Raw genomic sequence first — 56512 nt, 5'->3', positions numbered from 1 at the left:
CCGCCTGCTCAGTGACGCCGGTGAGCCCGTCTCCTCCACCATTTACACCTTTAACTGGCTCTCCAGCCCGGGCACGCTGCTGCTGATCACGGGGCTTATTGTGTGTGCGGTCTACGCAAAGTACGACGACGGCGGCCGCTACTCCATGACCGTGGGCAACGGCGTGACCGAGATCTTCCGGACCATCTGGAACATGCGCTGGGCCGGCCTGACCATCCTCTCCGTACTCTCCCTGGCCTACGTCATGAACTTCTCCGGACAGACCGTGTCCATCGGCACCTGGCTCGCCGGAACCGGGGCATTCTTTGCCTTCCTCTCCCCCGTGCTGGGGTGGATCGGCACTGCCGTCACCGGCTCGGACACCTCGGCCAACGCCCTGTTTGCCCGGCTGCAGCAGACCGCCGGGCTTGAGGCCGGCATCGATCCGAACCTCCTCGTGGCGGCCAACACCACCGGCGGCGTGGTGGGCAAGCTGATCAGCCCGCAGAACCTCGCCATTGCGGTCACCGCCGTGAAACTGGACGGTCAGGAATCGGTGCTGCTGCGCAAGGTGGTGGGCTGGAGCGTTGGCCTGCTGCTGGTGCTGTGCACCCTGGTCTACCTGCAGTCCACGCCGATCCTGGGGTGGATGCTGCCGTAGCCGGACTTCCTGTTTCGGGAAGCAGCTGCAGCAGGCTGCGGATGCAGCACAAGTGCGGGGCCGGAGCTTCTCCGGCCCCGCACTTTGCTGTCCGGCTACCGGAAGTCATGAGGGTCGTTTTCCGGTTCCGGCACATGGCAGGATGGAGCGGTGACAGATCAACCGCGGCGCAGTTATGACCTGCTGCTGGAAAACATTGAAGCCGACCTCCGGTCCGGCGCCATCTCCCTCGGTGACCAGCTGCCCGGCGAACGGACACTTGCCGAGACGTACGGCATCTCCCGGGCCTCCGTGCGGGAGGGCATCCGCATCCTGGATGCCATGGGTGTGCTGCGTTCCTCCTCGGGCTCAGGACCCAAATCCGGAGCGATCATCATCTCCGAGCCGTCGGCCGGACTTTCCTCCGCACTGCGCCTGCACATGGCAAGCAGCAGGCTTCCGGTAGCCGATATTGTCCAGACCCGGATTCTGCTTGAAACCTGGGCTGCAGCAGCGGGCGCCGCCCAACCGCCGTCGGACGCTGCGGACACCGCCCTGGCGAGCGCCGCCGCACTCCTGGAAGCCATGGACGCACCGGGCATTGAGCGCGAGGCCTACCACCTGCTGGACGCACAGTTCCATGTGGTGCTCAGCTCCCTGGCCGGCAACGCGGTCATTGAAACCATGATGGCCTCCCTCAGCGGCGCGATCAGCGGATATGTGCAGAAAGCCGTGGACAGCATGGATGACTGGCCCGCCGTCATGACACAGCTCCAGCACCACCACCACGGAATCTATGACGCCGTGGCCGCCCGGCGCGGAGACGACGCCGCCAAACTTCTGCGCGAGCACATCCAGTGGTTCTATCTGCAGATTCCGCGGGAAGAGAAGGACGGCTCCTCGTAACATCCGGCCCTGCCCTGCCCCGGCGGCTACTCGAGTATCCCTGCCGACTGCCGAGGACGGACCGCGGCTGTGGCCTGACCAACTTTCCTCCGGACGTGTTCCCGCCTACATTTGAAGGCGGGAGCACCGTCGTTCCCTCTGGATGGTTGGATCAGGATTAGATGAGCGTTCAAACAGCAGTTCCGACAGCGGCGTCCTTTCTGGCGCTTGGCACACAGGACATCAGCACCCGGGACATCGACCGCCGCAAAATGGCCCACGATGCCTCGCACTACCTGCTGATTCCGGAAGCGGTGGCCACGCCCCGCACGGCAGACGACGTCGGCTCCCTCCTGCGCCGCAGCCGTGAACTAGGGATTCCGGCCACCTTCCGCTCCGGCGGCACCTCCCTGTCCGGCCAAAGCCAGAGCGACAGCCTGCTGATTAACACCCGCCAGCATTTCCGCGGCATCGAGGTGCTCGACGGCGGTGCCCGGGTCCGGGTGCAGCCGGGCGCCACGGTGCGGGCGGTCAACTCCCGGCTGGCAGCCCACGGGCGCAAACTTGGCCCCGACCCGGCATCGGAAATCGCCTGCACCATTGGCGGCGTCGTCGCCAACAATTCCTCGGGCATGGCGTGCGGCACGGAATTCAACACCTACCAGACCATCGAGTCCATGGTGATGGTGCTGCCCTCGGGCACCGTGATCGACACTGCCGCCCCCGACGCCGAGACCAAGCTGCGGACCCTGGAACCGGAACTTTTCGAAGGTTTGCTGCGGCTGCGCGGACGCATTGTGGCCAACCCGCACTCCGTGGCCACCATCGAGCGGCTGTTCTCCATGAAGAACACCATGGGCTACGGCCTGAACGCGTTCCTGGACTACGAAAGTCCGGTGGACATCCTGACCCACCTCATGGTCGGCAGCGAGGGAACCCTCGGCTTCGTGGCCGAAGCAACCTTCCGCACCATTCCGGCGCTGCCCAAGGTGGCCACCGGGCTGATGTTCTTCGACTCGCTGGACCGTGCCGCCACCGCCCTTCCCGAGCTGGTGGCCTCCGGACTGGCCACTATTGAACTGATGGACTCGACGTCGCTGCGCGTGGCCGCGGCAGATCCCGCCGCTCCGCCGGAACTGCGGAATCTGGACATCGTCTCCCACGCCGCTCTGCTGGTGGAGCACCAGGGACGCACCGCGGAAGAGCTGGCCGATAAGCGCGAAGCCTCGCGGGGCCTTTTTGAATCGCTGGCGCTGGCGGCTCCGTTTGCCATGACGGACAACGCCAAGGACCGCGCTGCCATGTGGCACCTGCGCAAGGGCCTTTACACCACTGTGGCCGGCGCCCGTCCTTCGGGCACCAACGCCCTGCTGGAGGACATTGTGGTTCCGGTGCCGTCACTGGCTTCCACCTGCAAGGAACTGTCACGGCTCTTCGCCGAGCACCGCTACCAGGACTCGGTCATCTTCGGCCACGCCAAGGACGGCAACATCCACTTCATGCTCAACGAGCGCTTCGATGATCCGGTGGAACTGGCCCGCTACCAGGCGTTTACCGAGGAGATGGTGGACCTGGTGCTGGACAACGGCGGCTCGCTGAAGGCCGAGCACGGCACCGGCCGGATCATGGCCCCCTTTGTCCGCCGGCAGTACGGCGACGAGCTGTATGAGGTCATGTGCGAGCTGAAGGCCCTGGTTGATGCACCGAACCTGCTCAACCCCGGCGTCATCATCAACGATGACCCGGCGTCCTACATCGCGGACCTCAAGGTGGCCCCCACGGTTGAAGCCGAGGTGGACCGCTGCGTGGAGTGCGGCTACTGCGAGCCGGTCTGCCCCAGCAAGGACCTCACCACCACGCCGCGCCAGCGCATTGTGCTGCGCCGGGAAATCGCTGCCGCCGAAGCCCGCGGGGACGCTGTCCTGGCCAAGGAACTGCGCAAGGACTATGAGTACGACGGCGTCCAGACGTGCGCTGCGGACGGCATGTGCGTCACGGCGTGCCCGGTGCTGATTAATACCGGCGACCTGGTGCGCCGGCTGCGCAGGGAAAACGCCAATGCAGTTGCCGATGCCGGATGGAAGACCGCCGCGGAGCACTGGTCCACTGTCACGGTGGCCGGCGGCAAGGCGCTGAGCCTGGCCAACGCCATGCCGGCGCTGCTGCCCAAGGCTGCCACCGCCGTCGCCCGAGCCGTGGCCGGCACCGAAAACGTTCCCGCCTATGAAACCGTGCTGCCCGCCGGCGGCACCAAACGCACACCGCGGGAGGACCCGGCCGCCGTGGCCGTCTACTTCCCGGCCTGCATCGGCACCATGTTCGGTCCGGCCGGCAAAGGGGAGGGCGTCTCCGCGGCCTTCCTGGAGCTGTGCGGGCGCGCGGACATCGGGGTGCGGATTCCGGCGGGCATCGAAGACCTGTGCTGCGGCACGCCCTGGAAGTCCAAGGGCTACGGCAAGGGCTATGCGGTCATGACCGAACGCGTGCTCGCGAACCTGTGGGAAGCCACCGGCGGCGGCGCGCTGCCTGTGGTCTGCGACGCGGCGTCCTGCACCGAGGGCCTGGACACCATGAAACGGCTGGCCGGGGAAAGCCCGGACTATCCCGGGCTGCAGTTCATCGATTCGGTGGACTTCGTCCGGGACACCGTCCTGCCGCAGCTGGCCGTGACCCGGAAGCTGCCCTCAATGGCCCTGCACCCCACGTGTTCCTCCACCCAGCTCGGGGCCAACGATGCCCTGCAGGCGATTGCCCAGGCTGCGGCGGAGGAAGTGTTTGTGCCGCCAAGCTGGGGCTGCTGCGCCTTTGCGGGTGACCGCGGGCTGCTGCATCCGGAGCTGACGGCTTCAGCCACAGACAAGCAGGCGGCGGAAATCAACGAACGCGAGTTCGCTGCCTATGCCTCCGTGAACCGGACCTGTGAAATCGGCATGTCCAAGGCCACCGGCCACACCTACCGGCATGTGCTGGAGTACCTGGCCGAAGCCACGCGGTAGGTCGCGCATTCGTTGTCGCTCAGGGATGCTGGGACTCCGACGGCAGCGTGGGCGGAATCTCGGGGAGCTCCTGCAGCGACCACTGGTTGCCGTCCGGATCGCTGAAATACACGAAGGTCCCCCAATCCAGCGGGGTGATGTCGCTGGCGGCCACGCCATGGTCCACCAGATGCTGCCGTGCATCCGCTGCGCTGGGAACCACCACCTGGATCCGCTGCGTACCGGGGACCATGTCCGTGGTCCCCGGGCCGATGACCACGGAACAGGCCGAGCCCGGCGGCGTCAGCTGCACGAAGCGCAGCTCCGCATTCACGCGCTCATCGAAGTCCGCATTGAAACCGAGCTGGTCCACGTAGAACGCTTTGGATGCGTCTACGTCGGACACCGGTACGGGTACAAGTTCGATCTTCCAGTCCATGCCTTTCACGCTAGGACCGGTTTGTCCGGCGGAGAATCCCTCCGCGGCCAACTACGGTCCGCAAGAGCCGCGAACATGTGCTGCGCCCCTCCGGCGGACGAAAACGACACGGGGGCAAACATCAGGGTGCTGAGGAATAAACCCCGTTGCGGGCCTTGTTGACGCCTACATGACTGATACGACGGAAACCTCACCCGCCCTGTCCCCCACCATCGACCTCAAGGACCTCGGCACCGTACACCGCCTGGGCTTCGGCGCCATGCGGATTGTGGGACCCGGCGTCTGGGGCGAACCTGAGAGCCGGGGCACCGCCGTCGACGTGGTGCGCCGCGCGGTCGAGCTGGGCGTTGACTTCATCGACACCGCCGACTCCTACGGCCCGAACATCAGCGAAGAGATCATCGCCGAGGCGCTCTACCCCTACCCGGACGGCGTGCGGATTGCCACCAAGGTCGGCTTTGTCCGCACCGGGCCGGACGTCTGGGTCCCGGTGGGCCGCCCGGAGTACCTGCGCCAGCAGGCCGAGCTGTCGCTGCGCAAGCTCAAGGTCGACTCCCTTGACCTGCTGCAGCTGCACCGCATTGACCCGAAGGTGGACCGTGACGAGCAGTTTGCCGTGCTGCGCGACCTGCAGCAGGAGGGCAAGGTCAAGGCCCTGGGCCTGTCCCAGGTCTCCGTCGAGGATCTGGAAGCCGCCGCCAGGTTCTTCACCGTCTCCACTGTGCAGAACCGCTACAACCTCACCGACCGTTCCTCCGAGGATGTCCTGAAGTATTCCGAGGACAACGGCATCGGCTTCATCCCGTGGGCACCGATTTCCGCCGGAGAGCTGGCAAAGCAGGGCGGCCCCGTTGATGAGGCAGCCAAGCGCCTCGGTGCCAGCACCTCGCAGGTTGCCCTGGCGTGGCTCCTGCGCCGGTCCCCGGTCATGATGCCCATCCCCGGCACCGGTTCCATCGCCCACCTCGAAGACAACCTGGGTGCCGCCAACATCGCACTCGACGACGCCACCTTCGCGGAGCTCGACGCCGCCGGCGCCGCCGCAGCCGTCAAGTAAACAGACTTTCCCCACTGTTCCGCATTTCCGCCAAGCAAAGGAGCCACAACGCATGGCTAACATTCTGATGGTCGTATCAGCCGCCGATTCCCTCACCATGAAAGACGGCAGCGAACACCCCACCGGCTACTGGGCCGAAGAGCTCGTGGAGTCCCACCGCGTGCTGCGCGAAGCCGGGCACACCGTCCGCATCGCCACCCCGGGCGGCACCAAGCCGACGGTCGACCAGGTGTCCCTGGCACCCGAGTCCGCCGGCAGCCCGGAGAAGGCCGCCGCCTTCACCCAGTACATCTCCTTCATCGACGCCGAGCTTTCCTCGCCGCTGGTGCTCTCCGACGCTGACATCTCCGAGTACGACGCCGTCGTCATGCCGGGCGGGCACGGCCCCATGGCGGATCTGGCCTTCGACAAGGACCTGGGACGGATCCTCATTGCAGCCGACAACGACGGAAAGATCATCGCTCCGTTCTGTCACGGCCCGGCAGGTTTGCTGAGCGCCGAGACCGAGAACGGCGACTTCGTCTTTGCCGGCCGCAAGCTCACCGTCTTCACGGACGAAGAAGAGCTGGGCGGCGGCACCGGAGAAAACACTCCGTGGTTCTGCGAGGACGTGCTGCGCAACAAGGGCGCCGTCGTGGAGTCCGGCCCGGCCTGGACCAGCCATGTGGTCCGCGACCGGAACCTGATTTCCGGCCAGAACCCCCAGTCCAGCGAAGACGTGGCCAAGGCCGTGCTCTCCGCCCTGGCTGAGTAGAACCATGACGGTCCTGATCGCCGGCTGCGGTGATCTGGGCACGGAAGCCGGCCTGCGGTTCGCCGCGGCCGGCTTTTCCGTGCTCGGATGGCGCCGCTCCCCCGAGAAGATTCCCGCCCCGATCACGGGCCGGGCCGCCGACCTGACCGGTTCCAGCGGTGAGCTGCCGCGCATTCCTGCGGACACCGACGTCGTCGTCATTGCCGTGGCCGCCGGCCGGCGCAGCGAGGACGCGTACCGCGCCGCCTATGTGGACGGCACCGCCAACGTCCTGGACGCACTGGAACGCGACGGCGTGCACCCGCAGCGGATCCTGTTCGTGTCCTCCACAGCCGTGTATGGCGATGCCGGAGGTGCCTGGGTGGACGAGAACACTCCGGCGGCACCGCCGTCCGCCACCGGCGCCGTGATCCTCGAGGCCGAGGAGCTGCTGCACTCGCGCCGGCCGGACGCCGTCGTGCTCCGGCTGTCCGGAATCTACGGACCGGGCCGCACCCGGCTGATCGATTCCGTCACGGCCGGCACCGCCGCGGTTCCGGCCGCCCCGCAGCTGACCAACCGTATCCACCGCGACGACGCTGCGGCGGCGATTGTGCATCTGATGACCCGGGACCCGGCACCTGAGCCGCTGTATGTGGGCGTTGACGATGAGCCGGCGGACCTGGCCGACGTGCTGCGGTTTCTGGCCACGGAACTTGGACGGGACCTGCCGGCTGCTTCGGGTCCCGGCGGGTCGAGCCGCGGCGGAGACCGGTTGCTTTCCAACGCCCGGCTGCGGGGCACCGGCTTCGAGTTCGCCTATCCCACGTTCCGCGAAGGCTACCGTGCGGTGCTCGCCGGGTACGGCGTCCGCCACCCCTAACGCTTTAACGCGTCAGTCCGGCACCTGCCACCTTTGGAAGCGCGGGAGGTGCCGGACTGGGCATATCAGCGGCGAAGTCGTTAGTTGCCCGCTTTCACCGCCAGAACCGGGCACTCAGCCTGCAGGAGGATGCGCTGGGCGGTGCTGCCCATGATCAGCTTGCCCACGGGAGTGCGCCGGCGCATGCCGATGACTATGAGCTCGACGCTCCGGTCCTCCGCAGCGGTGAGAATCTCCGCCGCTGCATCGTTGCCCCGCAGTTCCTGCTCCAGCTCATACTTGACGCCGCTTTGGTCCAGGCGCTGCCGGAGGTCCCGGACACTCTCAGGTTGCAGGTACCGCTCATCCACCAGGGCGTCGCCGCGGGAGGTGTTTAGGATCAGCAGCGGCGTGTTTCGGAGCTTGGCTTCCTCCACTGCCCGGTTCAGGGCAGCGAGCCCCTCCGGGGTTTCTATGTATCCCACCAGTACGCTCATGCCTTGTCCTCTCCGCGCTCGTCGTCAGTAAAAGGCCGGGCGGTGCGCCGCCCTCGGGAAACCGGCGCTGTTGCCACTGCCCCGGATTCGTCTGACTGTCCGGCAGGGTCACGGGGTCCCACTGCGACGGCCCCCGTACTGTCCTCGGACAAGACAGGCAGCAGGGGTTTCGGGTGGCTGCGGTGCCACAGCTTCAAAACGAGCGGCCACACCAGGATCACCGCTGCAATCGCATAGACCACGACGGCGATCGGTTCGTTCCACAGTCCGGAGATGTCGCCGCCGGACAGCTGCAGCGATTTGCGCAGCTGGCCCTCGGCCCGCGGCCCAAGAATCAGCCCGATCACCAGCGGCAGGATCGGATACCCGAACCGGCGCATGGCAAAGCCCAGCAGGCCCAGCACCAGCAGGATCATCAGGTCAAACGCCTGCAGGTTCACCGCATACGCGCCCAGGGTGGCAAAGAAGAGAATGCCGGCGTACAGGTAGGGGCGCGGCAGCCGCAGCAGCTTTGCCCACATGGGTGCCAGCGGCAAGTTGATCAGCAGCAGCAGGGTATTGCCGATGAAGAGGCTCGCGATCAGGGCCCAGACGAGCTGAGGTTCACTCTCAAACAAGAGCGGTCCGGGCTGGATGCCGTACTGCACAAACGCGGCCAGCATGACAGCCGCCGTGGCGTTGGTCGGCAGGCCGAGGGCCAGCATGGGTGTCAGGGTTCCGGCTGCGGCTGCGTTGTTGGCCGCTTCCGGTCCGGCAACACCCTCAATAGCCCCATGGCCAAATTCCTCAGGGTGCTTAGAGAGCTTCTTTTCGGTGACGTAGGAAAGGAAGGTGGGGATCTCGGCTCCGCCTGCCGGCAGTGCTCCGAACGGGAAGCCAAAGGCGGTGCCGCGGAGCCAGGGCTTCCACGACCGTTTCCAGTCCTGCTTCCCCATCCAGGGCCGGCCGACGGGTATCACGTGCATGGCGGTCCGGCGCAGGTGCGCAGCGATCCACAGGGCTTCACCGACAGCGAAGATCGCCACTGCCACCACCACGATGTCGAGTCCGTCCACCAGCAGCGGCAAACCAAAGATCAGCCGCTGCTGGCCTGTGACCGGATCCATGCCCACCAGTCCAATGGCCAGGCCGAGGCCAAGTGAGGCAAAGCCCCGCAGCTTGGAGCTTCCCAGGACGGCAGTGACCGCCAGCAGCGCCAGCACCATGATTGCCAGATAGCTGGGCGCCCCGAGGCTGACGGCGAATTTGACCACCAGAGGTGCAAACGCCACCAGAAGCGCCGTGCCAATGGTGCCCGCAACAAAGGAGCCGATGGCGGCGGTGGCCAGCGCCTGTGCCGCCCGGCCGCTCTTGGCCATTTTGTGTCCTTCGATCGCCGTGATGACGGTCGAGGATTCACCCGGAGTGTTGAGCAGGATGGACGTGGTGGAACCGCCATACATGCCGCCGTAGTAGATGCCGGCGAACATGATGAAGGCGCTCGTGGGTTCCATGCCGTAGGTCACGGGCAGCAGCAGGGCCACGGCCATGGCCGGTCCGATGCCGGGCAGCACGCCAACAGCCGTTCCGAGGAGTACCCCGATGAACGCATACAGCAGGTTCATGGGGGTGGCTGCGGTCGCGAACCCGGACATCAGGAGATTGAAACTATCCATCAGAGCACCCCTTCCAGGACGCCGGCGGGGAGTTTGATGCCCAGGCCGAGGTAGAAACCGTAAAAGGTGAGCAGGGCGAGGACCAGTGACACTATGCCGTCACGCACATAGTGCCGGCTGCCCAGTGCCCAGACGCTGCTCCAGAAGAGCAGCGTGCCGGATATAACCCAGCCGAGGGTGTCGATGAGGAGAATATTCACAATGAACGCGGCAATCAGGGGAACAACCGTTCGCCAATCCGTGCCGTGCGTCAGATCGATATCCTCTCCACCCTCTACCTCGCCGTGGCCGCCTCTCAGAACCTGCACGGTGAGCAGGGCGGCGCAGACCAGCAGTAGACCGCCCACAATGTACGGCAGGGTTTTTGGGCCCACAGGATCCGAGTTTGAATAGGAGACATTCAGCGTTGAGGCGTCCCAGATGACAACAGCTCCGACCACTCCCAGCAGGAGGGCCATGCCCAGCTCGGAGCGGCCCTTGAGCCGGCTGATCTGTTGGCTCATGCCAACCCAAGCTTGGACAGCACGTCGGAGACCCGCTGGTCCTGCTCCGTGAGGAAGGAGGTGAATTCATCACCGGTGATGAACGCGTCGCTCCACCCGTTGGTGGTCAGCGCTTCCTGCCATTCCTCGGTGCCATGCATCTGCTCCAGTGCGGCAACCAGTTGCTCACGTTCAGCGTCGTCGATTCCGGGAGGCGCCACGATGCCGCGCCAGTTGCTGAAGACCAGATCAATGTCGGACTCCGTCAGTGTGGGAGCGTCCACGCCCTCGAGCCGCTCTTCGCCGCTCGTGGCCAGGACCCGGATCTCGCCGGTCTTGATCTGGTCGAGGTACTCACCGGCGCCGGAGGCCGCGAAGCCCAGCTTGTTGCCCAGGATCGCCGGGAGGAGATCGCCGCCGCCGTCGTAGGAAACGAAGTTCACCTCTGCCGGATTGATGCCAACGGTGTCAGCCAGCTGCATGGGAAGCAGGTGGTCGGGTCCGCCGGGCGAGGACCCTCCGCCCACCGCGATGGAGGACGGGTCCTTCTTCCAGGCCTGGACCAGATCATCAATGGTGTTATAGGGGGAATCCTTGGAAACCATGATGGCGCCGGGCTCTTCGATCAGGCGCGCCAACGGGGTGGTTTCGGTGAGTTTGGCTTCGGAGTCATTGGTGTAGCTGGCTCCCACAACCCCCAAACCCATGAGCATGGTGAGATCCGCGTTGCCCTTTTCATTGACCATGCGGGCCAGGCCCACGGTACCGCCGGCACCGGCAAGATTGAACACCTCGGTGCCCGTAGCGACGTCGGTCTCATCCATGACCTTGGCTGCCACCCGCGCCGTGGTGTCATAACCGCCGCCCGGGGAATTGGGAACGAGAATACGCAGGCCGGTTAACGCTTCCGCGGACGACGACGTGTCGGAGCCTTCTCCAGTCTCGGCACCGCCGGTGACTCCGCAGGCTGATGCCGCCAGTACGAGTCCGGTGGCGACTGCAGCCAGCCGCAAACCCTTCATTGGGCGCATTTGGTCCTCTTCTCATAGTGATGTGCAAGCCTCATCACGGTACGGATTTAATGTGAGTGCCGTCACTCTTGTGTTCTCTGAGTACGTTGTGTTCATTGTGTTCACGCAGATCCGGACCCGGCAGTGCGTGAGCGGTATAGTTTCTTCGCACCGGGCATCCGGACACAGAGGGAGGCCCGCCGCCAACGGTGGTCTATGGACCGGAGGACAATCTGTGCTGAAAAAGCACGAAGACGCGGCAAAGAAGCCGCACTGGAGGATGTCCCTGGCGTCCCAGTATCTGGGGCTCCAGTTCCTCATCGTCATCGCCGTCCTGGTTGCTGTTGTAGGCCTGTCGATTGCCCAGTCCGCTGCCTCTACACTGCGGGTGGAGTCCCGCAAAGCCCTGTCCGCCGCCGAGAGCCTGGCATCCATGCCTGCGGTACGGGCCCTTGTTCCCGGCGCTGAGCCAAAGATCGGTGCCGCCCTGCCCGCTGTTGCTGAATCCGTCCGCACCGTCTCCGGCGCGCAGTCAGTCATCCTGGCCACCCGGGACCTGCGAATTCTTACGTCCCCGGACCCGGCGCAGGTGGGAAACCCGCTGGATCTCGGCGCCAGCACTGTTCTGACCGGGCAGGCCTGGACTGGGCTGTCAATCATCGACGGTCAGTCCTACGCCTCCGCTCACGTGCCGGTCATGGATGACCACGGTGCCATCGTGGGGCTCGCCGCCGTGGGAATGGAGTACCCCTCAGCGTGGGAACGGCTGCGCACCGCCGCCCCAAACGCACTGATTTATTTCTTCTTGGCCGGGGTTCTGGGGACGGTGGGGTCCCTGCTGCTGGCCGCACGGGTCAAACGCCAGACGCTGGGCCTTGAACCGCAGGAAATCACGTCCCTGGTGGAGCACCGGGAAGCGATGCTTCACGGGGTGAAGGAAGGCGTGCTGGCCTTGGACACCCAGCACCGGATTACCTTGGCCAACGACGGCGCCCGGACCCTGTTGGGTTTGCCGCGGGATTCGGTGGGACGCACCCTGAAAGAGCTGGACATCGAACCGGTGCTGCATGATGTTCTCACCCAAAAACAGGATGAAGCTGACCGGCTGGTCCTGGTAAATGACCGTGTAGTGGTTTTCAACCGAAAACCCCTGACCTCCCGCGGGCGTGCCCTGGGGTCGGTCACTACGCTGCGCGATCGTACAGAGCTGTCCTCGCTGAAGGCGGAGCTGGGCACTACTAAGAGGATCACTGAAACCCTCCGCGCACAGACGCACGAGTTCGCGAACCAGCTGCACACCATTTCCGGACTGATCCAGCTGCACGAATATGACGACGTCGTGAAGTTCGTGAACGGGGTTAGTCACAGCAGAAGCAGCCTTCACCAGGGCATCACCTCCTGCATCGAGGACCCCACCCTGGCCGCGCTCCTCATCGCGAAAACCAGCCAGGCGGCTGAACGCGGAGTGGCGTTGCAGCTGGACCAGGACTCCCGGCTTGGACGCACCGGTGAAAGCCTCACCCGGGACCTCACCACCATCGTCGGAAATCTCGTGGACAACGCCATTGACGCAGCCGCCGGGCAGCAGGATTCCCGGGTCCGGGTGCGGATTCTGGAGGCTGAAGGGTCATTGGAGATCACAGTCAAAGACTCGGGGCCCGGGATCGACGCCGGCGTTGCAGACGAGATTTTCCGGCAGGGATTCACGACTAAAAGCGACACCACACTGGGCGGACGGGGCTTCGGGCTGGCACTCACCAGACTTGCCTGCCTGCGCCGTGGAGGTGACGTTCGGGTCTGGAATGAGGACGGTGCCGTCTTCTTCGCCCGCTTGCCCATGGAAGCACCGTCACTGGAGAAGGGAATAACCCATGATCAAAGTGCTCATCATCGACGATGACTTCATGGTCGCCAAAGTGCACGCCGGATTTGTCCAGCAGGCAGAGGGATTTCAAGCCGTCGGCGTCGCGCACACCGGGGCTGCTGCGCTGAATGAAGTGGTCAGGCTTCGTCCGGACCTGGTGCTGCTGGACATCCATCTGCCGGACATCAACGGCCTGGACCTGCTGCAGCGGCTCCGGGACGTTGCCCCGGAGCTCGATGTTCTCGTCATCAGTGCCGCCAGGGAAACGGACATGGTGCGGCGGGCACTGCGCGGCGGAATTGTCCACTATCTGATGAAGCCGTTTACGGGCGCAGATCTGCGCGAACGGCTAGAGCATTACCGGCTCACTTATCAGCCGCTGGTCTCAGGCATGCGGAATGTGACACAGACGGATATGGATCAGGTGTTCGGCAGCGGCCGGCCGCTCAAGGTGCCGCTGCCCAAGGGCTGCAGTGCGGAGACCCTGCGTTTGGTCGAAGCCGCATTGACGGACGCGAACGGGGATCTGTCCTCCACCGAAACTGCTGACATGCTGGGCATGTCCAGGGTAAGTACCCGCCGGTATCTGGAGTACCTGGCCGAGATTGGAAGCGTGGAGGTGAACCTGCGGTACGGGCCGGGGCGGCCGGAGCGCAGGTATCTTCTCCGGACGCTCTCCACTCGCTGAGCTGACCGAAGACTGGCGTTGTCTTGGCTCAGCCCTTCGGAATGGGCGGGCCGAGGATCAGGAGCACAATGAAGACCACGGCCACCAGCACCAACGTCACCAGGGCAGCTGCCACCGGACGGCGCAGCACCAGGGCGGCAACCTTGTCCACCGGGTTGGCGGGTTCCTCGCCGCCCGGCGCCATGCGCCAGCCGCCGTCCAAGAGGCCGCGGCGGTCCACGGAGCGTTCAAACGGAATGGTCGCCCAGGGAACGACGGCGAGCACCACGCCCAGGATGCCGGTGCGTGCCGGCCACTTCTGGTTGGCCCAGACAAAGAGGGTCACCGCGGCATAGGACAGGAACACGAATCCGTGCAGGCCACCTGCGATGGGGGTGAAGCTTTCATTGTCGAAGCCGTATTTGGCCACCAGGGCGGCGATGAGCAGGGTCCACGTCACAGCCTCCGCAAAGGCCAGGGAGGTGAAGAGTTTTCGGGGGGTCATGATGGTGCGCTTACCTTCCGCAGGGGTCTTGCCAACAGTATGTCAGCATCGCGCGGGCGGTGGCCAATCGCCGCCGGCGTCCCTCACCCCTGGGTTTGGGCCAGCAGTTCCTGCCGCCAGGCCTCGGTCTGAGCCAGGTCATTGAAAGTGAAAACATGGCCCAGCCCGAGTCCGGCGGACACCCTGACCAGCCACTGCCGGCTCACCGGCCCCGGCATGCCCACGTTGCCCCGCAGTTCCCCTGCATTCCGCCGGATGCCGGCACCCAGGCCAGGAGGGCGGGTGGGATCGAAACAAATCTGCGTCAGGATCCGCGTGGCATAGGGCACTTTATCCTGCAGGACCCGCCGTATCGCGTCGTCGATGAAGGAACCGTGGCCCCTCTGGATAACCGCCAATTCCCACATCCGTGAAGTGATGTCCCTGGTTTTTGAGTTCGCGCAGCAGGCTTCCGAAGTCAGGAGACTCTCCCGCCGCTTTCTCGACGTCGCCGGCGATGACAAAGATCTGGCCGATCGCGACATTCAGATCATGGCGGCGTTCACCAATGGCCCGGATCCCGGCCAGTCAGGACTGATATGTCAACTCCCGTGCCAGTTCGGGAAAGTGCTGCCGGTTCAACCAGATTTAGTGCACCCCGGTCCATGCCTAACCGCCGGAATACAAGATGCCCTGACGCAGCAGGAGTTTGGAGAACCGTTGCCGGGAAAGCCTCAGAAGGGAAAACCGGCCCCGTTACGCACCGGCAAACAATGAACACCAGTACAAGGGCCTCGGTCAGCTAGGTTTTGTCGTCTCCGCCCAGCAGCGCCTTCCAGCGCATCTTTTGCGGCTTTACGCGCCTGCGGCAAGGAGTCGGCCCAGCAGCCCTGCGTTGCCGAAGCCAGCTGTGTGGCTTCGCGTTGCTGCACTGCAACATTGAACTGCGGGTACTGCTCGCGCCGTTCAACAGCCTGGGCTCATCCAGGGGAGCCGTGGAAATCGGAAAGTAACCGGTGGCGTGCGCCAGGGGCTTGGGTCGCCGGCGAGGCTAGGAACTGCATGAACTGCCAGGAGGCTTCCTGCTCGCGTCGGAATGTCCCTCTCCGGAAACCCACAGCTAGTACATAAGCAGAAGGTCAGACTGTGGAGCAAAGTGCGGGAGGCGTCTGTGTCCCGCAAGTGCCGGAGGATGCCGGCACTTGCGGGGAGTCCGACGACGCTTCGATTGCGTGGCCGCCGCGGGCCCTTCGATAAAACACGTAGACCAACAATCCCGCTGCCCTTGTCTTGCCAAGGTCCTGCTTTCCTTCTCGATGACTCCATTCCGCCATCCCGACGGGCGCATTTAAATCAACATAGCGGCGCCCCAGCAATCGTTCTGCGGTCTCTGCCCGGTCAAGAAGTGCAGTGGGCTAATGCGATGACGACTAACGGAGGCCCAGCTTTCTCCAGATGGCGATCATAGAAAACAGGCTGACAATCGCAGCAAAGATGACCCAGAAGCTCGGCGCCATATCGTTCCCTGTCTTGTTGATTAGAAGTGTGGCAATCAACGGTGTGAAGCCACCAAATATGGTAACTCCAATATTGTAGCCAACAGCCATTCCAGTCGCCCGGGTATCCGCAGGGAATAGCGCTGCCATCACGGCACCCATTGGCCCGAAATAGCATGCCTTCAAAAGAGCCATAAAGAACACCACTACAAGCAGAACGCCCAACGCTGGAAATGTGACCATCAACGCAAACATAGGATAAATAAGAACCAACACTGCACCAGCAGCCGGTATCATTATTCTCAACTGTCCGACCTTATCGGAGAAGTGCCCTGAGAACGGCGTAACGCAAAGCAAAACGAAACCACCCAGTAGAGTCGCAATAAATCCACTGGAATCCGGAAGCCTCAGCGTTTCAATCGCATATGTAGGAATGTAGGTAATCATATAATTTAGACAGGTTGTAACTGCAAGCAAACCAATCGTGAATAAAACAGCCAGTTTTTGCTGGCGCATTATTGTGCGGATCGGCGTGATAGGAACATCACTCTTCATTCGAGTTATCGCTTCGGGAGTCTCGGGGACGTGTCGCCGAATGTAAATACCCGCTGGTCCTACCAACAGCCCCAGTAGAAATGGAACACGGAACGCCCATGACTCGATCTGCTCCGAACTCAGGGTGGTGGTCAAAATGGTTCCGACGCTAGCCGCCAGAAGTGAAGCCATGGCTTGACTGGTGAACTGCCAACTTGCCGCGAACCCACGCCGCCCAGGCAGATGCTCAACCATCATCGCTGTCGCGCTGCCGAACTCGCCACCGGCCGCGAATCCTTGAATGAGTCGAGCTACAAGGATCCCGATCGGTGCCAGAACCCCGATGGAAGCGTATGGCGGCATAATGCAGATCAGCAGCGTGCCGAGCACCATGAGAGCAAGAGATAGAGTCAGCGCAGGTTTGCGTCCTACGCGATCGGCATAGGACCCCAATACAAGGGCACCAAGTGGTCGAATCAGGAACGAAACTGCGAACGTCCCCAAGGCCAAAACTAGGGATAATGCCGCGTCTTCAGACGGAAAGAAAACCCTGGCAATATACACAGCAAAGAAACTATAAATGGCGATGTCATACCATTCCAGCGCATTGCCAACACATGCAGCCCCAATTATCTTAAATGAGCTGACTGGTTTAGCCACCGTTGCATTATTCGCCATGACTCTGCTCCTCCTGAAGGGACTTGGGCTCGGCATCGAGGTTAGGTTCATGCTCCCAGCTGGGCTCGTGACTCAACTCACTCAAGTCCCAAAATATTCCGGCCATTACTTGTACTGATTCACGCATCAATGGGACGAGATTATGTTCATTGGGTGCGTGCTGTAGGCAGCCTGGGTATGAATGTGGGATCCAAATAGTTGGTAGCTTCAGGATATGACTAAAGGCTTCATTGGGCAGCGAACCGGCGAGGTTCGGGAGTAGCACCGGAGTCTTGCCAGTCGTCTTTTGAATCGAATCGAGTGCCCACCCGACCCACTTATTCTCTGGGTTTAGCCTGGTTGCAGCCATCCCAAACTCAACATGAACATCCACCATCGTGAGCCCACGATCCGCAAAGTGTTTTCGCAAAATCTCACCTGTAGATTTCCAGTCTGTTCCCACGACGAATCGCAGCTGGCAGTGCGCGCGGGCAGAAGCGGGGATAGCGTTCACCGGACCTTCAGGATTACCTGAAGTCATTGCCAGAATCTCTATGGTGTTCCATCCGAAAAGGCGTTCGCTGGGACTCAAACCTGGCTCGCCCCAATCCTTGTCGATGGAAGGGCTCTGAGGTGAACTGTCAACAGATATGCCAGCAAGAGCTGACCGCACTGCGGCGGAAATCGGTGGCGGACGAAGTCCCTCGACAGTAATTTGTCCACATTTATCAACGAGTGTTGCCAGCGCGTTCGACAACACAATGGCAGGGTTGCTTAACACGCCGCCCCAGTTTCCGGAATGGTGACTCTCTTTCCGTGGATTAACGGTGAGCATAAAGTTCACCGCCCCTCTTGCACCCAAAAATATTGTGGGCTGCTCAGCTGAAATTCGTGGACCGTCCGAAGCGATAAAAACATCTGCAGAAATTTCATCTTTCAGCTGTTCACAGACTTCTGTGAGTCCCGGCGAGCCGAACTCTTCACCCATGTCCATCAGCAATGCAATGTTGTATCCCAGCGTCCCGTTCCGTGCTCTTATCACCTGATCGAGTGCCGCTAGATTAATAGTGTGTTGTCCCTTGTTATCTGCGGTCCCGCGCCCGTACCAGCGATCACCATCTGCATTGATCTGCCAGGGATCGTTTTCTGACTCCCAATCTGCGGCGTGGGCCAACTGCACGTCGCCGTGCCCATAAGTGAGCACCGTAAATGCTGCAGGATCCTCTTGGCGTTGAGCAAACAGGAAGGGATGACGCTCGGACACCGGGTTGTCAATGATTCTGAATGTGAATCCCATACGTTCTAGCTCTGGTGCGATTTCTTCCTCGAGATAGGCATACATTGTCGGCCCGCTCGTTGGATCTTGACTTTCAGTACGGTAGGCGATTCTCCGATTCAAGTCGGACTGAAGTTGCCCCGAATCGAAGTGTGCGATGGCTGACTTAATCGCTAGGGTGCGAGTCATTCTGTCTCCTGTGGATCGATTTGAGAAAGTTCACCCGGCCGAGCTCGCTATCTATCAGTTACCATTCGGGCATTTGTGTCCATAAGTTGACAGTGGTTTAGGACCACAGACAAGAGGAAATCAACTTGGAACCCGTAGAATTTTGGCCATGCAGGCGTTGCCGGAGCGGCAATGCCTAGATACCGTGTGCCCATGACTCTCTACGATCCGGCGCTCCGCTACTTCCTGGCGGTGTATGAAACGAGGTCCATAAACGGGGCAGCGCGACAGCTGTTTGTCTCCGCCTCAGCCGTTAGCCGTCAGATAAGTCGGCTAGAACGAGAGATCGGCTCTCCTCTTTTTCAGCGTTTGCCCTCAGGAGTAGCACCTACGCACGCTGGCAGGTCGTTCTCCGTGTTTGCCAGCCGTGTAATACGAGATGCAAGTCACTTGAAGGACGAAATTTTCGAACAGCAAAATGCCGAAGCCACAATAACGATGGCTGCATCCAATGGTGCCGGACACGACTTCCTGCCTCGTGTTGCAGCCCAGTATCGTGAACTTCATCCCACCGTTCGGTTTAGTCTCCATGTGACGGAGCAAGAGAGTGTCACCCAGATGGTCCGTGATGGATCAGTCGACGTGGGTGTTACGTTCAATCTGAAGATTGATCCCGGCGTCACGATTATGTACTCTCGCCGAGCTCCCCTCGTTGCTGTGGTAGACCGTGGACATCCGTTGAGGTCGGAGACAGTAGTGGCTCTGCATGATCTAGTCCCCTACCCGCTTGCACTCTTGTCACCCAGCACTACGAATCGTCGTCTCTTCGATCTCGCCAGCGCCTCCGAAAGCCGCACCCTTGAACCTGTCTTCGTATGCGACAACCCCGATGCGCTACTAAGCTTCCTCAGAGGAAGCGACGCGGTAACCCTGCTGGGTAAAATTACCGTCTTACGGAACATTGCGGATGGGGATGTCATCACCATTCAGCTAAAGGAGCAGGAGCTCGGGCAACGCAATCTGCAAGTACAAACTAAAGCTGGAAGAAACCTCCCAATAGCGTTAACGACATTTCTAGAATTTCTCATCTTTGCCCTCGAAGCGTCAGACATCTAACCCCATCAGACACCCCCAACTTTCGTGATGACTGTCTTACCCGGACGCTCAAGTGGAGTATGCGAAAACTCCGGAGAAGGACGCGTCTGTATTGCTGCTGGAACCCGTCAGTTGCGCAGGCTCCATCCTCGGTTTGATGGCGTCATCGGGTCTTTTGCGGCCAGCCGCTATCCCCCGTAGGTCAGCGGTTCCGTGATCCAGTCCAAATCCTTCCAACGATCCACCCGCTGCAGAATTCCGAAGCTGGAGCGGAAGAAGCCCTCCACCGCCTTTTGCGGGTCAGGCGCGGCAAAGGCATCCTCCAGCCGCAGGACAAACTCGTTCTCCTCAGGTAAAAACTGTGCCATAGACGGTTCCAGCAGGGATCCGTACGTGCCGATGTCCGCCAGGAACGGATAGGGCAATGCGTAGAACGACGGCGCTGTGTTCTTGGTGTCGCCGGGCCAGAAACCCACCTCGAAGAACTTCTCGTCGAAACCGTTCCTTCCAATCACATCCGTACCCGAATACGGTGCCGGCTGCCCGCTGAAGACGTTGCCGGAGAGGTCCATGGTGCCGAACCAGTACGCCGGCATGTCCACCTTCCCGCGCATCGGGGCGAGGAAGCCGGCCAGGCACCGGTAGGCGAACTGCAGGTTCGCCAGAAAAAGTTCCACAGCTTCCCGGTCATAGGAATGATGCTTGGCGTCCTGGTCAAAAGGAACGGGATCGTGGAACTCCTGCGGAGCCGTGTTTATCGGCGTGGGAGTGCCTACGACCTCCAGCGCCTCCATGAGCCGCCCGTGAAAGTCCGCGACGCTGAGCCCGTCCACCAGCGGTATTCGTACCCGCGCGCCCAGACTGTTCTGCACGTCCACGTGATGCTGCGCAAGGTTGAAGTAAATCTCAAAGTTGCAGGCATCCGCCGGAATGATGCCGGTGCCGATGCCCTGAATGGTGCAGTCCATCCGGACGTGCGCCCACTCCGGCCGTTTGTAGCTGCGCCCCAGCTTCACCTTTCCGGCCATCTGCAGGAACAGATGCAGGGTGTCGGCGGTGTCCTGCCATTCGGTGTAATTTCGAAATCTCTGATCCATGGGAGAAGCCTTCTCACGGTGGCGGAGCCAGCGGCCGGACCTGCCGCGCCGGGTTCCTCCCAGTGTGAAACGTGCCTGTTTCACGGTCAATGACCAGCGGGACGCTGGCTAGACTGAAATCCCAAACCCGACGGAGCACTGATGAATCCCGCCCCCGAAAACGCTGCCGTTCCCGCAGCCGTAATCGCCGACGTCGACACCGGAATGGACGATGCCCTGGCACTGGTGTTCCTGGCCCGCGACCCGCGCATCGACCTGCTGGCCGTGACCTGCGTGGCCGGCAACACCGATGTGGACCAGGTGGTCCGGAACACCTTGGACGTTCTGCATGCCGCCGGAGCCGGCAGCGTTCCCGTGGCCCGGGGTGCGGAGCGGCCGCTGCTCAACGAGCCCCGGAACGCCCACGCCTTCCACGGCACCAACGGATTGGGCGGACTCGAGCTTCCGCGAAGCCCTCACTCCCCCGCCGCCATGGCCGCCATCGAACTGCTGCACCGCACCGTTGAGGACTCTCCGGTTCCCGTCACGCTGCTGGCACTGGGGCCGTTAACCAACGTGGCGCTGTTCCTGCGGGCCTACCCCGCCACGGCCCGCAAACTGGACCGCATCGTGTTCATGGGCGGCTCGGCCGGCATCGGCAACGCAACCTCACATGCCGAGTTCAACGCCTGGCATGACCCCGAAGCCCTGGCCATGGTGATCCACAGCGGCATTCCCACCGTCATGTACGGCTTGGACGTGTTTGTCCAGGCGACGCTGGAACCCGCACAGTACCTTCCGCTCGCCCGGTCCAACGACGACGGCGTCCGTCTGGTCGGGGATATCCTCACCGTGGGTGGGCTCCGCGGCGGCGGAACCGACTCCAAGCCGGTAACCATCGGCGACGCCGGAGCTGCCTGCCTCGTTGCCGTTCCGCAGACGGTGGAGCTGCTGCGGTATCCGGTACGGGTGGAACTCTCCGGGCACAGCCGCGGCCAGACACTGGTGGACCGGCGGCTGCAGCCGGGAGAAAGTGAGCACCACGGCGACGCCGGTCCCGTACCGGTCATCGAGGTGGCCCTCGGCCTGGATCACCCGCTCATGGTGCAAGCCTTTCTGGACACCGTGCAGCTGCGGGCCGAACGGCAGCACTAACTGGAGTGCCGGCCGTCAGTGGTGCACGCCACTGCCCGGCACCCTTGTTCCGCTGCACCCTAGGCGCCTAGGCTGAACGGGGAGTTTGTTGCCTGCGTGCACATTTTTCCGCCACTCTCCACACACTCTCCCCCACACACTTCGAAGGAACCCGTTGAGCACTTCCCCCAGGACCCCGGGCGTCCGCCCCAGCTACCGTCCAGGGATCAAGTACATCCTGATGCTGGGTGCCCTCGCGGCGCTTCCGGCGGTCACCACGGACATGTACCTGCCATCGCTGCCAACAGTCGCCTCGGAGCTGAACACCAGCCAGGCCGCAGCCCAGTTCACCATGTCGGGCACCCTGATTGGCGCCGCCGTCGGGCAGCTGGTGATCGGCCCCTTCTCGGACCGGTTCGGACGCCGCCTGCCGTTGCTGATCGGCATCAGCCTTCACGTCATTGTTTCGCTGCTGTGTGCCGTGGCGCCCGGAATCGGAACGCTGATCGGCCTGCGGGTGCTGCAGGGATTCTTCAATGCGGCGGCCGGCGTGGTGGCGATCGCCGTCATCCGGGACCGCTTCGTCGGTTCGGATGCCGCCCGGCTGTTGTCGCGGCTGATGCTGGTCATCGGGCTGGCACCGCTGCTGGCACCAACCATCGGCCAGGCGGTGGCCGGCATCTGGCAGTGGCGGGCGGTCTTTGTTGCCCTCGCCCTCATTGGCCTGGTGCTGGTCCTTATTGTCTGGCGGTTCATGCCCGAAACACTGCCTGCGGAGCGCCGGCGCACCCGCGGGGGTCCGAGCGTCTTCCGCGGCTACAAGGTCCTGCTGCGGGACCGGCATTTCCTGGCCCTGGCCTTCATCCCCGGCCTGGGCATGGCCGTCATCATGAGCTATGTGGTGGGTTCGCCGTTCGTGTTCCAGGATGAATACGGCCTGACGCCCGGCCAGTATGCCCTGGTGTTCGCCATCAACGGCGCCGGCATGGTCATCTCCGCCCAGGTCAACGCCGCCCTGGTCCACCGCTCCTCGCCCACCCGCATCCTCCGGGTGACCGTGCCGGTAATTCTGGGGCTGTCCCTGCTGCTGCCCGTCGTGGTCATCACCGGCATCGGCGGCGTCTTCGGACTGGCCGCCGGACTCTGGCTGGTGCTGGGCATGCACGGGCTGATCGCGGCCAACGCCACCGTCATTGCGCTGGGTAACTACGGCCACATGGCCGGCTCGGCCGCAGCCATGATCGGTGCGCTGCAGGTGGGCGTGGCCGGCGTCGTCAGCCCCCTCGTGGGCGTGTTCGGTGGCGGGGCGCTTGCCATGTCCGGCGTGATCATTGCCTGCTGCGCCGTCATGTTCCTGGTTCTTGCGATCGCCACGCCGGCCTACCGGCGGGGCGGCCCGGCGGCCCTGGAAGGCACAGCCGCTTCGCCGGAGCCGGACACTGCAGACCAGCCCGATGCCGCAGCCCGGCCCGCTACCGAGGCCGAACTGCCGGAGCGCTAACGTCCTTCAGCCCGCTCCCGGTTTCCGCCGTCGGCGCCCTTTCCCTGATGCGCACACAGCAGCGCATCGTTGCTGCCAACCCGGTTCGGCATCCCGGCCATGGCGGCCGGTGAATCACACCCCGCGACTGCATTGCGATGTCCGGGTCACGCGCTAGGCTTGCCGCATGTATACCGATCTGCCCGCCGACCAGCTCGCGGGATACACCAGCAGCCAGACCCGGCCGGAGGACTTCACCGACTTCTGGTCCGAAACCCTGGCACAGGCGCGCTCGCATCCGCTGGATCTGCAGGTCACTGCCGAACCCACGGTGCTGGACGCGATCGATGTCTACGACGTGCAGTTCGCCGGCTGGAACGGTGAACCGGTGCGGGCCTGGCTGCGGGTGCCGCACGGTGCCGCCGGGCCGCTGCCGTGCGTGGTGGAGTATGTCGGTTACGGCGGCGGGCGCGGCGAAGCGCACGAGAACCTGTTGTGGGCGGGCGCCGGATTTGCCCACCTGCACATGGACACGCGCGGCCAGGGTGCTTCCTGGAGCCGGGGTGCCACGCCGGACGGTGCCGGCAGCGGCGGACCGCAGGTCCCCGGGGTCATGACCCGCGGCATCCTGGATCCGCAGACCTATTATTACCGCCGGTTGTTTACCGATGCCGTCCGGGCTGTTCAGGCCGCCCGCGAGCTGACCATGGTGGACCCGGACCGGGTGGCGGTGACCGGGATCAGCCAGGGCGGCGGCGTCGCCCTGGCTGTTGCCGGACTTTGCCCGGACCTGCGGGGTGCCGTGCTGCGGGTGCCGTTCCTGTCCGATTTTCCGCGCGCCCTGCAGATCACCGATGCGTATCCCTACCGCGAAGTGTGTGATTTCCTCGCCGTCCACCGTACCGAAGCCGAGCGTGCGCAGCAGACGCTGCGCTATTTCGACGGCGTGAACTTCGCCGCCCAGGCCACGGTTCCGGCGCTGTTCAGGGCCGGCCTCATGGATACCATCACTCCCCCGTCCACCGTGTACGCGGCGTACAACGCCTACGCCGGGCCCAAGCAGATCACGGCGTGGCCGTTCAACGGGCACGAGGGCGGCGGTCCCGAGGACGACCTCGCCGCCGTCCGCTTCCTGCGCGAGATGACCGCCGCCGGCTAACTGCCTACCCCACGGCAAAGGAGAGAACGACGACGGCGGCCAGCACGCCCGCGCGCACTGCCACTGCCGTCCGTCCGGGTTCCTTCTTCTTGGACTTCTTCTTCACCTTTCGCGACGGCTTGGTCCGGAGCGTGCCTCCGCTGCCGGGCTCGGGGCTGTCGGATTCCGTGGTGACGGGTTCGGATGCCTCGAAGTCCAGCAGCCCGGCATGCGACGGCAGCTCCGGCCAGCGGATGACCGCTCCGGCAACCGCCGCTGCCAAAGCTGCCATGGCCACCACCCACAGCAGGGTGGTTCCGGCGCTCCAGGGCACCACGAGCCGGAAGAATGCCGCGGTTGCTGCTGTCTCCAGCATGCTGGACAGCAGCGCCATGCGGCTGATGCCGGGCCCGCGTCCACCAAGGTTCCATGCGGACCGGGCCACGGACAGGCAGGTCACGGCCAGAACTCCGGCCAGCAGCCAGGCGAGAAGGGAGAAGGCCATCAGATGCCCTCCTTCAGCAGGGTCAGGGCGGCTTCTTCCTGGCCTGTTGCCACATTGGAGAAGATGAGCACCGCCCGTTCGGCGTCGCGGTCCAGTGCCGCCATGGATGCGAACCCGCCGGTCTGGCCGTTGTGCCAGGTAACGGCCTGTGCAGGGAACTCGGATGAGACTTGAGTGAACCAGGCCAGGCCCACCTGCTCACCGTCGCCGGCGTCCCACTGCGGATCGAGAGCCTTTGAACCCGGTGCGGTGCCCGCCAGCATCGCCTGGGTGTACCGCGCCATGTCGGCAGCGGTTGAGCGGATTCCGCCGGCCGGAGCCGTGCCGTTGCCTGTCCAGGCTCCCTGGCCCAGCCCGCCGGCGCTTCGGCCGGTCGGGGCACCTGGCCGCAGGTTGTCCGCTGTCACCGGCGCATACGTGTCCTTCATATCCAGGGGATCCAGGATGCGCTGCTGGAGCAGATCGGCGTAACTCATGCCGGCTGCTTTGGCGAGGAGCTGGCCCAGGAAGGCGTAGCCGAGGTTGGAGTAGCTCACGCTGCCCCGCCCGCCCACCGGGGCCGACTGGGCGTGCTCCAGAATTGCGGCCGGTGAGGCCGGATACGGATCGCGGTGCAAAGCCACCCCCAGAAAATTGAAGACCAGAGACCCCGGATCGGTAGCCAGGCGGGGAAGCCCGGAGCGGTGGCTCGCCAGCTCTGCAAGGGTGACTGTGCCGATTTCGGCGTCAGAGTCGGCCAGATCAGGCCCCAGGATGTCCGCGACGGTCGTTTCCAGGGTCAACTCACCGCGCTCGACGGCATCCGCCAAGAGAGCAGCAGTGAAGGTCTTGGACACCGAGCCAATCTCGAACTCGGTGTGTTCGTCGGCTCCGAATCCGGCGAACTTGGCGGTGCCGTCCTCAAGATAGACCACGCTGACCTGGTCGGCAGGTTTCTGCAGCAAGGGCCGGACGGCTTCGGCCAAGGCCCTGTCCCCGGAAATGTCGGAGGACAACCGCGGTGCCCAGGGTGCGGCCAGGAGCCCGCAGGCCAGGACCGCGGCCGCCGTCAGGATCCCCAGGATCTTTCGTCGTTGAGTTCCCATTTCAGTTACCTCCGGAAGCAGCGGTGAGAATGGCCAGCAGCGGAATGACCCGTGCCGGGGGAATCGCATAGCGGGACCGGGCGTGCGGCGTCAGCCAGCCGGCGGCCGTCAGTTGGTGAATGTGGTGATACATCTGGCCTGAGGATCCCAGCCCCAGATCGTCCACCAGTCCGGCCACGGTTTCCGTTCCGCCCAGGACCGCCCGCAGGACAGCCAGTCGGACAGGATGTCCCAGCGACGCCAGCGAGTCGGCGAATTGGGTCCAGTCGACGTCGAGCAGATGCCCCGTTTCGAGTCCGTATTGATACTCATAGCGCGCACCGCCCGCAGTGCTGGCGGTGCCGGCAAAAAGAACGGCACCGGGATCGGGGTAGCGGTCCCGCAATCCGTTGAGCGCCCAGAAGACGTCCGTTGGGTCTGCGGCGGGCCGCTGTTCACGGGAATCGACCTGCTGTTCCAGTGCGTCAAGCCGCGCCTCCAGCGCTTGCACCCGGGACTCCAGTGCTTCCCGTCCGGCATCTTGTTCTTTGGCCATGCCCAATAATTACGTAATTCCAGAACTTTTACAAGGATTCCAGAATTATTCGTAAAATTTCAGAAAGACGGCTCAAGACGGCCTAAAAGGGGCCCTTAGTGAGGCACCCGATCACGCGTGGACCGCGCCTGGAACCGGGGAACCAGCACACCGAACACCACAAACGCAGCAGTCCAGAGCATCAGCCCCACCAGCAGGAAGGTCCCCACAATGGCGAAATAGTCCACTGCCGTCCGGGTGGGGAACCAGCCGCTGACGAAGAGCAGCGGCAGGACGGTTACGATCATCACGGCGAAGTGAACCACCGTTTGCCGGGCGAGCGTCCACCTCTCGACGTCGTAAATAACGGACGCTGCCGCTACCACGCCGAAAATGAGCGCAGCGAACAACGTGCCGCGCCCATCCTCCGCTTCTCCCTGCGCATAAAGCGCCACAGAGATTCCCGACATGATCACAAGCGGAATACCGCCTCTTAGTGCTGCCTGCCCCCAAAGTTTCATGGGCTCAACCTACCGGCCACACCGCGGTTGGGGGCGCAGGCTTCAGTTCACCCTGCCGTGGCCGCGGCCTGCCGGTATGCTGCCAGAACCTGCGGCGCGGCGTCTGCGTTCACCACGGATTCGCTCGCGGCCATCCACTCCGGCCAAGCACCGGTGAGCACGGCGGCCGCCTGCCGTGCGGCCCCGTCTGCCACATACTCCCCTGGGGAGGGCACGGTAACGGGCAGGCCGAACACTGCGGAAACGGCGTGCTGGAGCGCTTCGGAGCGGGCCCCTCCGCCCACCAGGATGACCCGGCGGGCTTCAATACCCAGGTTTCGCAGCGCCTGCAGGCCATCTGCCAGGGAACAGGCGATGCCTTCGACGGCGGCGCGCGCCAGGTTCTCCCGCGTGAAGTTGGCCAGGGTCATTCCGTGCAGCGATCCCGTGGCGTCGGGAAGGTTCGGGGTCCGTTCCCCTTCAAAGTAGGGCACCAGGCTCAGCCCGCCGGCGCCGTCCGGAGCCGTCAATGCCAGCCGGGTCAGTTCCGGAAGGCTTACGGACAGCAGCGCTGCGGTGGCATCCAGGACCCGTGAGGCATTGAGCGTGGCGGTTAGCGGCAGGAAGTGGCCGGTGGCATCGGCAAATCCGGCCACCAGACCGGTGGCATCGGCGGAAGGGTCGTCGGTCACCGCAAACACGGTGCCGGAGGTGCCTACGGACACGACGACGTCGCCCACCCCGGCTCCCACGCCCAGGGCGGCCCCGGCGTTGTCCCCGGTGCCCGGTGCAATGAGAGCGCCCGACGGCGTCCGCTGGTCCGCTTCCAGCGGCCCGAGCACCCGAGGCAGCAGCGGTACATGCCCCAGAGTCTGTTCCAGCACGGCGGGAAGATATTCGCCGGTGGCCGGTGACCAGTAACCGGTTCCTGACGCATCCGAGCGGTCGGTGCGCAGCGCCTCGAGCCCGGCGCGGCCGCTGCCCGGGCCGTAGCCGGCCAGCCGCCAGCTCAGCCAGTCGTGCGGCAGGCAGACCGCGGCCGTTCGGGCAGCATTTTCCGGTTCGTTCTCCGCCAGCCAGCGCAGCTTGGCCGCAGTAATCGAGGCCACCGGCACGGTGCCGGTCATTTCCGCCCAGTAGGCGGCGCCGTCGGGTCCGGCCTCGGAGACCATCTTGTCTGCCGCCGCCGCGGAACGCACGTCGTTCCACAGCAGGGCCGGGCGGACGACCGCGCCGTCCTCGTCGAGGCACACCATGCCGTGCTGCTGGCCGGAAACCGCCACGGCCTCGACGTCGTCGAGCCCGCCCGCAGCCTGGATCGCTTCCTGCAGGGCACGCCACCAGATTTCGGGATCGATTTCGGTGCCCTCGGCATGCCGAGCGGTTCCGGAGCGGACCAGGGCGCCGGTGGCGGAATCCCGAATGACCACTTTGCAGGACTGAGTGGAGCTGTCCACTCCGGCGACCAGTGCCATGGCGGTACCTTTCATAGTTTTCGGTGCAACTCTGCAAACACTGCTTCTCTTTAAACGCTGCTTACTCTTTTCGACACTGCAACGCCGGGCCCGTGGCAACGGACCCGGCGTTGCAGTACGGCGGCTCTTTAGCGGGCGCCCATGAGGTGTTCCAGCGCGAGCTGGTTCAACCGGACAAATCCAAAGGAGCGTTCGGCTGCCTTGTCTGCGTCGAAGTCTTCGAAGGACGAAGTGTCGGCCAGGAGGTCCGCGGTGCTTTCCCCTGCGGCCAGCGTGGGCTGGCCCAGCTCGAATACACCGGAGGTGGTCAGCGCTTCCTGGACTTCGGGGTCTTCGCGGAAGGAGAGGGCACGTTCCTTGAGCAGGAGGTACATGGACATGTTGGCCTTCGCGGATTCCCAGACGCCGTCATAGCCTTCGGTGCGGGAAGGCTTGTAGTCGAAGTGGCGGGGACCTTCGTAGTGCGGGCCGCCGTTGGGGAAGCCGTTTTCGAGCAGGTCCACCGTGAAGAAGGCGCTGGTCAGGTCGCCGTGGCCAAACACCAGATCCTGGTCGAACTTGATGGACTTCTGCCCGTTGAGGTCAATGTGGAAGAGCTTGCCGGCCCACAGTGCCTGGGCGATGCCGTGGTTGAAGTTCAGCCCGGCCATCTGTTCATGGCCGGTTTCCGGGTTCAGGCCGACAATGTCGCCGTGCTCCAGCTCGTTGATGAAGGCCAGCGCGTGGCCGACGGTGGGCAGGAAGATGTCGCCGCGGGGTTCGTTGGGCTTGGGCTCCAGCGCAAGGCGCAGGTTGTAGCCCTTCTCCTTGACGTAGCCGGCGACGGTGTCGACGCCTTCCTTCATCCGGTCGTAGGCGGCGGCGAAATCCTTGGAGCCGTCATACTCGGAGCCTTCACGCCCGCCCCACATGACGAAGGTTTCAGCACCCATTTCGGCGGCCAGGTCCATGTTGGCCATGACCTTGCGCAGCGCGAAACGGCGGATGGAGCGGTCATTGGAGGTGAAACCGCCGTCCTTGAACACCGGATGGCTGAAGAGGTTGGTGGTGACCATGGGAACCTTGAGGCCGGTTTCGGCCAGGGCCGCCCGGAAGTTCTTGAGGATCTGCTCGCGTTCGGAGGCCGTGGCATTGAACGGAATCAGGTCATTGTCGTGGAACGTGATGCCGTACGCACCCAGATCGGCGAGCCGGTGGACGGCCTCCACCGGATCCAGCTCCGCACGGGTGGGAACACCGAACGGGTCATTGCCGGTCCAGCCCACTGTCCAGAGGCCAAAGGTAAAACGGTCGGAAGGTGAGGGCGTCGTTGTCACAATTCACTCCAAAAGCCGATATTAGTTGGGAACAACAACTTATGGCTCCCGGGCTCCGCTGTCAATGCCTTTTGCCTCCTTAGATGCGCCCGTCAACCCTCCCTGGACCATATTTCTGTCTCCCCACAACAAAACCGGACATCCGCGTCCACATGGGGTTACGCTGAGAAACGGTCCGGTTTGCGGTCCGGAACAACGCAGGCAAACAACTTCCCGGCAGAAACGGCAGAGCATGCACAACGGCACCCCCTCCGGCACGGAGAGTATCCGCGCGCAGAACCTCTCCCGCGTCCTGACCCTCCTGCACCGCCGCGGACCGCTCTCCCGTGCCGATCTGACCCGTCTTTGCGGTTTCAACCGCTCCACTGTTGGCGCGCTCGTGGCCGAACTCAGCGAACTGGGACTCGCGTACGAGACGGAGCCGCCTGCCCTCAAACGGGTGGGCCGGCCTAGTCCGCTGGTTCACGCGAACAATCGCATTGCGGCCATTTCCGTGCATCCCGACGTCGATGCGGTCACGGTGGGCGTGGTGGGGCTGGGCGGCAAGGTCCACCGCAGGGTCCGGTACGACGCCGGGTCCCTGCCGTCGGTGACGGAGACCGTCAACATTTCCAAGGCAGTGGTCGAAGGCATGCAGACCGAGCTGGCGGGCATGACCCGGGTAATCGGAGTGGGCGCAGCCGTGCCGGGACTGGTCAACAGCACCGACGGTTCCGTCCTGCTCGCCCCGCACCTGCAATGGGCCAACGAGCCGCTCGCGGCAGCCCTGAGCACCGGCCTGGGATTACCGGCGCGCGCCGCAAATGATGCCAATCTCGGCTCCCTGGCCGAAAGCCTGTTCGGCGCAGCGGTGGGAGCGTCCGACGTCGTATATCTCAACGGCAGCGCCAGCGGCATCGGCGGCGGCGCAATGGTGGGCGGCGTTCCGCTCCGCGGGGCGGCGGGCTTCGCCGGGGAACTCGGCCACACCGTGGTGACCCCCGGAGGCACACCCTGCCATTGCGGGCGCCGCGGCTGTCTGGAAACGGAGGTCAGCCTGGGCAGGCTGCTGGCGCTTTTGGGGCTGGACCATGCTGATCAGGACCAGCTCGAAGACGCCATGACGCAGAACAGCTCCCCCGCGCTGATCGCCGAAGCCAACCGGCAGCTGGACCTGCTCGCGGAGGCCCTGGCCAACTTCGTGAACATCTTCAACCCGGGCACCATCGTGCTCGGCGGCTTCCTGGGCGTGCTGCACTCTTTCGTCCCCGGCCGTCTGGAGTCCGGGGTGTCGGCCGGTGCCATCGGCGGATTGGGCAGCAAAGTGTCCATCCGCCGCGCCGCCCTGGGCACGGATCTCCTGCTCGTGGGTGCTGCCGAGCTCGTGTTCTCCGGGCTGCTGGCCGATCCGGCGTCGGTGGGTTCGCTTTAGGGGTCCGGACCTGAGGAGGCAGCACAAGCCCCACTGGTCCGGGCCTAAGCCCGCCGCCCCGTCCGGGCGAGGACCCGGCTGCAGCGGTCGACGACGCCGTCCGGAACCAAAACCGGCGGGCCGAAGAGCCCGGGCGCATAGGCCTGCCGGCCAAACACATCCATCGCCGCGTCCACGGCCTCCAGATCCGAGCCGGTCAGCTCGGCGTCCAGCCCTTGGGACACGGCCAGATCCCAGCGGTGCACAATAAGGTCGACGCCGTAAAACCCGGCGAGTGTCCCGCCAACGGTATCGGGCCCGAAATAGCCGTCAAATGCCCGCCCGGCGATGGCAGGATCGGCCAGCAGCCCGGACACAAGGCGTTCATGGCTGCGCCAGATCTCCCCCGGATCGCCGCCGTCGGGCATGCCGTCGGCGAGTCCGTGCTGGTCCAGGAATTCCCGCTGGGTGGACACCACATGGTCAACGACGTCTCGGGCCGTCCATTCCGTGCACGGTGTGGCCGCGTTCCAATCACTGGTCCGGGCGGCCACCGAGCTGAACAAATCCGCGCGGCTGCGCCACACCTGCAAAGCTGTTTCCATGATCCCCTCCACGTATCGCCTGTCCTGGGCTAGGTTTTCCTCAACCTACTCGGCGCCCTGCAGGGTGTCTTGAACAAATCCGACAGCGACCGGGGCGTGAAACATGTTCGACGACGGCGGCGGAAGCGAAATCAGCAGAGGTCACCTGCGCGCCGCGAACGACCGGTCATTCACCATCTACCGCTACGAGCCGGACCCGGCGGTGCGGCAATGGTTGCGCGTCTTCTGGATTCCGGTGTGGGAGGTGCCCGAAGGAGAGTCCCGCGAACAGCGGATCCTTACCTATCCCCTGTGCCTGCTGAGCATCTCCGCAGAATATGCGCGGCTGATTGGACCCCGGACGACGGCAGCCCGGGTGACGCTGAAGGGCAGCGGATGGACCTTCGGAGTGATGGTCCGGCCCGGTGCTGGCCGGACGCTGCTCGGCCGGGATGTTTCCACGCTGGCAAACCGCCACCTGGATCTGGCGGACGTCCCCCTCCTGGCTGATCTGGTGCCCGGCGTACGTGAGCTGATGCGGGAGCATCCCGCCGTTCCCGAGGTGCATGTTGCCGTGCAGCAGCTGGTGGAGGAACGGTTCATGTTGCTTGGCCCGGACACCCGTGAGGCCGCCCTGGCCAACCGCGTGGCGGCCCGGGTGGAAGAAGACCCGGGCATCGTCAGTGTTGCATCCCTCGCTGACGCCGTCGGTTTGAACGAGCGGACCCTGCAGCGGCTGTGCGGCCGGTTTTTGGGTGTCACTCCTCAGTGGCTGATCCGCCAGCGGCGGCTGCAGGACGCCGGGCAGGAGCTGAGGTCAGGCTGCGGTTCACTCAGCAGAATTGCAGCAGGCCTGGGCTATTCGGACCAGGCCCACTTCTCCCGCGACTTCCGCCGTGCCACCGGATGGACTCCCGGTGAGTTCGCAGCTCTGGCTGATCCGCTGAGGAACGCCAAGCGCCCATAGGCCGTTTAGCCGGATAGTGCCTCAAGTGAGTTCTGGACTTAGTGCGCCCGCCGGGACCGGTGGAACATTGTCGCCTGCACGGCCAGCAGGATGACGGCTCCCAGCGCTCCAGCAGCGGTCATCGAGGGCCCCAGCGTATACAGGTTCAGCCGCAGCTCCTGGGATTGTGTCTCGGGCAGTCCGGAACCCGAGGCCTGAGCCTGGTAATCGTCCCACGGGGAAGCGACGAACCCGAAGAGCCACCCCAACCCCAGGACCAGCATCAGTGCCACCAGCGCCCAGGCTGCCCATAGGCTCCAATTGCGGCGCTGCTGCGGCGAAGGATCCGCAGACGCCGAAGCGGTGACGTTCGCCATGCCGGTGGAGTCCGGATTATCGGCGGCCCCGTACGGCGGACCCGCGGTGTGGTCGGCTTCGACCTGCCGTCCGCCGCCGTCATCGATCACTTCCACCCAGTCTCCGGCGCGTCCCGGTTCAGGCCGGGCGTAGCGTCGGTATTCCTCTTCCGGTGTGCGCTGTTGGTTTCCCATGCGGGGAGCCTAGCCCAAACGGCGTCCCGGGCTGTTGCTCCCACACCGATCAGCGTGGCCGATGCCGGTCCGCACCAGTCTCCGTAGCCAAGGAAGAACAACCCGGGGCTGTCGACGGATTGGGCGGGCAGCTGTGCATCAGTCGCCGGAACACCGTTCCGCAGGGTCAGGCCCAAAGGCTGCAAATGCTGCAGGTCCGGCCGGAAGCCGGTGCACCAGATGATGACGTCAGCATCCAGCCTGCCTCCGTCCTCCTCCTGCACTCCCCCGGGAAGAAGGCGGGCAAACATCGGCCGGGCGTCCAACAGCCCGGCGTCACGGGCCTTCCGCACCGCCGGAACGGCAACAATGTCTCCCAAGGAAGCGACCCCGCCTGTTCCGGGCTCCCCGGCAGCGAGAGCCTTGACCCGGCGGGTGGCGATGTCGAACAGTGCCCGGCCGTCGACGTCGTCGGGCAGGTACCGCGGCGGCGTCCGGGTCACCCAAGTGACATGGGCGGTCGGGACAAGGTCCGCGGCGATCTGAGCCCCGGAATTGCCGCCGCCCACCACCACAACGTTTCGTCCCGCGTAAGACTCCGGACCCCGGTAGCCGGCGGTGTGCAGCTGCTGTCCGGTGAACCCGTCACTTCCGGGCAACCGCGGAATGTCCGGGGTGTTCCAGCTTCCGGTGGCGTTGATGACCACCCGGCTGGTCCACCGCCCGTGGTCCGTATCAACGACGTATCCGCCGCCCTCACCCATGCGAACAGCTTCCACCCGGACCGGGCGGTGCACCGGCAGGTCATAGCGCGATTCATAGGTGCGAAGATAGTTCGCAACGTGGTCGGCGGAGGGGTTGCCTTCGCCCTTCCAGGCAGGCATCTGGTAGCCGGGCAGGGAGCTGTAGGCCGCCGGGGAGAACAGTTCCAGACTGTTCCAGTAGTGCTGCCACGCACCGCCGGGCTCCGCGTTGGCGTCCAGGATGGCAAAGGTTGGAGCCGGGCCGGAGCGGCCCGAGGCCTCGTCCCGCCGCAGCCGGTTCAGGTAGAACCCCGCGGCGAGACCGGCCTGGCCGCCCCCGATCACCAGGACATCAACATCCCGCCCCGAGTTGACGGGCAATCAGCTCTCCCGAGCCGCGGAGCGGCCGTGTTCCAAGCCGGTGGGAATGCCCAGGAACTGCGGTTCGGGTGCGCTGCAGCAGGACGACGCCGCCGGGGCAGGTTCCGGGGCCGCTTCGGGAGCACCGCAGCACGACGACGCTTCCGGTTCCGCTTCGGGTACACCGCAGCAGGAGACTGTTTCCGCTGCCCCGTCAGCTGGGGCATCGCAGCTGCCGCCGAGGTCCGTGGAGCAGACGCCGGTTTCGGGCAGGACCAGCTGAACGTCGTCGGCGGCCTGCTGGTCTCCGGCCAGGGCGGCGGCGATGGAGCGGACCTGCTCGTAGCCGGTGGCCATCAGGAACGTGGGGGCACGTCCGTAGGACTTCATGCCGACAATGTAGAAGTCCTTCTCCGGATGGGAGAGCATCTTGGCGCCGTGCGGTGCCACGGTTCCGCAGCTGTGGAACTCGGGGTCGATCAGCGGACCGAGTTTCCTGGGTGCCTCGACGGCAGCGTCAAGGTCCAGCCGGATTTCGCGCAGCAGGTCCAGATCCGGACGGAAACCGGTGGCGGGCACCAGCAGGTCCACGTCCAGCTGCTTCTCGCCGTCGGGCGTATTGCCGATCACGGCGAGGGTATCGGAGGTTTTGAAGCCGGTGATGGTGAAGGAGGTGTGGAGCTCGATCCGGCCGTCCGCCACCAGGGTGCGCAGCCGGCTTCCCAGCGCGCCGCGGGCGGGCAGGCCGTCCAGGTCGCCGCCGCCGTAAACCCCGTTGGCGGAGGCGCTGCGGATGGCCCAGCTGATCCGGGTGCCGGGTTCCTGCTCCGCCAGTTCGCCCAGCGCCAGCAGGGTGTTCGCGGCCGAATGGCCGGCGCCGACCACCAGGACGTGTTTGCCGGCAAACCGGGCGCGGTCGCGGCCAACGACGTCGGGCAGCGGGCCGGTGATCAGCCCTGCCTCAAACGCGTCGGTTTCCCCGACGGCCCGCAGCCCTGCCTGGCCCAGCGGGTTCGGAGTGTGCCAGGTGCCGGAGGCGTCGATGACGGCGCGTGCCCGGTAATCGGTGACCGCACCCTCTGCGTCTTGCACCCGGAGAAGGAACGGCGTGTTCTCCCGGCCGCCGGTGCGGGTCTTGTCCAGTCCCTCGCGGCTGACGGCGAGAACCCGGGTGGAGGTGTGCAGTGCGTCGGCGATCGCGGGGACGGCGGCCAGCGGTGACAGATACTGCTCATGGAGCTCGGCGCCGGTGGGAAGGGTTTCGGCGTCCGGTTCCTGCCAGCCCGTGGGGGCGAGCAGGCGGCGGGCGGCGGCGTCGACGTCGTACTGCCACGGCGAGAACAGGCGGATGTGGCCCCAGGATGCGACGGCGGAAGCGGGTGTGGCGCCGGCTTCGAAGATGATCGGGGTCAGGCCGCGTTCGAGCAGCTCTGCGGCGGCGGCCAGGCCCACGGGTCCGGCGCCGATCACGGCGACGGGAAGTTCGTAAATGTCGGTGTTCTCAGGCATGGTGTTCTCCTTTATGCGTGCTCGGGCAGCAGGTCTGCAATCAGATCCTGAATCCGGACCTTGATGTCGTCCCGGATGGGCCGGACCGCTTCCACGCCCTGTCCGGCGGGATCCTCGAGTTTCCAGTCCTCGTAGCGTTTGCCGGGGAAGATCGGGCAGGCATCGCCGCAGCCCATGGTGATCACGACGTCGGACTCCTGCACGGCCTCGGTGGTCAGGACCTTCGGCAGTTCCGCGGACATATCGATCCCGTCCTCTGCCATGGCCGCCACGGCGGCGGGGTTAACGGAGTCTGCGGGTGCGGAGCCGGCGGAGCGGACGTCGATCCGCCCCTGGCCCAGGGTGCGCAGGTAGGCGGCGGCCATTTGCGACCGGCCGGCGTTGTGTACGCAGACGAACAGGACGGAGGGCTTGGCTGTGGTTTCGGTGGTGCTCATCGGTTCGTCATTTCTGGAGAGGCGGGTGCGGCGGAGGGCCAGTACTTTTTCTGCGCCCACAGGGCAACGTAAACCAGGGCCACCAGCACCGGGACTTCGATCAGGGGCCCTACGACGCCGGCCAGGGCCTGCCCGGAGGTCACCCCGTAGGTGCCGATGGCCACGGCGATCGCCAGTTCAAAGTTGTTGCCGGCGGCGGTGAACGCCAGTGTAGTGGTGCGCGGGTAGCCCAGGTTCAGGATCTTGCCGAGCAGCATGCCGACGCTGAAGACAACCACGAAGTACACCAGCAGCGGCAGTGCGATCCGGGCGACGTCGAGCGGGTTCGAGGTGATTTCGTCCCCCTGCAGGGCGAACAGCAGCACGATGGTGAACAGCAGTCCGTAGAGAGCCCACGGTCCCAGCTTCGGCAGGAACCTACCCTCGTACCAGTCGCGGCCCTTCGCTTTTTCGCCGAAGGTGCGGGTCAGGAAGCCGGCGAGCAGCGGGATGCCCAGGAAGATCAGGACGCTGAGCGTGATGGCCCAGAAGGAGAACTCAACACTGGTGGTTTCCAGTCCCAGCCAGCCGGGCAGCACCTGCAGGTAGAACCAGCCCAGGGCGCCAAAGGCCAGGACCTGGAAGACGGAGTTGATGGCCACCAGCACGGCGGCGGCTTCGCGGTCCCCGCAGGCCAGGTCATTCCAGATCATCACCATGGCGATGCAGCGGGCCAGGCCCACAATGATCAGTCCGGTGCGGTACTCGGGCAGGTCCGGCAGGAAAATCCAGGCCAGCGCAAACATGAAGGCCGGCGCGGCCACCCAGTTCAGCACCAGCGAGGTGACCATCAGCTTCCGGTCTGCCACCACCTTGGAGGTTTCGTTGTAGCGGACCTTGGCCAGCACCGGATACATCATCACCAGCAGGCCGACGGCGATGGGCAGGGACACGTTGGCGACCTTGACCGAGTCCAGGGCCGGGCCGATGCCGGGGACCAGACGGCCCAGCAGCAGGCCGGTCACCATGGCGGTCAGGATCCACACGGGCAGGAAGCGGTCCAGGGTCGACAGCCGGGCAGTGACCTGACCGGTTTGGGGCGGTGCGGCGGGGATGCTCACGTAACTCCTTGAGGCAATTGAGACAGCAGGCATCGAGAAAGATCGATATCCTTCAATCCCGAGTATTCTCCCAGACATCGACGGATGTCAATCTAGGTGCATAATGGACGAGTGACCACCGTTCAGACAGCTACCGATCCCGTCGCCGAAGCCTGCTGCACGCCGGTAACATCCGAGGCGCTCAGTGCCGAGGATGCCCAGCGTTTCGCCCAGCTGCTCAAAGCCGTGGCGGAACCGACGCGGCTGCGCCTGGTTTCCCTGATCGCCGCACAGGAGAACAAGGAAGCGTGCGTCTGCGATCTCACCGAGCCGGTCGGCCTGGGCCAGCCCACCGTGTCGCATCACCTGAAGATCCTCGTGGACGCCGGCATCCTGCACCGCGAAAAGCGGGGAGTCTGGGCCTACTACTCCATCATCCCGGGGGCACTGGAACGGGTTGCCGCCGTCCTCTCACCGCGGTAGACAGGGTCCGGAGGCCGTCCGGCTTACTGTCTCGGAGCGTCCTTTCGCGCAAGGTCATCCTCAAGTTCCTTGCTCCAGGCACGGGCGTACAAGCCGAGTGCAGCCTCATCACGCACGGAGATGCCCAGGCGGTTGAGCAGATGCCTGCCCTGGGTCATGGTCATCTGCTGCGCACTGCGGCTGACCCGCGCCTTGTACGCGCCGTAGAGGTACTGGTCGACAGCACGCACCCAGCGCTTGCGCCAAACGTCAACGGAAGGCTCAGAGGCAAGGGCGGCCATGATCCGGTGGGCAGGAACAATCCGCGGAGCAAGCTGGTCCTTCAGCATCTGGCGCGCGTGCTCCGAGCGGAGGCCGTAGGAAGCAGTGCAGCTGCGCAGGTGCGTGTCCCAGTAGTACGTCCAGCTCACTGTCCGACGGTCAGCCCACACAGCCGACCGCGGCCCCCGCATCATGCTGTGGCACGTGTCGAAGAGCAGCAGTGCGGCCAGCGGCGAGCGCATGTTGCTGCCGGGGAAACGGCCGACCGCCCAAATAGCCAGGTCAGAGGAAACCTCCGCGATCTCGCCCGCCAGCTCCATACCTTGTATGCCACCGTACTTTGCCACTAGTGGTTCCAGTTGCCGTGGCACCGGCCCCGCCCATGGCGGGGTGAATGCCTTGGTTTGGGTTTGAGCAAGCTTTACGGAGCCAAGCGTCGGGCCGGACCGGAGAGCCAGCGCGTTGGCAAAGTCCCACACACGGTCCACCACGTCGGCGGGGGCCACCACATTCATGTTTAGGGAGGGGCTGTTCTCATCTTCGCTGCGTGAGAAGCCCACCCGGCCGGCACCCCAGTTCCGCGCCTGCGCGCTCAGCGGCGCAACAACATGCTTGACCCACCCGTCACACGACCCCTTCTCCTCCGGTTCAATAGTCATGGCCCACCAAAGGCTGGTCTTTCCGGCCCGCTGCCTGCCGGATCTGTCCGCTGACCCTTCAACTGTCCTCGGTATCGTGGTGTGACTCATTCCATCCTCCGGATTCATGGCTGCCCAGGCGGCACTGTCTGAACTCGAAAGCGTGACACAGAAACCGCGTAAGCCATGTCCAAGCGAAAACAAAGCGTGACCTGCACGAAGTTCTCTCTTGAAAGCCGCTCACCGGCTGCGTAGTGTTTCAAAGTTGGCCGAAGATCCCGGCGTGCCCGGCCCGCACCGGAACGTCGCCTGCCATCCGCTCCGGCCGGAACGGAGCCAGCATCGGATGCCGCCGTCCGCTGAGGATTTCCCGCGCCAGCAGCTCACCGGCAATCAACCCGAGAGTCGCTCCGGAATGCGTAAACGCCACGTAGCATCCGGGCAGCCCGGTCAGCTCCCCCAGCACGGGCCGGCCGTCGCCGGGCACCGGCTTCAACCCGATCCGCCAGCTCTGTGCCACCAGCCGCGGGTGGCCGGCGAGCAGAGCCGAGGCCTCGTCCACCAGGTCCAGCACCACCTGCGGATCCACCGACCAGCCGCCGTCGTCGTTGGGTGTGATCTGATCCAGATACCAGGTGGAATCCATCGCGAGCCGGGAGCCCGGATGCGGCCGCACGGATACCCGCGGAGTGTTCAGCACTGCCCTGAGGCCGTGCGCCTTGGGCTCGGTCACCACCAGCATGGCCAGATCCGATCCGTCCTGCAGCTGCACGCCCAGCCCATCAAGCAGGGCGGGAGTGCCGGCGCCGGCGGCCACCAGCACCACGTCAGCCGGACACACTTCCCCGGATTCAGTGCGGAGCCCGACGGCGGCGCCTCCTTCCACGATCACGGAGGCCGGTCCCGCTGCGGTGACCAGGGTTCCGCCGAGCAGCGCGAATTCTGCCAGCAGGTGCCGGATGAGGTGTGGCAGGCTCACCCAGCCCTCGCCGGGATTGAACAGCACTTCCGCCGGCAGTGCCGCCGGGTCCAGGCCGGGGGCCACGCCGGCCACGCCGCTCGCCGGAACCAGCCGTGCGTCATATCCGCGGTCCCGCTGCGCCTCGCACCTGTCCGCGAGCGCACCGCCGTCCCAGTACACGCCGCCGTCGAACCGGAGCCAGTCGAGGTCAGGGTTTTCCGCGAGCAGGGTCCGGTAACGGTCCATGCCGGCCAGCCGCAGCTGGTGATACTCCGGCGGATAGCCGCCGCCGGAGTTCAACCACGAAAGGGAGCGACCCGATGCCCCGCTGGCAGGATGCGCGTCCGTCACCAGGGTGACGGACGCGCCGCCGCGCAGCAGCTGCACCGCCGCGGACACCCCCAGGATCCCGGCGCCGAGCACGGCGATCTGCGGCCCGCTCCCGGCACTCCCGGCCGCGGTGCCCCCGGCAGCGGAAGAACTCACAGCCGCACCTCAGATCTCGCCCAGGGCCATCTGCGCCGACAGGTACTCCGCCTGCCGGATCGCCAGGGCCACAATGGTCAGCGTGGGGTTTGCCGCGGCCCCCGTGGTGAACTGCGAGCCGTCGGAAATGAACAGGTTCGGCACGTCATGGGTCTGCCCGAACCCGTTGCACACCCCGTCCTCCGGCCGCAGGCTCATCCGCGCGGTGCCCATGTTGTGGGTGGAGGGATACGGCGGGGTCCGCACCACCGAGATCGACCCCACCGCTTCATACAGCGCCTGTCCCTGCCCGTAGCCGTGTTCGCGCATGGCGACGTCATTGGGATGGTCGTCGAAGTGCACGTTGGGCACCGGGAGTCCCAGCGGGTCGGTGACCGTGGTGTTCAGCGTGACGCGGTTGGTTTCCTGCGGCATGTCCTCCCCCACAATCCACATGCCGGCGGTGCGCCGGTAGCCGTCCAAGATGGAGGCGAAGCCCGGTCCCCACGCCCCGGGGTCCACGAAGGACGCCAGAAACGCCGGACCGAGCGAAATGGTCTCCATGTAGTAGCCGCCGGCAAACCCGCGGTCCGGGTCATGCCGGGACTCGTCCGCGATCAGGCCTGCCATGGTCTCGCCGCGGTACATGTGCACCGGCGCCTCGAACTGGGCGTACACCGAACCGGTGGTGTGGCGCATGTAGTTCCGCCCCACCTGGCCCGAGGAATTCGCCAGCCCGTCCGGAAACAGCGGCGAGCCCGAGAGCAGCAGCAGCCGCGGCGTTTCGATCGCGTTGCCCGCCACCGCCACCACCCGCGCCTTTTGATGATGCAGCTGCCCGTCGCCGTCGGCGTACACCACCCCGTCCACCCGGCCCTCGGGGGTGGAGGTGATCTGCACGGCCTGGCTGTCCGGGCGCAGGTCCAGCCGGCCTGTCTTCAAGGACTTGGGAATCTCGGACACCAGCGTGGACCATTTGGCGCCGGACTTGTCGCCCTGGAAGTTGAAGCCGTCCTGCACCGAGGCCGGCCGTCCGTCGTAGGGTTCGGCGTTGGTGGCGTAGGGGCCGGTGGCAAAGTGACGGTAGCCCAGCTTTTCGGCACCGTTGGCGAACACCTTGTAGTTGTTGTTCGCCGGCAGCGGCGGCCTGCCGTGCACATGGGTGGAACCCATCTTCCGCTCGGCGCGGTCGTAGTAGGGTTCCAGGTCCTCCAGGGTGAGCGGCCAGTCCAGCAGGTTCGCGCCGTCGATCCGCCCATACGTGGTGCGCGAGGTGAACTCGTGCGCCTTGAACCGCGGCGTGGCTCCGGACCAGTGCGTGGTGGAGCCGCCCACGGCCTTGACGATCCAGGCGGGCAGGTTCGGGAAGTCGCGGGCGATGCGCCAGGTCCCGGAGGTGGTGCGCGGATCCAGCCAGGCCATCTGGTTGAATGCTTCCCACTCGTTGTTCACGTAATCCGAGTTGGTCAGGAACGGTCCGGCTTCGAGCAGCACCACCTTCACGCCCTTTTCCACCAGTTCGTGGGCAAGCGTGCCGCCGCCGGCTCCGGAACCAATGACGACGACGACGGACTCGTCGTCGAGCTCAAAGTGCGCCGACTCCGCCAGCGGATCCGCGGACCCCGTCGGCCGGAAACTGCTGATGCCCTCGCTCATTTGCTTCCTCCTCCGCGCTGCTGGGATGCCTGGGCTCCGGTGCCCGATTCCGGAGCCGGCCCTGCCGCTCTGGCGGCCGCCGAACCTGCCGCGGCATCGCGGTCCGGGGCGCTGTCGGCGTTTCCGGCGGTGGTTTCGCTGCCGCCTGCGCCTGTGCCGGCTGTTCCTGACTGGCCGGGCTGCAGCACCGGATACGGCAGCGGCCCGGTGTCGGGAACGAAGCCGTCCGGCGCTTCGATCCGGGGCGTGGGCAGCCAGTCCAGGTCGGCGAAGCCGCGGTGCAGGTACCCGCCCTTGTCAAAGGACGGTCCCTCGTAGCCGAGCACTTCCCAGACCTGCGGATCGTCGTAGAGGTTCAGTACCGTGGTGCGGCGGATGAAGCCGAAGAACTCCAGGTCGGCCACCCGGCGCAGCACGGCCAGCGCCCGCTCGTCGGTCAGGTCCAGGAACGGTTCCTCCGACTGGGCTCCCAGCGCAATAAGCCCCTGGGTCAGGACTACCCGGAACCAGGTGGAGGCGTCTGCTTCCGTGACAATCCGGCTGGTCATCCGCTCATAGGCTTCATCGGGGAAGTCCGGATGCGGAAAGGCTGTTTTGATGATGCGTTTGAGGATCGCGCGGGCTTCCGGGGTGAGGGTGGTTTCGTTCAGGGTGGGGTATTTGGCCGGGTATGTCATGTGCTTCTTCCTCCTGCTGGCGGGATGAGGATGCCGCGGCCGGTGAGTTTTCCGGCGTCGAGGTCATGCATGGCCTGGACGGCGTCGTCCAGGTCGTAGGCGGTGGTGTGCAGGGTGATGTCGCCCTGGGCAGTGAGGGTCATCAGTTCCACCAGGTCCTGATAGGTGCCCACCAGGTTGCCCACCACGGAGATTTCCCGCGAGATCAGCTCGATGGTGGGAATGCGGACCTCGCCGCCGTACCCGATGGCGTAGTAGCTGCCCCGGTTGCGGAGCATCTCCAGGCCCTGTGCCTCCGTGCCGTGCTCCCCCACGAAGTCAAAGACCACGTGCGCTCCCCCGTCGGTGGCTTCTCGGACGGCGGCGGTGTCCGGGCTGCGCAGCACGGTGTCCGCGCCCAGGCCGGAAGCGAGTTCCAGGGCTGCCTCGGATGTGTCGATGACGGTGATGGCGGCGGCGGTGAGCGCTTTGAGCGACTGCACGCCAATGTGTCCCAGGCCGCCGGCGCCGATCACCACAGCTTGGGTTCCCGGATACAGCAGCGGCGCTGCCTTGCGGACCGCGTGGTAGGCGGTCAGGCCGGCGTCGGCCAGTGCTGCAATGTCCGCGGGCCGCAGGGACGGGTCCAGCTTCACCACGGCGCGGGCGTTGGTTTTGAGCTGTTCAGCCATGCCGCCGTCGGTGTTCAGTCCCGGAAACAGGGCGTTCTCACAGTGCGAATCCTGCCCCTCCCGGCAGGCGGAGCACAGTCCGCAGGTCACCAGCGGATGCATGATGACGGTGTCTCCGGGGGCCACGTTGGAAACGGCGGACCCCACCTCGCGGACCCAGCCGGCGTTTTCGTGGCCAAGGATGTAGGGCAGCTGCGGATGCTGGATCGCGTCCCACTGGCCCTCGATGACGTGCAGGTCCGTGCGGCACAGGCCTGCGGCACCCACGTCCACGATCACGTCCCAGGGGCCGGTGATCTTCGGCTCGGGCACCTCGTCTATGTGTGGATCTTCGCCGTAGCGGTGCACCCGGACAGCTTTCACGCCGCACTTCCTTCCCCGTTGAATTCGGCGAGCTCAAGTTGGCCGGCGGGATTCGGCTACGGAAATTCAGTGAAAGGAATCCGTCCGGCAGTGCGTCCCAGTCTTATCCGGAGCGGGGTGCAGGGTCAACGGGTAACGGGATTTGTCCGGCGGACCCGCGTCCGGCCTACGAGGCGACGAACCCCAGATTCTTGTCCACCACGTTCATCAGCGGCCGGCCCGCCTTCCAGGCGTCGAGGTTGTCCGCGAACTGCTGCGCCAGCGCCGGCAGCTGCTTGTTGGCGTCTCCGGAGAGGTGCGGGGTGACGAGCACGTTCGGCAGTTCCCACAGCCCGCTGTGTCCTGGCAGCGGCTCGGTCTCGAAGACATCCAGGGCTGCTCCCGCCAATTTTCCGGCGCGCAGCGCGTCCTCCAGCGCCGACTCATCGGCCAGGGCTCCCCGGCCCACGTTGACCAGCACCGCCGTCGGCTTCATCGCCGCCAGCACGTCACGGCCCAGCATCTTCCGGGTTGCCGGCGTCAGCGGCGCGGCCAGCACCACGTAGTCAAAGTCCCCGGCGACGGCGGCGAAATCTTCGCTGGCATGGACCGTGCCAAAGTCGGGGTCGCCGGTGCGGGCAGTGCGTCCAAGTCCCTGCACGCGCATCCCGACGGCGGTGAGCAGCGCGGCGGTGCATCGGCCGATGCTGCCGGTACCGGCGACCAGCACGGAAGCCCCCGCCAGATCCGTGGTGGGGTACCGCTGCCACTGCCGTTGCTGCTGCTGTGCCGCTGCCCGGCCAAAGTCCTTCGCAAAGTGCAGCACCGCTCCCAGCACGTGTTCGGCCATGGCCCGGTCAAAGATTCCGCGCGCATTGGTCAGCACAACGTCGGAGGCCACCAGCTCGGGGAAGAGCAGCTTATCCACCCCTGCGGCCGGAACATGGATCCACTGCAGCGAGTCCGCGGCCGGCCACGCCTGCCGGACGCCGTCGGCGAAGAAGTCCCAGAGGTAAAGGATGTCCGCCCCGGCCAGGGCTTCCGGCAGGCCCGCGGCGCCGGTGATCCGGACCTCGGCAACCTGCTCAAGCGCGGCCAGCCCGTGAACGGGTTCGTTACCGGTAAGGACAGCGATGACGGGTTGAGGCTGCATGGGTTCAACCCTAAGGGCAGGACGGCGACCGGATAAAAGGAATGCCGCCGGACAAAAAGAACCGGCCGGTGCGAAAGGCACCGGCCGGTTCCTGAGGGACTGCGGCTAGAGGGCCGGCAACTTACTTGGTGACAAGCTCCAGCGTGTAGTCGACCTCTTCGCCGCTGCCGTCACCCTTCACCAGCTCCACGGACAGTTCCTGTCCCATTCCGGCGCTCAGCGGAATGGTCAGTTCCTCGTCGTCATTGGTGACGGGTACCTTGTGCGTTTTCCCGTCAAGGGTCAGCACGAGGGATCCGGGCTTGTCCCAGGCCCCCATGTAGCCCTCGGCGGTGACCACCAGTTCCACGTTGGCGCCCTTGGGTACGTCCAGGACGTGTGTCTCGGTGGGACCGGGGTATTCGTCGAGGGTGAGGTAGTTGTACTGCAGCGTCTCGAAACCGTCGATCGCGGAGGGCGCCACCTGTTCCTGGATGGTCACGGAGCCGGAGTGTTTGACATCGTTGCCCTTGGCGGCGAATTCGTCGGCCCACTCCTCACCGGCGAAGATGACCACCTTGTACTCCCCGGCGGGAGTTTCATCAGCGAAAAGCTCATCCGATGACGTGATCTCTTCCTTGCCGTCCTTGGAATAGACGGTGTAGCTGCTGTAGCTGTCCCCGCTGCCCTCGCCCTGCAGCGCGGTGTCCTCCTCCAGCTTCAGCGTCATCACGGCGTAGCCGGCCGAGTTGAACTCCAGATCCGTCTCCTCGTCCAGGGTCATGGTTCCGGCAGCATCCTCGCTCCGGGCCAGGTCCAGCATGGCCAGGGCCTGCTCACGGGTGATGGTATCCATCCACTGCAGGGCCAGGTCGGTGGTGGTGTCCATGATGCTGACTTTCCATTTGCCGTCTTCCTTGACGCTGGACAGGCCCAGCTGCGGGAACGCGCGCATGATGGCTTCGTCGTCGAAGCTTCCGTTGGTCATCACATAACCGGACTCGCCGCGGCAGTATTTCTCCGGCCCGGATTCCATGCAGTCCGCGGTCAGGGACAGGGCGTCCCCGTCGGCCTCCATTTTCAGTTCTTCCACCAGCGCGCGGCCGCGGTCGCCGTCTTTCTCGGCGTCCTTGAAAGTGTTGGCCGTGATCTCCAAACCGGAGTCGATGCCGCCGTCCATGGCTTCGTCCAGGGCGCCGCCGTAGTAGTGGACCGCGTTGCCTTCGTAGCTCATGAGGTACTTGCCCAGATCCGTGAACTTTCCGCTGTCCAGGATTCCCGGTACCGCGCCCACCAGGGCCTGGGCCGCTTCGGCCGGCGAGTCGGCGCCGTCCGTGGGCTCGGGCAGCGAACCGCGCTCGTTGCCGGTGAGCTGGAGAACCAGTTCCAGGCCGCTGTACATGGGGCTGACGTACCAGCGTCCGCCGTCCTTCACCGCGGCCACGCGCAGGCCCTCGCCCTCGATGTCCAGATCCGCCAGGTCAGCGGTCTCGTCAACGGGTTCCATCTCGCCGGAGGCTTCCAGACCTGAGCGGACGGCTCCGGTGGTCTGTTCCGGATCAATTTGCAGCCGCACGGTTCCCGAGGAGAAGTTCAGGACTGCCAGCTGGTCATCCACTTCGGTCACCGTGGGTTCCACGTTCTCGAAGGTGACGCTGATGCCGTCAAGGTTGATCTCGTCGTCGAACTCGTCCTCAACGGAATCTTCGCCCACCTTGTTGGCGGCCTCGAAGATGCCGAATTCCTCGACCTTGTCCATGAATCCTTCCTGGAACTTGTCCAGGGCTTCACGCTCCGCCGGTGCCACCATGGTGACCAGGCCAATGCCGTCCTTGGTCTCGATGGATTCGATCAGTTTCTCCGCAACCTGCTCGGGTGAGCCGGCTCCGCCGCGGATCATGTTCTGGATGAAGAGGAAGGCTCCAACGCCAACTGCCACCAGAACGACGGCGACGGCACCGAGGATGATGGCCTTGCGGTTGGTCTTCTTGCCGGATTCCGGGGTGTCACCGTCTGCCGGCCCTTCCGGACCTGAGCCGCCGCCGTCTCCCCCGCCGCTGCTGGGCGGTCCACTGTGACCGTCCCCGCCGGCCGGAGCCCCGTAACCGCCGCCGGGCTGCGCGGGCGCGGCATGGCCCGGTCCGCCGGTTTCGATGATCCGGGTGGCCCCGGTGGAGGCGGCTGCGCCCTGGGCCTCTAGCGTTTGGGGCGGCTCGGGTTGGGTTGCTTGGGTTTGGGGCGCCGCTGCCGGCGATGCTGCTTCCGGCTGGCGCGCGGCGGATTCCGGAGCCTCCGGCGGAACCGGCGTCACCGAAACGGCTCCGGTGGCTGTCCCCGCGGCCTGCGGTGAACCGGCGGTATCGACGGGCCGCCGGCAGTTGGCACAGAACTGCCACTCCGGCTGCAGTTTAGTGCCGCAGGACATACAGAAGTTCATTATTTTGTTTCCCCCATGATCAGTTCCGGGGCATGCAGAGTGACAACCCCCCCGGAAATTACAGTGCAATATTTTGAGCCTAACAGAAGCTAATGGGGGCCCGAAAAGCACGTCTGCTGCCTGTGGATATCCGAATCTGTTCTTCCGCATTGGAGAAACCGTTCCGCCGTGGAAGGGAATTTGTCCCCGGAATTGTGCGCGGCCATTTTCGGCAGCAACCGCATTGTCTACGACGCGTGGTCCTCCATCCACTGCAGGAGATCACCGGTCAGTACCCGGTAACCTTCCTCGGTGGGATGCAGGACTTCCTGGGCAGCGGACACGGATGCTGCCGCATTCAGGAGCGGCCCCAGGCGGGCGGTGACCACCAGCGGATCGGCGCTGCAGGCTCCGCGGCCGGCAAAGGAATCCTCCAGTGCGTCCACGTACCGCACGTTGGGCAGCCCGGCAGCCGCCACCGATTGTTCGATGGTGTTGTTCAGGGCATCGGTGATGTCCAGGCCGAAGGACAGTTCCTCCGGGGTGAGCCGCCCGCAGGCGTCCTGCCCCGGGTTAGGCGCAGCGTCGAAAAGCCGCGGATACGGCAGGACCAGAACCGGTGCCCCCGACGCACCAAGCCTGGTGTACAGCTGGGTGAGCGGAGCCCGCAAATCCCTTAGTGTCTGTTTTGTTGCCCGCCGGAGCACGGCGTCCCCGGCGCACGACGTGTCCTCGACTATGCAGGCCTGCAGCAGTTCGGCAAAGCCCGCGTCATTGCCGCCGATATACAGCAGCACCAGATCCGGACGGACCCCGCGCAGCTGATCCAGCTGCGCGGGAACGCCAGCGTTTCCGTGGCCCTGCATCTGCTGGGCCGAGCCCAGGGCGGAAATCCGGGCACGCGAGCAGGCGGCGTTGTGGATAACGGTGCTGTTGCCCGCTGCGGACAACAGCCCGGCCGCACTGCGGTGGCACAGACTGTCGGCCACCCCGTCCACCGGCTGATAGGAGCCGGCGCCTTCACCTGCGGCGAAGGAATCACCGAGCAGGACCACATCCGCCGGACCGCCGGTATTCCCGAGCAGAGCCGCCAGGCGTTCCCCAGTGTCCGCGGCAGCGGCATCCGGGGCAGCAGCATCTTCAGCCGCTGAGGAAGCCGCGGACGGTGTGCCGCCGTCGACCGCCGGACCGGTCGAGCAACCGGCCAGCAGCGTTCCCGCCAGCAGCAGACCCAGCGACAGCCGTGGCAGCGGCGGCATCGCACCGGCCGCAGCCCTCTTCATCAACCGCGCTGGCGGAGCGCTTGATCGACTGCCGGATCGCCCAGCTCTGAAAGCCAGGCGAGAAGGGCCGGATACGTGGACGGATTGGCCGCCACCGCGGGCCGGGCCAGCGGATGGTTCGCCGCAAGTTCCTGCAGCCGTGCCAGCGGAGTTCCCGGGTTGGCGGCCTCCGTCAGAACGTCAGGATCGACGACGACGGCGGCGGCCGCCGGCGCGGAGTGCGCCGGGTCTGTGCCTCTGTCCAGGTGGGCCGTCTCCTCAGATGCACGGTTGCCCTTGTCCGCCGGGGATCCTGCTGCTGCTTCGGTCACCGGCCGCTGGGGTTCGGCAGGCGCTTGGGCAGGTGCGCCGGCAAAGCTGAACCCGGACGCTTCGGATCCGGCGGCTGCGGGCAGGCGGCGGAACTGTTCCCGGGAAGCGGCCGGCAGCCACAGCGCGGCCATGAGTGCGGCAGGAACCACAAAGGTGAGCAGCATGATGACCGGGCCAAGATAGAAGTCTTCGTCCTGCACCACCCACACGATCAGAAGCACCAGGCCCAGGACAACCAGCAGTCCGGCGTAACCGCTGGGCATGATGTAGGCGGAACGGGGATCCTTGCCCGTGAGGCGCAGGGTGAGGATGGCTCCTGCGGTGAGCAGCAGGCCAAAGAACAGTGCAATCACCTGAGGAACGAGTCCACCGGAGTAGCCATCCACGGCGACTGTCATGACTGTGACGGCCGATCCCAGGGCGAGGACAGCGCTGAGGCCTGCCGCCAGGAAGAGCAGCGGCTGCAAAGTGTTACGGGTGTCTGTGGAAGCAACCTGGGACGCTTCGGTAAGACGTGCCACCGACGGAGCCGATACGGCGGCTCCAAACGCCATCCAGAAAAGGAGGGAGAAGCCGGGGACAAAGGCCGTGACGGACAGCTGCAGAAGGGTCAGATCTTCGAACAGGGCCAGCAACGAGAGGAAGCCGGAGCCCAGGGCCAGGGCAACACCCGCCCGCCGCCAGCCGTCGGACCGCTGATGAACCCGGATGGCGATGATCAACAGGACCGCAGGGCTGGCCAGCGCCATCAGTGTGGCCACGATTCCCCAGCCGGAGGACCCGGAGCCGCTGTAGGCCGCCCAGTAACGGATGATCTGAACCAAGGCCACCACGGAAGCCAGCGCGGCAACACCGAGGGTGACGTGGATCCAGCGCCGGTTCCGGGACTCATCCACGGCCCCCGGCGCAATTTCGGCGAGTCGCGGCTGCGCCGCCAGCAGTGCTCCGGCAAGCCCGAAGGCCACAGCCGGACCGAGAGCGGCAACGGCGCCGGGGTCGAAACGGTCGGCAGAGATCAGACTGAGTGCGGTGTAGACCAGAACCATGAGCACGTACGGTGCATTGGCCAGCAGCTTGAGGTCCTGGATCCTGCGGTAGCCTGTCCCGGGCCCAAAAACGCCCGCCCGCCAGACATAGCTCAGGCCCAGGGACAGCAGGCTGACGAGGGTGATCAGAACTACGTCCACCCGCGTGGCTGCCTTGGATGTTCCGTCGCTGCCGTAGCTCCACGCCATGAAGAGGGACATAATCAGGGCCAGGGCGGCGGCGCCGTCGCGGACGTAGTCGCTGAGCGGAATACCCGTGAAGGCGCTGGCTGGTTTCCGGGCCCCGGCCGTACCCGCAGCGGACGGCTGTGCCGGGGAATAATCCTGCGATGCGGCGGATCCTTCCCCCGGAATGCTCCGTTCCCCTATCGCGGCTCCCGGTCCTGAGACGGAACCGCCGGCCGCAGCCACATATTCGGGCTGCCGCTGATGGTCCGGAACGGCTGCGTCGGCGGCGCCGGCCGCGGATGACGCCGTCGTCGGAACCTTGAGTACCGCGGCTCCGCAGCTCACACAAAAACGGGCTTCCGGAATCAGTTGTTGCCCGCATTGACCGCAGAATTTCATGGCAATCCCCCTTTATGATGGTTGGTCATTCGAAGGTCCGGCATGCGCACAAAAACCTTCGGGGAATAGCCGGGCAGCCGCCCGCGTCTGAGTGTAGGCACCCTGGGGAAACTCGTTTTGCATTTCCCCCGGAAAACAGGGAAACGACGAGTGCGTTCCCCAACAACACAAAACTATTCCAGCGAGGAGCCTAACAGGATTCCACTTCTCAGCAGGAAAACAGGCGCCGCAAGAACCCGTCCTGGAATTCGAAGAGCATCAGAATAAGTAAATTGTCGGCAAATGATGCATGCGCCGGCCGCTGCTGTAACGCAGGGTCTCAAGGTCCAAGCTGCACGGTTCGGAACGCAACCAGTTCGAACCCGCCAATCCGGACGGAGAACACCGGCCAGTCCACCTTCGGCCTTCTCGTGCTCGTGTTCGATCCGCCCACAAGGTCCTGCTGCTCATGTGCCATGCGCTGGCGGTCTCTTAGCCTCCGCCGGCGATCCGCTGCCGCCAGGTGCTCCTGTTGCAGCGTCTTCGCCACTTCTATTTCCATCAGGCCCATCTGTCTCACCTCCTCGGCCCGGATAATTCACGCTAGGCCTGCCCGAAGGCGCAGCAGAGAGAGTTGCGGACAGGTTCTGTCCTGAGCCGTAACTTCCGGAATGACACTGCGAATCTCGTCCCTGCATGTCTTGGAACCTGCCCGAACGCTGGCTCACCATCGGTGCCCGCAGGTACCGTCGAAGGACGCTTCTTCCGGAGGGCTCCCATGGAATGGTTGGCATTTACCGCGCCCGTCCTCGGCCTTATCGTGGGAATCGGCGCCGGCTGGGGCACCCGTTCGGGCATCGACCGCCGCGACGAGTCGGTTGCTCTGAACGCGCTGATCATGGACCTGCATTTGAAGCGGTCCCTAGCCGCGATTCAACCGCAGACGGTCGAGGGGTCAGACGGCGAAGCCCGGCTGCGTCCCACGGTGCTGGACGCCCGCGACAGGATCCTGGAAACCCTCACCCACCTGCGCAGCGGCTCTGCCAACACCGGAGTGCTCATGCGGATGGCGGCAGCCTGCACTGTCTACCTCCGCTCAGCCAGCCGTGAGCCGGAGCGCTATCAGTTCGCACTCATGGAACTGCGCGAAACCCTGGACGACGGTGTGCGCCTGCTCAGCGACGGACGGCGCCGGGTGCGCGGCCTGCCGCCGGGCGAGCGTTCGACGGCGAAACCCGGCCAGCGGCCGTCGCGCCGTCCCGTTCGCCGTCGTGGATGATCCCCGCTGGTGACGCCGGTGGAGGTTTAGTCAGTCAGCCGTAGGTTGTTTACTGGGTCTGCCAGCTGGCCTCCGACCCGTCAAAGCTGGTGTTGTCCTCCACGAATACCCGTTGTCCGGGAATAGCTGCCGCGGGAACATCCATGCAGACTTCGTACTGGCCTGAACCGCCGTTTTCCAGAGTTGGCACGTCCGTCGCCGGGAGGTCGAGTATGGCGAGGCAGGTCGATGGACTGTACTGGCGGCTGTCCGACCCAACAAACCTGGTGGCCAGATCGATCCAGGGGTCACCTTCCTCGGTGCCGTTGTAGACGACGTCGAGCGTGATGAGCACGTACTGGCCGTCGGGCGGGTCATTGAATTCACTGACGCCGAGAATTGAGTCCGTCGCGTCGAGCTCTACGTCTGAAACTGTCACGGTGTAATCTCCCACTTCGGCGGCTGTACCCAGCGGAAGGATTTCCCTGTTAGGAACGGCCGTGGCGGCGCCGGGCGGATTTCCCGTCGTCGGAATGGTTGGATCAGCCGTGGCCGTTGGCGCGGCGGTTTGGGTGACCGTGGCGGTGGTTGTTGGCGTCACAGTGACCGGGGTCAATGGATTGTCGAGTTCTTCGTCGACCGAGTTGAACAAAGCGCTCCAGAAAACGGTGGCAAGGATGGCTGCCAACAAGGCCACCGAGGAGACAATCACAGCAGCAACGGACATGCCCTGCGGGGTTCCTCTCCGCCGGACAATCACCAGCGAAGCAATCGAGAGCCCCAGACCTACCAAAGCCAGGACCAGCGACACGTAGTTCAGCAGCGGAAGCCAGAACAGCACCAGTGCAATGACTCCAAGGATTAAGCCTGCCAGCCCGAGGCCCCTGCCATCATTGGCTGGCTCCGGCGGAGGCGGATATCCCTGGCCGTAGCCGGGCATCGGATCGTTCGGCTGTGTTCCCATAATCGCCTCGCACGGGTTCGGACGCTGCAGAAAGCGGGAACATCCATCGGTCCCTGCCGGGCTGCGGGGTCGGTTTGTCCAGGTGTTTCAACCGTAGGAGCGCCTGGGTGCGCGGGCAAGGCGTTCCCTCTGCCCACGCACCCGAACGAGCGCTTTACCGGTGACGGTAGTCTCCCGCGCGCAGGGAAGCCGGGCGGTGATCCCCCGCCAAACGACGGGAGGCCCGGTTCGAATGAACCGAGCCTCCCGCCCAGAGCGCGCCGAGGAGGAGGCGCGTGCAAGGGGCGGTCAGTCCGAATGCAACGTTCGCTGCCCGCCCCTCCACCGGAACTCCCTAGAGCTCGGTGCTGACCTTCCACGAGGAGTGGATGGCGCCGTGGATGTAATTGACGGCGCCGGCGTCGCCAACGACGTCGCAGCTGATGTCCGCTGCACGCAGCTCGTCCGCGAGCGGGGCCGCCGACGTCGTGCCGTCCGCGTAGACCACCATGGAGGCGGGTGCGCTGAAGCTCTGCTCCCCCTCGGTCCACTCCACGGTCTTCTCCGTGATGCGGGTGATCTTCACGTTGCGGTGGATCTTGACGCCGTGGTCCTTGGCATCCTTCACCGCGGTCCAGCGGCGCGGCATGGCCAGCGGCAGGCCAAGCTGCTGCGTTTCGTGCAGCAGCGTCACGCTGCGGCCCCGCTCGGCCAGGAATTCTGCCAGCTCCAGGCCCACCAGGGACCCGCCGATAACAACGACGTCCTTGCCCATGGGCAGCCAGAACTTGGTGAACTGGCGGACAAACTCGGGGCTCTTGGTCACGCCGGAAAGGCGACCAAGCTTACCCAGAGTGCTGAGCACCGCGCCGGCTTCCTCCGCCGTCGCTGTACCGAGCATCATGGCGCGCAGCGTGTCACCGGTCTGCACGTTCGGCAGGTCGCCGCCCGGGAAGTCAGGCTTGGGGCGGACGGCGCCGGTGGCCACAATGACGTGGTCCGGGTGCAGGGCGCGGATGGTGTCCACGGTGGCCGGAGTGTTCAGTTTGACCGCAATGTTCAGCCGCTTGATTTCGGACTTGAACCAGCGCAGCAGGCGTTCGTTATCCGGCGTGGTCATGGTGGAAAACCACATGGTGCCGCCCAGCCGGTCAGCCTTGTCAACGATGGTGACGCGGTGGCCGCGTTCGGTCAGGACCCGTGCGGTTTCCAGGCCCGCGGGCCCGGCGCCGACGACGACAACGTGCTTGGTCAGCGAAGTGGGCTTGAGCGGCAGCAGCGCCTCGTTGCCCAGGGCGGGGTTGACCGCGCAGAAGGGAGTGTCGTCAAAGAAGTTCTCGGCGACGCAGAGGTAGCAGTTGATGCAGGGACGAACCTGATCGAATTTGCCGTCACGGATCTTGTTCGGCAGCTCGGGGTCGGCCAGCAGCTGGCGTCCCATGGCGGCGAAGTCGATCTGCCCGGCGGCTAGCGCCTTCTCGGCGACCTTCGGCAGCATCCGGCCGACGGCGATGACCGGCACCTTGACGTGCTTCTTGATCTCCGCGGCGTTCTCCAGATAGGCGCCCACCTTGTTGGGCAGCGGACCGTCGGTGAAGTTGTCGAACGGGTTCCGTCCCCAGCCGGTGACGTGGATGGCATCCGCGCCGGCCTGCTCAAACAGCTTCGAGGCCTCAATGGCCTCCGGCAGGGTCAGGCCGCCTTCCTGGCCGTATTCCTCGCCGGCAACGCGGACCAGGATGGCCAGCTTATTGCCGACGCGTTCCTTCACGGCGCTGATGACTTCGCATGCCAGACGGGCACGGTTGGCCAGCGATCCGCCGTATTCGTCCGTGCGCTTGTTGTCGCGCTGGTTCAGGAACACGCCGAGAATGTAGCCGTGGGCTGCGTGGATCTCGATGGCGTCGGCTCCGGCCTTGGCAATGCGCTCGGCGGCATCGGCCCAGGTGGAGACCAGCCAGGAAATGTCCTCGGCGGTCATGTCACGGTAGATGATCTTCTTGCCGGCCGTGGCGGCACCCATCTTGCCGAGTTCCGTGGGGGTGCTGTCCGCCAGTGCGGACATGTCATAGCTGTAGCCCGGCTGGTTCGGGGCGAGCACCGGACGGTCATTGGCCACGTCCACGCGGGCTACCTTGCCGTGGTGGGTGGACTGGATGCACAGCTTGCTGCCCGCAGCGTGGACGGCGTCGGCCAGCGCTTTGAGCCCGGGAATGTACTTGTCATCCGACAGACCCGGTTCCTTCATGGAAGCCGCGCCATGGGGGAAGGCAATTGCACACGCGCCGGTGATGATCAGGCCGGCGCCACCGGCAGCCCGTGCCACATAGTGGTCAATCTCAGCCTGTTCAATCTCGCCGTGCTCGGAGACGTTCATATCCATTGCGGGCAGAACGATGCGGTTGTGGGCTTCCATCGGACCGATGGTGCCCGGTGCCATCAGATGGGAAAAGGAATTGAGTTTCACTTTATGAATTCTACTACCCCATCACCGAACGACGACGAAGGGCGGCGGCGCGCCGCGGGCGAGGTCAGGCGTGAATTAGGCCCAGAACGCAGCGAAGCCAGCGGATGAAATCCGCTGGCTTCGCATGCAACATCACACTGACCCCCCACAGGCAGCAGATGTTCCACTATTAGTGGTCCACCAAGCCTTCAGCTTGGATGCCGCCATAAGCCCAGGCGTGGACGAAGGTGACCCCCCAGTCGACCGCCGTCCCCGCCTGCAGCTATATGGTTCAAACAAGTCTCACACATGTGTGAAACATGATTGAACGATAACAGCGGACCCCCGTGCGGTCAAAGTTTTTTTGGAGAAATTTTGCGGACTACTCGTCCTCGTCCAGGATTTTGGCGATGGCCCTCAGCGCCTCCGGGTCAACGGGGCCCAGGGCGCGGGCGGCGAAGTTGCGGACCTCGGCGCGGCGCATACTGCGGAGCAATTCCAGCTCGGCCTCCACCCTCTCGGGCAGCTTTCCGCCTTCCTGCAGCAGGTATTCGGGGTCCACGTCAAAGACCGCGGCAATGGCGCGCAGCGCCTCGTCCGGAACAACCTGCTCCTTTCCGGACTTCAGCAGGGACCACCGGGTACGGGAAAGGTAGTAGCCGGCTTTCTGGGCGCCGTCCCTGATGGCCGGGTAGTCATACGGCTTTCCTGAGTCGGACATGATGACGTCCAAGAGGAGGTTGATCTTTCTGGCGAGCGTCTCGGCTCGTCGGATGCCGGCGGCTCGTTCCGGGGAAAGACCAAAATCGTCCACTTAGTTCAGCTCCAAGTCATTGCTACGAGAAAACAGCAGAAAGTTGCCACTCCCAGTGCTGCGCCTGACAACGCCTCACTCCGGGTGTGTTCGCGCAGTACAACCCGGCTAAACATCATCAACGGCGATAGTATCAACAGCCATGCCCAGGCTCCCCCGAACAATGTCGGAATCCACAGAACGGCGAAGGTCATGACCGACACATGAGCTGACACGTCGAGCCAGCGGCGGAAGAACACCAGTCCTACATTGCCGAGAAGCAAGGCCCCCACGGTCAGCGGAATCGGCGCCTTCAGAGGGATAGCCCAGCAGATAACGGTGCCGAGAAGCATCAGGACCGCCACGATGTTGGTCCGCCAGCTGTCCGGCAGGCCGCGGCGCCGGAACACGGGCTTGGTGCCTTTGTAAATAGCGCCGGGAATGCCGACGATGCCGGCCACCAGCAGGAACACCCCGCCCGTCCCCAGCCCTGCCTTGATCCCTGCCAGGAGCACCAGAATGGTCAGCACCAGAGCAGGCGGCAGTATTTTGGAGCAGCTAGCGGCGAGGGACAGCCGGACGCTGCGCCGATGGACTGTTGTGCTCAATTCTTCTGCCTATCTCATCAATGACTCGGATTTCCTGCGGCGACAGCAGCCCGGGATCCAAGACCCGGATATCGCCTATGAAAATGAACCAGCGGTACAGCTGGGCCTTGGACGCACGGGCGTCGAGGACAATGTTGGCGGCTCCCATGGACCGGCGGCCTTCAGGTGTCTGCACTAGACGACCCATAATGGGCCTCAGCGCGGCAAGGTCCCTTTCGCAGTCGGTCCGTGCCCGGAAGGTTTGCCGAATGCGTTCGTAGGACGGAAGGATGAAGCCCACCGCAAATCCCACGGTCATGAGAGCGAGCAGAACGTGGTA

Annotated in this window: 54 protein-coding genes and 1 pseudogene (2 of these 55 running past the window's edge); 18 read left to right on the top strand and 37 right to left on the bottom strand. The window is 64.8% G+C overall.

Features of this window, described 5'->3' with window-relative positions; all coding sequences use genetic code 11:
* From CXQ89_RS13150 to CXQ89_RS13140, 3 genes are all read left to right on the top strand, one after another.
* Positions 1–640, top strand: the 3' end of a protein-coding gene (locus CXQ89_RS13150; protein WP_104161593.1) for an L-lactate permease. It extends 1094 nt beyond the left edge of the window; the window shows 640 of its 1734 coding nt (coding positions 1095–1734); its start codon lies off the left edge, out of view; its stop codon occupies positions 638–640.
* A gap of 150 nt (positions 641–790) precedes the next feature.
* On the top strand, positions 791–1525 hold the full coding sequence (locus CXQ89_RS13145) for a FadR/GntR family transcriptional regulator (protein ID WP_104161592.1): 735 nt from the start codon (positions 791–793) through the stop codon (positions 1523–1525).
* A 161-nt stretch (positions 1526–1686) separates the two neighbouring features.
* A complete protein-coding gene (locus tag CXQ89_RS13140) occupies positions 1687–4500 on the top strand; it encodes an FAD-binding and (Fe-S)-binding domain-containing protein (protein ID WP_104161591.1) in 2814 nt (937 codons plus the stop codon).
* 19 nt (positions 4501–4519) lie between these two features.
* On the opposite strand, the gene CXQ89_RS13135 is transcribed toward CXQ89_RS13140, so the two are convergent.
* Positions 4520–4918 carry a VOC family protein gene (locus CXQ89_RS13135; RefSeq protein ID WP_181032343.1) on the bottom strand — a complete coding sequence of 133 codons (399 nt, stop codon included), beginning with the start codon at positions 4916–4918 and terminating at the stop codon, positions 4520–4522.
* A 169-nt stretch (positions 4919–5087) separates the two neighbouring features.
* Here CXQ89_RS13135 and CXQ89_RS13130 point away from each other — a divergent pair, with 169 nt between their 5' ends.
* Genes CXQ89_RS13130 through CXQ89_RS13120 form a run of 3 tightly spaced genes read left to right on the top strand, consistent with a single transcriptional unit; the run spans position 5088 to position 7591 of the window.
* On the top strand, positions 5088–5975 hold the full coding sequence (locus tag CXQ89_RS13130; protein WP_104161589.1) for an aldo/keto reductase: 888 nt from the start codon (positions 5088–5090) through the stop codon (positions 5973–5975).
* Between the two features lie 52 nt (positions 5976–6027).
* Entirely contained in the window at positions 6028–6729 is a 702-nt protein-coding gene (locus tag CXQ89_RS13125) for a type 1 glutamine amidotransferase domain-containing protein (RefSeq protein WP_104161588.1), read from the top strand.
* 4 nt (positions 6730–6733) lie between these two features.
* On the top strand, positions 6734–7591 hold the full coding sequence (locus CXQ89_RS13120; protein ID WP_104161587.1) for an SDR family oxidoreductase: 858 nt from the start codon (positions 6734–6736) through the stop codon (positions 7589–7591).
* Between the two features lie 80 nt (positions 7592–7671).
* Here CXQ89_RS13120 and CXQ89_RS13115 read toward each other — a convergent pair whose 3' ends face one another.
* The 4 genes from CXQ89_RS13115 to CXQ89_RS13100 are packed head-to-tail and all read right to left on the bottom strand — an operon-like array spanning position 7672 to position 11235.
* The gene (locus CXQ89_RS13115; protein ID WP_104161586.1) at positions 7672–8067 is read right to left on the bottom strand and encodes a universal stress protein; all 396 of its coding nucleotides are present in this window, start codon (positions 8065–8067) and stop codon (positions 7672–7674) included.
* Positions 8064–9722 (bottom strand): tripartite tricarboxylate transporter permease, encoded by a 1659-nt coding sequence (locus CXQ89_RS13110; RefSeq protein ID WP_104161585.1) that lies wholly within the window; start codon positions 9720–9722, stop codon positions 8064–8066. Before CXQ89_RS13110 ends, CXQ89_RS13115 begins: the two co-directional genes overlap by 4 nt.
* Positions 9722–10225, bottom strand: a complete 504-nt coding sequence (locus CXQ89_RS13105; protein WP_104161584.1) for a tripartite tricarboxylate transporter TctB family protein — start codon at positions 10223–10225, stop codon at positions 9722–9724. Before CXQ89_RS13105 ends, CXQ89_RS13110 begins: the two co-directional genes overlap by 1 nt.
* A complete protein-coding gene (locus CXQ89_RS13100; protein WP_104161583.1) occupies positions 10222–11235 on the bottom strand; it encodes a tripartite tricarboxylate transporter substrate binding protein in 1014 nt (337 codons plus the stop codon). Before CXQ89_RS13100 ends, CXQ89_RS13105 begins: the two co-directional genes overlap by 4 nt.
* Positions 11236–11494: 259 nt before the next feature.
* Here CXQ89_RS13100 and CXQ89_RS13095 point away from each other — a divergent pair, with 259 nt between their 5' ends.
* Complete coding sequence (locus CXQ89_RS13095; RefSeq protein ID WP_104161900.1) at positions 11495–13114, top strand: sensor histidine kinase; 1620 nt, start codon at positions 11495–11497, stop codon at positions 13112–13114.
* On the top strand, positions 13086–13766 hold the full coding sequence (locus CXQ89_RS13090; RefSeq protein WP_104055042.1) for a response regulator: 681 nt from the start codon (positions 13086–13088) through the stop codon (positions 13764–13766). The genes CXQ89_RS13095 and CXQ89_RS13090 overlap by 29 nt, the downstream gene beginning before the upstream one ends.
* A 28-nt stretch (positions 13767–13794) precedes the next feature.
* On the opposite strand, the gene CXQ89_RS13085 is transcribed toward CXQ89_RS13090, so the two are convergent.
* Together CXQ89_RS13085 and CXQ89_RS13080 are read right to left on the bottom strand one after the other, a co-directional pair.
* The gene (locus tag CXQ89_RS13085; RefSeq protein WP_104055041.1) at positions 13795–14250 is read right to left on the bottom strand and encodes a DUF3817 domain-containing protein; all 456 of its coding nucleotides are present in this window, start codon (positions 14248–14250) and stop codon (positions 13795–13797) included.
* Positions 14251–14333: 83 nt separating this feature from the next.
* On the bottom strand, positions 14334–14648 hold the full coding sequence (locus CXQ89_RS13080) for a hypothetical protein (RefSeq protein WP_146067255.1): 315 nt from the start codon (positions 14646–14648) through the stop codon (positions 14334–14336).
* Between the two features lie 19 nt (positions 14649–14667).
* On the opposite strand from CXQ89_RS13080, the gene CXQ89_RS18370 reads away from it, so the two are divergent.
* Positions 14668–15006, top strand: a complete 339-nt coding sequence (locus tag CXQ89_RS18370) for a hypothetical protein (RefSeq protein WP_181032342.1) — start codon at positions 14668–14670, stop codon at positions 15004–15006.
* Between the two features lie 653 nt (positions 15007–15659).
* Here CXQ89_RS18370 and CXQ89_RS13070 read toward each other — a convergent pair.
* Positions 15660–16937: an MFS transporter gene (locus CXQ89_RS13070; protein WP_219815612.1), complete on the bottom strand. Its 1278-nt coding sequence runs from the start codon at positions 16935–16937 to the stop codon at positions 15660–15662.
* Positions 16927–18381 carry a M20 family metallopeptidase gene (locus CXQ89_RS13065; protein WP_104161580.1) on the bottom strand — a complete coding sequence of 485 codons (1455 nt, stop codon included), beginning with the start codon at positions 18379–18381 and terminating at the stop codon, positions 16927–16929. Before CXQ89_RS13065 ends, CXQ89_RS13070 begins: the two co-directional genes overlap by 11 nt.
* Positions 18382–18552: 171 nt before the next feature.
* Between CXQ89_RS13065 and CXQ89_RS19125 the strand changes: the two are divergent.
* Positions 18553–18753 (top strand): annotated as a pseudogene (locus CXQ89_RS19125) (LysR family transcriptional regulator); the annotation flags it as partial.
* A gap of 57 nt (positions 18754–18810) precedes the next feature.
* Positions 18811–19476: a LysR substrate-binding domain-containing protein gene (locus CXQ89_RS13060; RefSeq protein ID WP_258060090.1), complete on the top strand. Its 666-nt coding sequence runs from the start codon at positions 18811–18813 to the stop codon at positions 19474–19476.
* Between the two features lie 167 nt (positions 19477–19643).
* Here the strand turns inward: CXQ89_RS13060 and CXQ89_RS13055 are convergent, their stop codons facing one another.
* Positions 19644–20552: a DUF5996 family protein gene (locus CXQ89_RS13055; RefSeq protein ID WP_104161578.1), complete on the bottom strand. Its 909-nt coding sequence runs from the start codon at positions 20550–20552 to the stop codon at positions 19644–19646.
* Positions 20553–20693: 141 nt separating this feature from the next.
* Between CXQ89_RS13055 and CXQ89_RS13050 the strand changes: the two genes are divergently transcribed.
* The 3 genes from CXQ89_RS13050 to CXQ89_RS13040 all read left to right on the top strand — a co-directional run bounded on the left by CXQ89_RS13050 (position 20694) and on the right by CXQ89_RS13040 (position 24304).
* Positions 20694–21686 (top strand): nucleoside hydrolase, encoded by a 993-nt coding sequence (locus tag CXQ89_RS13050; protein WP_104161577.1) that lies wholly within the window; start codon positions 20694–20696, stop codon positions 21684–21686.
* 154 nt (positions 21687–21840) lie between these two features.
* Positions 21841–23166 (top strand): multidrug effflux MFS transporter, encoded by a 1326-nt coding sequence (locus CXQ89_RS13045; RefSeq protein ID WP_308471685.1) that lies wholly within the window; start codon positions 21841–21843, stop codon positions 23164–23166.
* A 166-nt stretch (positions 23167–23332) separates the two neighbouring features.
* Positions 23333–24304 (top strand): acetylxylan esterase, encoded by a 972-nt coding sequence (locus tag CXQ89_RS13040; RefSeq protein WP_104161576.1) that lies wholly within the window; start codon positions 23333–23335, stop codon positions 24302–24304.
* Positions 24305–24308: 4 nt separating this feature from the next.
* On the opposite strand, the gene CXQ89_RS13035 is transcribed toward CXQ89_RS13040, so the two are convergent.
* The 6 genes from CXQ89_RS13035 to xylA all read right to left on the bottom strand — a co-directional run bounded on the left by CXQ89_RS13035 (position 24309) and on the right by xylA (position 29678).
* The gene (locus tag CXQ89_RS13035; RefSeq protein WP_104161575.1) at positions 24309–24788 is read right to left on the bottom strand and encodes a hypothetical protein; all 480 of its coding nucleotides are present in this window, start codon (positions 24786–24788) and stop codon (positions 24309–24311) included.
* Positions 24788–25873 (bottom strand): serine hydrolase, encoded by a 1086-nt coding sequence (locus CXQ89_RS13030; RefSeq protein WP_181032340.1) that lies wholly within the window; start codon positions 25871–25873, stop codon positions 24788–24790. The genes CXQ89_RS13035 and CXQ89_RS13030 overlap by 1 nt, the downstream gene beginning before the upstream one ends.
* A 1-nt stretch (position 25874) precedes the next feature.
* Entirely contained in the window at positions 25875–26408 is a 534-nt protein-coding gene (locus CXQ89_RS13025; RefSeq protein WP_104161573.1) for a helix-turn-helix transcriptional regulator, read from the bottom strand.
* A 95-nt stretch (positions 26409–26503) separates the two neighbouring features.
* Positions 26504–26857: a DUF3021 domain-containing protein gene (locus CXQ89_RS13020; RefSeq protein ID WP_258060089.1), complete on the bottom strand. Its 354-nt coding sequence runs from the start codon at positions 26855–26857 to the stop codon at positions 26504–26506.
* 98 nt (positions 26858–26955) lie between these two features.
* Positions 26956–28362, bottom strand: coding sequence for a xylulokinase (locus tag CXQ89_RS13015; protein WP_104161571.1), 1407 nt, complete (start codon positions 28360–28362; stop codon positions 26956–26958).
* Positions 28363–28490: 128 nt separating this feature from the next.
* A complete protein-coding gene (gene xylA, locus CXQ89_RS13010; protein ID WP_104161570.1) occupies positions 28491–29678 on the bottom strand; it encodes a xylose isomerase in 1188 nt (395 codons plus the stop codon).
* Between the two features lie 232 nt (positions 29679–29910).
* On the opposite strand from xylA, the gene CXQ89_RS13005 reads away from it, so the two are divergent.
* Positions 29911–31089: an ROK family transcriptional regulator gene (locus tag CXQ89_RS13005; protein ID WP_104055031.1), complete on the top strand. Its 1179-nt coding sequence runs from the start codon at positions 29911–29913 to the stop codon at positions 31087–31089.
* A 44-nt stretch (positions 31090–31133) separates the two neighbouring features.
* On the opposite strand, the gene CXQ89_RS13000 is transcribed toward CXQ89_RS13005, so the two are convergent.
* Complete coding sequence (locus tag CXQ89_RS13000; protein ID WP_104161899.1) at positions 31134–31673, bottom strand: maleylpyruvate isomerase family mycothiol-dependent enzyme; 540 nt, start codon at positions 31671–31673, stop codon at positions 31134–31136.
* Between the two features lie 103 nt (positions 31674–31776).
* Between CXQ89_RS13000 and CXQ89_RS12995 the strand changes: the two genes are divergently transcribed.
* Complete coding sequence (locus CXQ89_RS12995; protein WP_104161569.1) at positions 31777–32619, top strand: AraC family transcriptional regulator; 843 nt, start codon at positions 31777–31779, stop codon at positions 32617–32619.
* 38 nt (positions 32620–32657) lie between these two features.
* Here CXQ89_RS12995 and CXQ89_RS12990 read toward each other — a convergent pair whose 3' ends face one another.
* The 5 genes from CXQ89_RS12990 to arsB are packed head-to-tail and all read right to left on the bottom strand — an operon-like array spanning position 32658 to position 37277.
* Positions 32658–33149 carry a hypothetical protein gene (locus CXQ89_RS12990; protein ID WP_146067254.1) on the bottom strand — a complete coding sequence of 164 codons (492 nt, stop codon included), beginning with the start codon at positions 33147–33149 and terminating at the stop codon, positions 32658–32660.
* Entirely contained in the window at positions 33062–34252 is a 1191-nt protein-coding gene (locus CXQ89_RS12985) for an ArsO family NAD(P)H-dependent flavin-containing monooxygenase (RefSeq protein ID WP_104161567.1), read from the bottom strand. The genes CXQ89_RS12990 and CXQ89_RS12985 overlap by 88 nt, the downstream gene beginning before the upstream one ends.
* Positions 34253–35740 carry an FAD-dependent oxidoreductase gene (locus CXQ89_RS12980; RefSeq protein WP_104161566.1) on the bottom strand — a complete coding sequence of 496 codons (1488 nt, stop codon included), beginning with the start codon at positions 35738–35740 and terminating at the stop codon, positions 34253–34255.
* Between the two features lie 11 nt (positions 35741–35751).
* Complete coding sequence (locus CXQ89_RS12975; protein WP_104161565.1) at positions 35752–36177, bottom strand: arsenate reductase ArsC; 426 nt, start codon at positions 36175–36177, stop codon at positions 35752–35754.
* Positions 36174–37277, bottom strand: coding sequence for an ACR3 family arsenite efflux transporter (gene arsB, locus CXQ89_RS12970; protein WP_374952984.1), 1104 nt, complete (start codon positions 37275–37277; stop codon positions 36174–36176). The genes CXQ89_RS12975 and arsB overlap by 4 nt, the downstream gene beginning before the upstream one ends.
* A gap of 111 nt (positions 37278–37388) precedes the next feature.
* Between arsB and CXQ89_RS12965 the strand changes: the two genes are divergently transcribed.
* On the top strand, positions 37389–37739 hold the full coding sequence (locus CXQ89_RS12965; RefSeq protein ID WP_104055023.1) for a helix-turn-helix transcriptional regulator: 351 nt from the start codon (positions 37389–37391) through the stop codon (positions 37737–37739).
* A gap of 23 nt (positions 37740–37762) precedes the next feature.
* Here the strand turns inward: CXQ89_RS12965 and CXQ89_RS12960 are convergent, their stop codons facing one another.
* The 10 genes from CXQ89_RS12960 to CXQ89_RS12915 form a co-directional block, all read right to left on the bottom strand.
* Positions 37763–38659 carry a lantibiotic dehydratase C-terminal domain-containing protein gene (locus CXQ89_RS12960; protein WP_104055022.1) on the bottom strand — a complete coding sequence of 299 codons (897 nt, stop codon included), beginning with the start codon at positions 38657–38659 and terminating at the stop codon, positions 37763–37765.
* Between the two features lie 238 nt (positions 38660–38897).
* Positions 38898–40085, bottom strand: coding sequence for an FAD-binding oxidoreductase (locus CXQ89_RS12955; protein ID WP_104161563.1), 1188 nt, complete (start codon positions 40083–40085; stop codon positions 38898–38900).
* A 9-nt stretch (positions 40086–40094) separates the two neighbouring features.
* Positions 40095–41720, bottom strand: a complete 1626-nt coding sequence (locus tag CXQ89_RS12950) for a GMC family oxidoreductase (RefSeq protein ID WP_104161562.1) — start codon at positions 41718–41720, stop codon at positions 40095–40097.
* Entirely contained in the window at positions 41717–42397 is a 681-nt protein-coding gene (locus CXQ89_RS12945; protein WP_181032339.1) for a hypothetical protein, read from the bottom strand. The genes CXQ89_RS12950 and CXQ89_RS12945 overlap by 4 nt, the downstream gene beginning before the upstream one ends.
* Positions 42394–43431, bottom strand: coding sequence for an NAD(P)-dependent alcohol dehydrogenase (locus tag CXQ89_RS12940; RefSeq protein WP_104161561.1), 1038 nt, complete (start codon positions 43429–43431; stop codon positions 42394–42396). The genes CXQ89_RS12945 and CXQ89_RS12940 overlap by 4 nt, the downstream gene beginning before the upstream one ends.
* A gap of 166 nt (positions 43432–43597) precedes the next feature.
* Positions 43598–44563: a D-2-hydroxyacid dehydrogenase gene (locus tag CXQ89_RS12935; protein ID WP_104161560.1), complete on the bottom strand. Its 966-nt coding sequence runs from the start codon at positions 44561–44563 to the stop codon at positions 43598–43600.
* Positions 44564–44684: 121 nt separating this feature from the next.
* A complete protein-coding gene (locus CXQ89_RS12930) occupies positions 44685–46979 on the bottom strand; it encodes a zinc ribbon domain-containing protein (protein WP_181032338.1) in 2295 nt (764 codons plus the stop codon).
* Positions 46980–47206: 227 nt separating this feature from the next.
* Positions 47207–48217: an SGNH/GDSL hydrolase family protein gene (locus tag CXQ89_RS12925; RefSeq protein WP_181032337.1), complete on the bottom strand. Its 1011-nt coding sequence runs from the start codon at positions 48215–48217 to the stop codon at positions 47207–47209.
* 23 nt (positions 48218–48240) lie between these two features.
* A complete protein-coding gene (locus tag CXQ89_RS12920; protein WP_104161557.1) occupies positions 48241–50112 on the bottom strand; it encodes a hypothetical protein in 1872 nt (623 codons plus the stop codon).
* A 373-nt stretch (positions 50113–50485) separates the two neighbouring features.
* The gene (locus tag CXQ89_RS12915) at positions 50486–50716 is read right to left on the bottom strand and encodes a hypothetical protein (protein ID WP_104055014.1); all 231 of its coding nucleotides are present in this window, start codon (positions 50714–50716) and stop codon (positions 50486–50488) included.
* 207 nt (positions 50717–50923) lie between these two features.
* Between CXQ89_RS12915 and CXQ89_RS12910 the strand changes: the two genes are divergently transcribed.
* Positions 50924–51424, top strand: a complete 501-nt coding sequence (locus CXQ89_RS12910; protein WP_104161556.1) for a hypothetical protein — start codon at positions 50924–50926, stop codon at positions 51422–51424.
* A gap of 49 nt (positions 51425–51473) precedes the next feature.
* Here the strand turns inward: CXQ89_RS12910 and CXQ89_RS12905 are convergent, their stop codons facing one another.
* The 5 genes from CXQ89_RS12905 to CXQ89_RS12885 all read right to left on the bottom strand — a co-directional run.
* The gene (locus CXQ89_RS12905; protein WP_104161555.1) at positions 51474–52367 is read right to left on the bottom strand and encodes a hypothetical protein; all 894 of its coding nucleotides are present in this window, start codon (positions 52365–52367) and stop codon (positions 51474–51476) included.
* Positions 52368–52701: 334 nt separating this feature from the next.
* Positions 52702–54813 (bottom strand): FAD-dependent oxidoreductase, encoded by a 2112-nt coding sequence (locus tag CXQ89_RS12900; protein ID WP_219815611.1) that lies wholly within the window; start codon positions 54811–54813, stop codon positions 52702–52704.
* Between the two features lie 361 nt (positions 54814–55174).
* Complete coding sequence (locus CXQ89_RS18895) at positions 55175–55606, bottom strand: hypothetical protein (protein WP_237685383.1); 432 nt, start codon at positions 55604–55606, stop codon at positions 55175–55177.
* A gap of 5 nt (positions 55607–55611) precedes the next feature.
* Positions 55612–56115, bottom strand: coding sequence for a hypothetical protein (locus CXQ89_RS12890; protein ID WP_104161554.1), 504 nt, complete (start codon positions 56113–56115; stop codon positions 55612–55614).
* 28 nt (positions 56116–56143) lie between these two features.
* Positions 56144–56512, bottom strand: the 3' portion of a protein-coding gene (locus CXQ89_RS12885; protein WP_104161553.1) for a hypothetical protein. 624 nt of this gene lie beyond the right edge of the window; 369 of the gene's 993 nt are visible here — the last part of the coding sequence; its start codon lies beyond the right edge, outside the window; the stop codon is at positions 56144–56146.

Source organism: Arthrobacter sp. ZGTC212, assembly GCF_002929255.1.
GTDB classification, from domain to species: domain Bacteria; phylum Actinomycetota; class Actinomycetes; order Actinomycetales; family Micrococcaceae; genus Arthrobacter_B; species Arthrobacter_B sunyaminii.
The sequence above is the reverse complement of the archived record's forward strand: the minus strand, read 5'-3'. Positions and strand labels throughout refer to the sequence as shown.

Bases quoted from the DNA above. Each gene is read 5' to 3' on its own strand.
- CXQ89_RS13140 (WP_104161591.1), top strand. From the start codon at position 1,687: ATGAGCGTTCAAACAGCAGTTCCGACAGCGGCGTCCTTTCTGGCGCTT.
- CXQ89_RS13135 (WP_181032343.1), bottom strand. From the start codon at position 4,918: ATGGACTGGAAGATCGAACTTGTACCCGTACCGGTGTCCGACGTAGAC.
- CXQ89_RS13130 (WP_104161589.1), top strand. From the start codon at position 5,088: ATGACTGATACGACGGAAACCTCACCCGCCCTGTCCCCCACCATCGAC.
- CXQ89_RS13125 (WP_104161588.1), top strand. From the start codon at position 6,028: ATGGCTAACATTCTGATGGTCGTATCAGCCGCCGATTCCCTCACCATG.
- CXQ89_RS13120 (WP_104161587.1), top strand. From the start codon at position 6,734: ATGACGGTCCTGATCGCCGGCTGCGGTGATCTGGGCACGGAAGCCGGC.
- CXQ89_RS13115 (WP_104161586.1), bottom strand. From the start codon at position 8,067: ATGAGCGTACTGGTGGGATACATAGAAACCCCGGAGGGGCTCGCTGCC.
- CXQ89_RS13110 (WP_104161585.1), bottom strand. From the start codon at position 9,722: ATGGATAGTTTCAATCTCCTGATGTCCGGGTTCGCGACCGCAGCCACC.
- CXQ89_RS13105 (WP_104161584.1), bottom strand. From the start codon at position 10,225: ATGAGCCAACAGATCAGCCGGCTCAAGGGCCGCTCCGAGCTGGGCATG.
- CXQ89_RS13100 (WP_104161583.1), bottom strand. From the start codon at position 11,235: ATGCGCCCAATGAAGGGTTTGCGGCTGGCTGCAGTCGCCACCGGACTC.
- CXQ89_RS13095 (WP_104161900.1), top strand. From the start codon at position 11,495: ATGTCCCTGGCGTCCCAGTATCTGGGGCTCCAGTTCCTCATCGTCATC.
- CXQ89_RS13090 (WP_104055042.1), top strand. From the start codon at position 13,086: ATGATCAAAGTGCTCATCATCGACGATGACTTCATGGTCGCCAAAGTG.
- CXQ89_RS13085 (WP_104055041.1), bottom strand. From the start codon at position 14,250: ATGACCCCCCGAAAACTCTTCACCTCCCTGGCCTTTGCGGAGGCTGTG.
- CXQ89_RS18370 (WP_181032342.1), top strand. From the start codon at position 14,668: ATGTCCCTGGTTTTTGAGTTCGCGCAGCAGGCTTCCGAAGTCAGGAGA.
- CXQ89_RS13070 (WP_219815612.1), bottom strand. From the start codon at position 16,937: ATGGCGAATAATGCAACGGTGGCTAAACCAGTCAGCTCATTTAAGATA.
- CXQ89_RS13065 (WP_104161580.1), bottom strand. From the start codon at position 18,381: ATGACTCGCACCCTAGCGATTAAGTCAGCCATCGCACACTTCGATTCG.
- CXQ89_RS13055 (WP_104161578.1), bottom strand. From the start codon at position 20,552: ATGGATCAGAGATTTCGAAATTACACCGAATGGCAGGACACCGCCGAC.
- CXQ89_RS13050 (WP_104161577.1), top strand. From the start codon at position 20,694: ATGAATCCCGCCCCCGAAAACGCTGCCGTTCCCGCAGCCGTAATCGCC.
- CXQ89_RS13040 (WP_104161576.1), top strand. From the start codon at position 23,333: ATGTATACCGATCTGCCCGCCGACCAGCTCGCGGGATACACCAGCAGC.
- CXQ89_RS13035 (WP_104161575.1), bottom strand. From the start codon at position 24,788: ATGGCCTTCTCCCTTCTCGCCTGGCTGCTGGCCGGAGTTCTGGCCGTG.
- CXQ89_RS13030 (WP_181032340.1), bottom strand. From the start codon at position 25,873: ATGGGAACTCAACGACGAAAGATCCTGGGGATCCTGACGGCGGCCGCG.
- CXQ89_RS13025 (WP_104161573.1), bottom strand. From the start codon at position 26,408: ATGGCCAAAGAACAAGATGCCGGACGGGAAGCACTGGAGTCCCGGGTG.
- CXQ89_RS13020 (WP_258060089.1), bottom strand. From the start codon at position 26,857: ATGTCGGGAATCTCTGTGGCGCTTTATGCGCAGGGAGAAGCGGAGGAT.
- CXQ89_RS13015 (WP_104161571.1), bottom strand. From the start codon at position 28,362: ATGGCACTGGTCGCCGGAGTGGACAGCTCCACTCAGTCCTGCAAAGTG.
- CXQ89_RS13005 (WP_104055031.1), top strand. From the start codon at position 29,911: ATGCACAACGGCACCCCCTCCGGCACGGAGAGTATCCGCGCGCAGAAC.
- CXQ89_RS13000 (WP_104161899.1), bottom strand. From the start codon at position 31,673: ATGGAAACAGCTTTGCAGGTGTGGCGCAGCCGCGCGGATTTGTTCAGC.
- CXQ89_RS12995 (WP_104161569.1), top strand. From the start codon at position 31,777: ATGTTCGACGACGGCGGCGGAAGCGAAATCAGCAGAGGTCACCTGCGC.
- CXQ89_RS12990 (WP_146067254.1), bottom strand. From the start codon at position 33,149: ATGGGAAACCAACAGCGCACACCGGAAGAGGAATACCGACGCTACGCC.
- CXQ89_RS12980 (WP_104161566.1), bottom strand. From the start codon at position 35,740: ATGCCTGAGAACACCGACATTTACGAACTTCCCGTCGCCGTGATCGGC.
- CXQ89_RS12975 (WP_104161565.1), bottom strand. From the start codon at position 36,177: ATGAGCACCACCGAAACCACAGCCAAGCCCTCCGTCCTGTTCGTCTGC.
- CXQ89_RS12960 (WP_104055022.1), bottom strand. From the start codon at position 38,659: ATGACTATTGAACCGGAGGAGAAGGGGTCGTGTGACGGGTGGGTCAAG.
- CXQ89_RS12950 (WP_104161562.1), bottom strand. From the start codon at position 41,720: ATGAGCGAGGGCATCAGCAGTTTCCGGCCGACGGGGTCCGCGGATCCG.
- CXQ89_RS12945 (WP_181032339.1), bottom strand. From the start codon at position 42,397: ATGACATACCCGGCCAAATACCCCACCCTGAACGAAACCACCCTCACC.
- CXQ89_RS12935 (WP_104161560.1), bottom strand. From the start codon at position 44,563: ATGCAGCCTCAACCCGTCATCGCTGTCCTTACCGGTAACGAACCCGTT.
- CXQ89_RS12930 (WP_181032338.1), bottom strand. From the start codon at position 46,979: ATGAACTTCTGTATGTCCTGCGGCACTAAACTGCAGCCGGAGTGGCAG.
- CXQ89_RS12925 (WP_181032337.1), bottom strand. From the start codon at position 48,217: ATGCCGCCGCTGCCACGGCTGTCGCTGGGTCTGCTGCTGGCGGGAACG.
- CXQ89_RS12915 (WP_104055014.1), bottom strand. From the start codon at position 50,716: ATGGGCCTGATGGAAATAGAAGTGGCGAAGACGCTGCAACAGGAGCAC.
- CXQ89_RS12910 (WP_104161556.1), top strand. From the start codon at position 50,924: ATGGAATGGTTGGCATTTACCGCGCCCGTCCTCGGCCTTATCGTGGGA.
- CXQ89_RS12905 (WP_104161555.1), bottom strand. From the start codon at position 52,367: ATGGGAACACAGCCGAACGATCCGATGCCCGGCTACGGCCAGGGATAT.